This window comes from Microbacterium sp. T2.11-28 (genome assembly GCF_950097975.1).
In the GTDB taxonomy this organism is placed as follows: domain Bacteria; phylum Actinomycetota; class Actinomycetes; order Actinomycetales; family Microbacteriaceae; genus Microbacterium.
The window spans coordinates 505445-563115 of the sequence record NZ_CATNHF010000012.1; the positions used below are offsets into that span (position 1 = coordinate 505445).

Sequence of the window (57671 nt, forward strand, 5' to 3'; positions counted from 1 at the left end):
CTCCCTGGTCTTCGACGACAAGGCCACCGAGCACAGCGTCCTCGAGGACGTCCTCGGCATCCTCACCGGCACGTTCGCCGCCTCGCTGGGCCTCCACCTGCTGCACGCGGCGCACGCGGTCACCGGGGGCACCGCGGGTCTCTCCCTGCTGCTCGGCTACGCCACGCCGTGGCCGTTCTGGCTGCTGTTCGCGGTCATCAACGTGCCGTTCGCCGTGCTCGCGGTGTGGAAGAAGGGCTGGGACTTCACGATCCGCACCATCGTGTCGATCGCCCTCGTGTCGGGTTTCGCGTTCGTGCACCAGACGTACCTCCCCGTCGGCGACATCGACGCCGTCTACGGCACCCTCGCGGGGAACCTGCTGGCGGGCGTCGGGGTGCTGATCCTCTTCCGCCACCGATCCAGCGTCGGCGGCGTGCACATCATCGCGCTGCTGCTGCAGGAGCGCACCGGCATCCGCGCCGGCTGGACGCTCATGATGTTCGACGTGCTCGTGATCGTCGCGGCCCTCCTGGTCGTGCCGTGGCCCAACGTGCTGATGAGCGCTGCCGGCGCCGTGCTGCTGAACCTCGTGCTCGCCCTGAACCATCGCCCCGGCCGCTACCTCGGGCATTGAGGGCCGCAGACGTCACACCTGGCAGCGCGGGCACCAGAAGACGATGCGCTCCTCGGTGGGGTCGGCTCCGAGCTCGGTCTTCCGGATGAGCGTGCCGCAGCGCCGGCACGGCTTGCCCTCGCGCCGGTAGACCCAGTCCTGCTGCCCGGGACGGGAGTCGCCGGTGAACGTGCGGCCGTGACGGTCCCGGTTGAGCCGGATCATCCGCGCACCGGTGTCGAGCAGGCCCGCGACGTCGACGTCGGTGGCGGGCCGGGTCGGCAGGATGCCGCGGACGAACAGCAGCTCGTTCGCGTATTCGTTGCCGAACCCCGCGACGTTGCGCTGATCGAGGAGCGCCACGTGCACGGCGCGGTCGTCGCCCGACAGGCGCCGCGCGGCCTCGGCGGCATCCCATGAGGGCGACAGCGGGTCGGGACCGAGATGCCCGACGACGCGGCCCTCGTCGGCCGTCGGGAGGACCTCTACCATCGCGAGGTCGAACCCGACCGCCTCTGCCGCTGCCGTCCCGACGATCGCGCGCGCCCGGAAGGCCGGGGCGCGCCAGCGCTGGCCCGGACGGTACACGTCCCACCGACCCTCCATCTTCAGGTGCGAGTGCAGCGTGAACCCGCCGACGCGGAGCAGCAGGTGCTTGCCGCGCGGCACCACCTCGCGCACCCGCTCGCCGGTGAGGTCGGCCGTGGCACTGCCGGGCACCCGGATGTCGAAGCGGGTCGCGATCCCGCCCGCGAGCGCCTCGTGGAGCCGCCGCGCCGTGCGGAAGACGGTGTCACCCTCGGGCACTGGTCACCTCGGCCCTCACCGGGCCCGCCGCAGGGTGAGTCCGCGGGCAGACTCCACGAAGCCCGCGTCGAGCAGCGCGCGGCCGGCGGGGGTGCCGTAGACGAAGGCGCCGCCCACCTGCTCGATCGTGAGGGTGTCGAGCCGGCGCCCCCGTGCGGTGTCGACGAGGCTGCGTGCAGCCGCCGCGAGCACCTGGTCGTCGTCGCTGTACACCAGCGCGGAGCGTCCGCCGCGTTCGAGGTAGAGCACGAGGGCCCCGTCGACCAGCACCACCAGGGCACCCGCCTTGCGGCCCGGACGGTGCCCGCCGTCCTGGGCGGGCCAGCCGAGCGCCGCACCGTACGGATTGGCGGGATCGGTCGCGGCGAGGGTGATCGCGTGCAGTCGCGGGCTTCCGTCTCCGGGGTCGGGACCGGTGAACGTGCGCAGGCGGTCCACCGTGGCCGACGTCGCGAACTGCGCGGCGCCGAGCTTCTCGATGAAGTAGCCGCGGCGGCAGTGCCCGGCATCCTCGAAGCCCGCGAGGGTCCGATAGGCCTGCGCGAATCCGCCCGGCAGCTCCTCGGCCTGCACGGACCCGCGGGTGACCACGCCGTACCGTTCGAGAAGCAGGCTCGCGGAGGCGGCCGTCCGCAGCGCGGGATCCGCCTCGGGCGCCGGGAGCAGCGACCAGCGCCCTCCGACGAGGGGCGGGCGCTGCGGCGCCGTCTGCGGGCGCGCGATCGGCGTGCCCCGGAACATGCGCGCCCGCGGCGTGCGCCGCACGGTGCGGTGCGCCTGCGAGCCGCCGCCGAGCAGCATCCGGATCGGCGCGAACGTGTCGTTCGTGATGCGCGAGGTCCACGCGAGGTTCCACAGCGCCTCGACCACGGACTGCTCGTTCTCCGCTCCGACGAGCGGGACGAGCTGCCCGGCGAAGAAGGCGCCGCCGCCGGCCAGGGCCGCCAGCAGCCGCTGCTCGAGGGGGCTCTCCTCCTGCGCGTCGGCGGGGCGCAGAGTGAGGGACGCGGTGTCGACCGGGTGGAGCGCGATCCAGCCGTCACGGCCGGGCAGCGATCCGTGGCCGGACCAGATCACCTCGCCGGTCGAGGTGAGCTCGTCGAGCATGCCGGGCGTGTAGTCCACGACGCGGCTCGGAAGGATCAGCGACTCCCAGGCGCTCGCCGGGAGGGGGACGCCCGCGAGCTGCTCGATCACGGCCAGGACGCCGTCGACGCCCTCGAGCCCGCGCCCCTCGGCGGCCCCGGAGAGGTGCTGCCAGGCGGGGAGGAAGCGCGCGAAGGCCTCGGGAGCGACGGGCTCCACGGCGCCGCGGATCGCTGCGAGCGATCGCAGCCGCAGCCGGCGCAGCACCTCGGTGTCGCACCACTCGAGGTCGCCGCCGCCGGTGACGGGCTGATCCGCGGCGGCGGCTCCGCCCGCGCGATCGGGCAGGAAGAACCCGCCCGACAGGCGCCCCTGGGATTCCAGCCGCTGGAGCGTCTGGCGTGCGACCGCCGCGCCGATCCCCAGGCGCATGGCGACGTCGGAGGTGCGGAACGGTCCGTGGGTGCGGGCGTGCCGGGCGACGAGGTCGGCGAGCGGGTCGACGACGGGCTCGAGGAAGGCTGTGGGGATGCCGACCGGCAACGCCGCGCCGAGCGCGTCGCGGAGGCGTCCGGCGTCCTCGATCGCCGCGACGCGGTCCACTCCGGCCAGGGTGACGCGGATCGCGCGTCGCGCGTCGATGAGCGCGTCGAGGTGGGAGGCGGCCTCCGCGACGGTGGCGTGCGCCGCCTCGTCGGCGTCCGGGGTCGCGGCCCCGGTCGCCGGCTCGGCGGGCTCCAGCCGGAGCGCCACCTCCTCGGCGTCGAGCGGCCCGAGCAGGCGCAGCAGGTCGGCGACGCCCTCGAGGCCGCGGACGCGACGGGTCGGGTCGAGGCGCTGCACCTCCCGCTCGAACCGGGCGATGATCCCGGGGTCGAGGAGCTCCCGCATCTCGACCTTGCCGAGCAGCTCGCTCAGCAGCGCGGGGTCGACCGAGAGCGCCGCGGCCCGGCGTTCGGCCAGCGGTGAGTCGCCCTCGTACATGAAGGCGCCGACGTAGCCGAAGAGCAGATCGCGCGCGTAGGGAGAGGGCTGCGAGGTCGTGGTCTCGACGAGCCGGATGCGACGGTCGCCGATCGACCGAGCGATCCGAAGGAGGGCCGGCAGGTCGTAGACGTCCTGCAGCACCTCCCGCAGCGTCTCGAGGATGATGGGGAAGGTCGGATGGTTCTTCGCCACCTCGAGCAGCTGCGCGGACTTCTGGCGCTGCTGCCACAGCGGGGAGCGCCGGTTGGGGTTCAGTCGCGGGAGCAGCAGCGCCCGTGCCGCGCACTCGCGGAACCGCGAGGCGAACAGCGCCGATCCGCCGACCTCGTCGGTGACGATCTGCTCGAGCTCGTCGGCGTCGAACACGAACAGCTCCGCGTCGGGCGGCTCGGACTCGGTGTCGGGGACGCGCGCGATGATCCCGTCGTCGCTCGCGACGGCCGAGCCCTCCACGCCCAGCCGCTCCCGGATGCGCGCGTTCACGGCCAGGGCCCACGGCGCGTGCACGTGCATGCCGTACGGGGAATGCAGGATGATCCGCCAGTCGCCGACCTCGTCGCGAGACCGCTCGACGGTCAGCGTCTTGTCGGTCGGGAGGGTGCCGGTCGCCTCGCGCTGCTCCGTCAGATAGGCCAGGAGGTTGCCGATCGCGTTGTCGTCGAGTCCCGATTCCCGGAGGCGCTCGGTCGCCTTCTCGGGAGTGGCCGCAGCGACCTCGCGCGAGAACTTCCCGAGCGCCTCGCCGAGTTCCGCCGGCCGCCCGAGCCCGTCGCCGTGCCAGAAGGGCAGCTTTCCCGGCTGTCCGAAAGCGGGGAGCACGTTGACGCGATCATGAGTGATCTCGGCGATCCGCCAGCTCGTCGTGCCCAGGGTGAACACGTCGCCCACGCGCGACTCGTAGACCATCTCCTCGTCGAGCTCGCCGACGCGGGCGTTGCGCGTCTCGCCGGCGACGAAGACGCCGAACAGGCCGCGGTCGGGGATCGTCCCGCCGCTGGTGACGGCGATCCGCTGCGCGCCGGGGCGCCCGGTCAGGAGCCCGTGATCGCGATCCCAGACGACGCGGGGACGCAGCTCGGCGAACTCGTCGGAGGGGAAGCGGCCGGAGAGGAGGTCGAGCGTCGCCTCGTAGGCGGAGCGGGGGAGCGTGCGGAACGGGGCGGAGCGCTTGACGGTCTCGAACCAGCCCTCGACGTCGACGGGACCCGTCGCGCATGCCGCCACGGTCTGCTGCGCGAGGATGTCGAGCGGGTTCTGCGGCACGGAGATCGCCTCGATCTGCCCGGCGAGCATGCGTTCGGTGACCACCGCGGTGTGCAGCACGTCGCCGCGGTGCTTCGGGAAGAGCGCGGCGCGGCTCACCTCGCCCACCTGGTGCCCGGCGCGACCCACCCGCTGCAGTCCGGAGGCGGCCGAGGGCGGGGCCTCGACCTGGATCACGAGGTCGACGGCGCCCATGTCGATGCCGAGCTCGAGGCTGCTGGTCGCGACGACGCAGCGCAGCCTGCCCGACTTCAGCTCGTCCTCGACCTGCGCACGCTGCTCCTTGGACACCGAGCCGTGGTGGGCCTTGGCGAGCACGGGGTCGGCGCCAGCGGAGATGCCGGCCTGTGCCATCATCGCCGCAGGCACGGCCGGGTCCGGGACGCTCAGCCCCTGGCGCTCGGCGTAGATCTCGTTGAGACGGCCGGTGAGGCGCTCCGCGAGACGCCGTGAGTTGGCGAAGACGATCGTCGATCGATGCTGGAGGATGCGATCCACGATCGCCTCCTCGACGTGCGGCCAGACGGAGCCGGTCACCTCGGGTGCACCACGGTCGGTCCCGCGGGCTCCACTCGGGCCGGGTGCCGTCTCGTACCAGGCGGGCGCGTCGTCCTCCGCGCCGCCGTCGTCCGCCCGGTCCGCACCCGTCGCCGGCTCGGAGGCGGCCGGCTCGTCGCTTCCGGGAGGGGGCGGGGGGTTGAGCATGTCGTCCATCGGCACGACGACCGACAGGTCGAACGCCTTGCTCGCCTTCGGCGCCACGATCTCGACGGGGGCCGAGCCGCCCAGGAAGCGGGCGACCTCGTCGATCGGCCGCACCGTCGCCGACAGGCCGATCCGCTGCGCCGGGGGCACCGTCTCGTCGTCCTCGCGCCGCAGCGCGTCGAGCCGCTCCAGGCTCACCGCCAAGTGGGCGCCGCGCTTGGTGGCGGCGACGGCGTGCACCTCGTCGATGATGACCGTGTGCACGCTCTTGAGCGTCTGGCCCGCCTGCGAGGTGAGCATGAGGTAGAGCGATTCGGGCGTCGTGATGAGGATGTCGGGCGGGTCCGACACGAGCTTGCGGCGATCGGCCGACGTGGTGTCGCCGGAGCGCACGCCGACGGTGATCTCGGGCACGGCGATGCCCAGCCGCCGCGCCGACTGCCCGATCCCGACCAGGGGCGACCGGAGGTTCCGCTCGACGTCGACGCCCAGGGCCTTGAGCGGTGAGATGTAGAGCACGCGCGTCCGCGTCGAGCGATCCTCTTTCGCGCGCGCCTTCGGCTCGCGCGAGCCCTTCGACCGTGCGGCGACCTCCTGCTTGTCGTGGAAGAGGCGGTCGATCGACCACAGGAACGCCGACAGCGTCTTGCCCGATCCCGTCGGCGCCACCACGAGCGCGTGCTTTCCCGCAGAGATCGTCTCCCAGGCGCCGATCTGGGCATCGGTCGGCCGCGCGAAGGCGCTCCGGAACCAGTCCTGCGTCGCAGGACCGAACCTCGCCAGCACCTCGGCCATCAGTACATCTTCGCGCGGACCGCCGACATCGGCGCCAGCCCTTGCGCGGACGGATGTCAGTGGTAGAGAGAGACCTCGAACGAGCCCCGATCGGCGTCCGAATCGCTGCCCAGCATGACTCCCGCCGCGAACCAGGTCTCCAGCGGATCGTCGAAGCGCCAGGCCTCGGCGCCGTCGAGGCCGCGAGCGGTCACCGCTCCTCTCTCACTGATCGAGAGAACCTGACCCGATGCGCTGAGCGCGTCGTCATGCGTCATCAGTCCCGCCTCCTCGCCGCCCTCGAAAACCCGGTTGCGGGCCGCCTCGTCCGAATTCTCGACGAGGACGAGGCGCCCACCCGCGACCGTCAGCCACGCGTCGGCGGATGTCTCCTCGACGATGACATCCCGCGTCTTTCCCGTCAGAGGATCGATCTCCTCCACCGCGCGCTCCGCCGTGATGATCCAGACGGCGTCCTCCCAGGCGGCCACCGACCAGACGTCGCGTGACCAGCAGCTCTGCCCCGAGGTGGTGTCGAGTCCCGAGAGGGCGAGCAGGTCGGGGCCGTCCGAGAGCGGCAGCTGGAGGGTCGCACCGCTGCCGGGGAACACCCAGCCGCCCGCCGACTCCCACCCGAGTGGCTCGCCCGTCGCGGCATCGAGCGCGTGCGATCCGACGAACGCCACATCGCCGGCGACGAAGAAGGGGACACCCCCCTCGAAGTCGCCCACGTCGTACTCGTCGCCGGACGCCGTCCACACGTCCTCGAGCGTCGATGCGTCGATGAGGTGGAGGGTCTCGCGGTCCGTGGTGAAGAAGGACGTGGCACCCGGCCGAGCGATATCGGCCGAACCCTCCCGGTTCGGCAGCCCGCTGTGCGCCGCCGCGGTCGGGCGCTCGGTCCGCAGGGTGCCGTCGGACAGGTCCAGCGAGAGCAGGCGAGTCTCGCCGCCGTTCCAGACCGTGAAGACGAGGATGCCCTCGACCCCCGTGGACTGCGGTGTCGAGACGATGTCGGCAGCGCCGGCGACCTCGGTCGTCCACGCGACGGCTCCCGACTCCCGGTCGACCACGCTGATCGACGAGAGCGTGTCGCTGTCGCCGGTCTGCACGATCACGCCGAAGAGGTCCTCATCGATCGCGAACGCGCGGGACTCCGCTCCCGCGCCCACTCCGGTGAGCTCCACGATGGGCGTCGCCGTGATGTCGCCGTCGGCCGGCGCGGCGATGACGTCGTTGTCGACCCAGCGGAGATCTCCCGCCGCCGACGCGTCGCAGACCGGTGGGGTGGTCGGCGAGCCGGTCGGGGTCGGGCCTGCGAGCTCCGACGTCGGCGACGGTGCGGGCACGGCGGCCGGCGTGTTCACCATCGACAGCACGATCGCCGTTCCCGCGACGACGGCTGCCAGCGCGCCGATCCCGCCCCACAGCCACCCTCGGCCCGTCGCCGTCCGCTCCGACCGCTCTTCCGTCACCGTGCCCGTTCTCCGGTTCCGTGCAGCAGGTAGACGTCGATGATGCTGACGTCGCCGTCGCTGGTCTCGCGGTGCTGGAGGAGGCCGCCGGCCGCGGCGTCGGGATACGCATCCTCGAGCTTCGCCCGCCAGACCCGATCGGTCGAGGGAAGGTCGTACGCGGTGAGGGACGCGGGGGTCGTGCTCGTCCCCCTCTCGTAGACGACGAGCTGGTCGCCGGATCCGTAGAGCTCGGCGCCCGACGACAGCGTCAGTTCGCCGACCTGCGTCGAACCATCGAACACGGTGGCGGTCACCGGTGCCGAGTAGTCTTCCTCGTCGCGGTCGTACGCGACGAGGAAGCGTCCGGCCGTGTGGAGCGTGTCGGCCGACGTCTGGGCGAGAGTCTCCTCCGTGGCACCCGTGGCCGGGTCGATCCGCTCGACGGCGCCGTCCGTCGTGAGCACCCACAGGGTGTCGGCGGTTCCCGCCATGCTGATGATCTCCCGCGACCAGCACGTCTCTCCGGTCGCCGTGTCGAGGCCGGAGAGGTCGTACGGGCCGACGTGGTCGTACATCACCATCGTCTGCAGGGTCGCTCCGCCGGCGAGGAACACCGCGCCGGCCGACTCCCACCCCAGGGACTCACCGGTCTGCGCATCGAGGGCATGGCTGCCGACGAAGACGACGTCCTCCGTCACCCAGAACGGCACGCCGCCCTCGAACTCGTCGACCCCGAAATCGGAGCCGCTCGCGCTCCATTCCGTCTCCAGCGTGTCGGCGTTCACACGCGACAGCGTCTCGCGGTCGCTCACGTAGAACGCATCGGCGGATGCGGGGGCCACCGCGGCCGAACTCGCGCGCGAGGCCTTGGCGAAGACCGCGAAATGCTCGCCGAAGGGCCGCTCGGCGAGCGTCTCACCCGTGGCGAGATCGAGTGATCGCATGACCCAATCGGTGTCGACGGCAACGCTGACGACGATCCGGTCGGCGGCCCCCGTCAGCGCCGGCGAGGAGACCGGCGCGAGGGAGCCCTCGATCTCGCGTGTCCAGAGCACCTCTCCGTCGCGCTCGGCGACCGTCAGGACGGAGACAGAGGAGGATTCGTGGAAGGTGATGATGCCGAAGCGGTCGTCATCGATGAGGAAGCCGGTCGAATCCAGGAAGTCGAACTCGTCCGCCCCCCGGATCCGCTGCACACGGTCTGCAGTGAACTCCCCGTCGGCGGGAAGCGCGAGCTCCCTCACGTCGAACCAGGCGACCGACGGCGTGGTGACCGTGCACGTGGCGGTGGGCGTCGGCGTGGGGGTCGACGTCGCGCTGGGCGACGGGCCGACGGCGTCGGTCTGCGTCGGGGTGGGTGACGGTGCGGAGGCCGGCGCGAGCAACGGGACGACGACGACCGCTGCCACCACCGCGACGGCGACCGCCCCACCTGCCACCGCCCACGGCACCCAAGGGCGGCGAGGGGAGGGCGCGGGGCTCGGCTGCGTCATCATCGATTCCTTCCGAGAACAGGTGGTTAGGCTCGATCATAGGGACGTCTCATGCCGTCATCGGTATGCGGTCTCGGTGAATATGCGCTCGGAGAGCATCCCGTCCCGCAGCTCGAGCACGAGATCCGGCCAGATCCGCTCCAGGAACGCGTCGTCATGGCTGACGACGAGCACCGCGCCGCGATAGCCCGCGAGGGCGTCGACCAGCTGATCGACCGTCTCGAGATCGAGGTTGTTGGTCGGCTCGTCGAGCACGAGGAGCTGCGGCGGCGGGTCGGCGAGCATCAGTCGTGCCAGCGCTGCGCGGAAGCGCTCGCCGCCCGAGAGCGCCGACACCGGCCGGAGCACCGCGTCGCCGCGGAGGAGGAACCGCGCCAGCCGATTGCGCAGCTCGACGTCGCCGATCCCCGGGGTGCGGAGGTTCTCCATCACCGAGGCGTCGTCGTCGAGACCGTCCACGCGCTGAGACAGGTAGCCGATCCGGTCGGTGTAGGCCTCTGCGTGCAGGTCGGGCATCGCCGCCCCGCCAGCGCCGACGAGGCGCTCGACGAGCGTCGTCTTGCCCGCGCCGTTGGGGCCGACCAGCGCGACCCGCTCGGGACCTTGCACCACCCACGCCCGCTCGGCGTCGCCGACCATCGCGATCCGGCGACCCGCCGCGACGCCCGGATCGGGCAGGTCGATGTGGACCGACTCGTCGTCGCGCACGCGCCGCCCGGCCGCGTCGAGGTCGGCGCGGGCCGTGGCGACGCGATCGGCCGCCTCGGTCCGGAGCTTGCCGGCCGACACCTGCGCCGATCGCTTCCGCGCCGCGGCGATGATGCCCGGCACGCGCTTCTCCACCTGCGCCTTGCGGCCGACGGCCTGCCGATGCGCGATCTTCGTCTCGGCCTCGATACGGTCGCGCTTCTCACGACGCACGGCCTGGCGCGCCGCCGACTCCGCCTGGCGCGCCGCCGCCTGCTCGACCTCCAGGGCCTCGCGCCACGCGGTGAACGGGCCGCCGTAGACCGACAGGCCGCCGGCGTACAGCTCCGCGGTCTCGTCCATGAGGTCGAGCAGTCGGCTGTCGTGACTCACGACGATGAGCGTGCCGCGCCAGGCGCGCACGAGGTCGTACACCCGGGCGCGCGCATCGCGGTCGAGATTGTTCGTCGGCTCGTCCAGCAGGGCGATCGGCGCGCCGCGCAGACGCACCCCGACGAGCGCGGCGAGCACCGCCTCGCCTCCCGAGAGCGCGCCGATGCGCCGGTCCAGGGCCCCGCCGGGCAGTCCCGCCTCGGCGAGGGCGGCCGTGGCGCGGGCCTCGACGTCCCAGTCGTCCCCGACCGCGTCGAAATGCGCGGGATCGACGTCGCCCTGTTCGATCGCGCGGACGGCGCGCAGCGCGTCGCCGACGCCGAGCAGGTCGGCGACGGGGCGCTCCACGTCGAGGGTCAGCTGCTGCGGCAGCCGGTCGACCGCGCCCGACACGGTCAGCTGGCCGGACGTCGGCGTGCGCTCCCCGGCGATGAGCGAGAGGAGCGTGGACTTGCCGGCGCCGTTGCGGCCGACGAGCCCGGTGCGTCCCGAGCCGAAGGCCCCGGACACCTCGCTCAGCGCGGTGGTGCCGTCGGGCCAGATGAAGGAGATGCGGTCGAGGGTGACCGCGGAGATGTTCGCAGGCATGGAGCCTCCCTGATGTCGGGTCGTCGTGGGTGCGCCGACGGCGGACACCACGAGCCCGGATCATCCGGTGGTCGGAGGACGGGAGGGAGTCGACGACGTCAGCGCGGGATGGAATCGCTGACGCGTCGCGGAACAGGCCCTGTCGGAGAGACGGAGGGTGCGACGGCTCAGCGCGGGATCACAGCGCGGCGTCGAAACCCTTCAACGGTCTTCCTCACACTCGGGACGGGGAACACGACGATCCTACCCGAGGGCGTCAAGCGGCCTCCAGACGCTTCTCGAGGAACACCCGCACGTCGTCGAGCTCCTCCTGCGACACGCTGTGGGTCAGCCCGGCGTAGACCCGCCCGCTGAGGTCGACATGCTCCGGGAGCCACTGCACGGTGTGCGCGACCCGATCCGCGGGGATCACCTCGTCACGCGCGCCACGGCCCCAGAACACCGGCGGACGACGCTCGGCGAGCTCGGCGTCGGTCGGGAGCGGTGCGGCGTCGACGTAGCCGGCGAGGTTGACCGCGAAGGCGAAGCGCTGGGGACGGAGCCGCATCGCCTGGAGCGCGACGACCGCGCCCTGGGAGAACCCGAGCAGGCCGACGGACTCGGCCCCGCCGGCGGCGTCGTCGAGCCAGGCGAGGAACCCCTCGGCCGCCGCCGTCGTGCCCTCGGGATCGCGGCCGCGCAGGCCCTCGATCGGGAACCACGACCAGCCGGGGGTCGGGAACGGCGGGCTGAGGGGCGCGCGCACGGCGGCGACGACGTAGTCGGCCGGCAGGTGCGGCGCGAGGCCGAACAGGTCCCGCTCCTCCGAGCCGTAGCCGTGCAGCAGCACCAGCAGCGGACGGCCCGCCCGGTCGGCGGGCGGCGCGCTCCACAGCACGGCATCGGGGTCCAGCGCGGGGCTCATGCGCCCATTCTCGCAAAGCGCACCCGCACGCCGCCGTGTCCGCCGCGCGGCGGGTCCCCGGTTCGCCCGCGCGGCACGAGCGGGTATACATGGTGCATGGCCGTCCGCACCCCCGACCCCGACCCGAGCGACCGCGACGACGACGGGAACGCGCGCGATCCGCTGCGCGCCTACGACCGCCAGGGTCACCCGGTCGGCGACGGCTCGTTCGGCTCGCCTGCGCCGGGGAACGCCGCCAATCCCGGATGGCTCACCGAGATCGAGCTCGCCGAGGCGCGCCGCCGCCTTCCGATCCTCTACGTCGAGGCGGTGCCGGTGCGCACCGACGGCACCGGCACGGTCACCGAGGTCGGCATCCTGCTGCGGGCGACGCCGCTCGGCGAGATCACCCGCTCGACCGTGTCGGGCCGGGTCCGCTACGGCGAGACGGTGCGCGACGCGCTGTTCCGTCACCTCGAGAACGACCTCGGCCCCATGGCGTTCCCGCTGTTGCCGCCGCAGCCGGTGCCGTTCACGGTGGCGGAGTACTTCCCGATGCCCGGTCTCAGCGCCTATCACGACGACCGCCAGCACGCCGTCTCGCTCGCGTTCGTCGTGCCGGTCACCGGCACGTGCGAGCCTCGGCAGGATGCGCTCGAGGTCACGTGGCTCACGCCCGAGGAGGCGGCCTCCGATTCGCTCGCCGCCGAGATGGAGGGCGGGCGCGGCACCCTCGTGCGGCTCGCGCTGGCCTCCGTGGGCGCCCTGCGCTGACCGGCTCCCCCCGCCGCGCCGACGACGCGGGCTCCGGGCCTGCGCATAGGCTCGGATCCATGAGCGCTCCCGAGCCCTTCGTCTTCCCCACCACGCGCGACGGCTGGCTGGCCGCCGCCGCCGAGCACGCCGAGGCCGCCATCCGGCTCGTCCGCCACTTCGACGCCCAGCTCACGGCGGGTGCGTCGTCGGCCACCGAGGCGCTCGACCTGTGGAACGACGCCGATCTGGCGCTGCGCGGGACGATGAGCGAGGCGTACCTGCTGAGCGAGGCGCACCCCGACCCGGCCGTCCGCGCCGCCGCCGAGGAGGCCGTGCAGAAGCTGGAGGCGCTGTCGTCGTCGAGGCTGCTCGACCCTGCGCTGTTCGCCGCGCTCGCCGCCTTCGAGGGCGCGGAGATGGACGCGGAGCAGGAGCGGCTGCTCACCCACACCCTTCGCGACTTCCGCCGCGGCGGCGTGGCGCTCGGCGAGGAGGACCGGCAGCGCGTCCGCGAGCTCACCGACCGCGATACAGAGCTGAGCCTCACGTTCGCGCGCAACATCCGCGAGGGCAGGCGGGAGATCCGCGTGCGGCCGGCCGACCTCGCCGGTCTCCCGCAGGACTTCCTCGACGCCCACCCCGCCGGCGACGACGGCCTGGTCGTCCTCACCACCGATTACACCGACCTCATGCCCGTGCGCGAGTACGCGACGGTCCGGGAGACGCGCACCGCCCTCGTGTCCGCCTACAACGACCTCGCCTGGCCCGACAACGACGCGGTCCTCACCGAGCTGCTGGACGTCCGCGCCGAGCGGGCGGCGCTCCTCGGCTACGCGGACTGGGCCGACTTCGAGACCGAGCCCCGGATGATCGGCTCGGGAGCGGCGGTGCGCGCCTTCCTCGACCAGCTCGACGACGCCTCGCGCGCGGCCGCCGATGCCGAGTACCCGCTGCTGCTCGAGCGACTGCGCCGCGACGAGCCGGATGCCGACGAGGTGACGATCGCGGACTTCTTCCACGTGCTCGGCCAGCTGCGGCAGGAGCGCCACGACGTGGATGCGCAGCTCGTGCGGTCCTACTTCACGTTCGAGCGCGTGCTCCCGGGCGTGCTGGAGACGGCCGGACGTCTGCTCGACCTGTCCTTCGTGCCGGTGGATGTCGCGACCTGGCACGAGGACGTCCGCTCGTACGACGTCGTCCGCGGCGAGGAGCGGCTGGGTCGCGTGCACCTGGACCTCCATCCCCGTGACGGCAAGTTCAGTCACGCGGCGTGCTTCCCGCTCGCCCCCGGTATCGCGGGCCGCATCCTCCCCGAGGCGGTCCTGCTGTGCAACTTCGCGCGGGGGCTCATGACCCACGACGAGGTCGTCACCTTCTTCCACGAGTTCGGACACCTCGTCCACGACATCCTCGGGGGCGCCCAGCGCTTCGCGCGATTCACGGGGGTGGCGACCGAGTGGGACTTCGTGGAGGCGCCGAGCCAGCTCCTCGAGGAGTGGGCGTGGGACCCCGGGGTGCTCGCGACGTTCACCGCGGGCCCCGACGGCCAGCCCATCCCCGCCGATCTGGTCGAGCGCATGCGGGTGGCCGACGGCTTCGGCCGGGCGCTGGAGGTACGCCGCCAACTGGGGCACGCGAACGTCTCGTACCACCTCCACGTGGACCGTCCGGCGGATCTGCAGGCGGCGACCGAGCACTGGTACACGGTGACCTCGCCGGTCCAGCCGCTGCGCGGCCTGCACCCCTACGCCGGGTTCGGGCATCTCACCGGCTACGGATCCTGCTACTACACGTACCAGTGGAGCCTCGTGATCGCGCGCGACCTGCGCTCGGCGTTCGGCGACGATCTGATGGATCCCGAGGTCGCCGCGCGCTACCGCCGGGAGATCCTCGAACCCGGCGGCCGGCGCGACGCCGCCGACCTCGTGGAGTCGTTCCTGGGGCGCCCGTACGCGTTCGACGCGTACCGGGAGTGGCTGGGCGGGCACTGACGGGATCCGCCGCTCCGCGCCGGGGGCGGGAGCGGTAATCTTCGAAGTGCCGGTGTGGCCACCCGGCATCCCCCACACCCTCGCGGAGTCCTCATGCCCGACCTGCACACCTCATCCGGCGACGAGAACTCGCCGTTCGACGACCTCCTCCGCTCGCAGGAGGGAGGCTCCGACGGCGCCGCCGAGGCGACGTTCACGACCGCCTTCCGCGGCTACGACAAGGGCGAGGTGGAATCGGCGATCTCCGAGCTGACGACGCGGCTGCGCGTGCAGGGGGAGGAGCTGTCGCAGCTGAAGGACCGCTACCGCCGCACGGTCGCCTCGGCCAAGGCGCAGCGGTCCCAGCGGGTGGAGGAGCTGGAGGCCGAGCTCACCGTCGCCAACGCCAAGGCCGCCAACGCCGAGGAGCAGGTGCAGACCCTCACCGAGGAGCTCCTGGGGTCGTCGGGCGAGTCGGGCAACCGCCGCCAGTTCGAAGAGGTGCTGCACGTGGCCGAGGAGCAGGCGAGCCTGCTCATCAAGAACGCGAGCATCCAGGCCGACCGGCTGCTGGAGTCCGCGAACGCCGAGATCCAGAACCGCCGCAAGGAGGCCCAGGCCGACGCCGACGCGATCATCGCGCGTGCCGAGCACGACGCCCAGCAGGTGCGGGTGCGGATCGACACCGAGCTGACGGCGCACCAGGCGCAGCTGGATCGTGAGCGCGCCCACGCCGCCGAGAAGGTGGCGCAGGCCGAGCAGGAGGCCGCCGTCGTCCGCACGGAGTCCGAGAAGGGCGCCGCCGCTCTGCGCGCCCTCGTGACCCGCGAGACCGAGCAGGCACGCGCCGAGGCGGAGGAGGCGGTGCGCGCGCTCCGGATGCGGGCGCTCGAGTTCGAGGAGTCCCTCACCCGCCGCCAGGACGACGCGCAGCAGGAGTTCCTCGTCCTGCACAACCAGGCGGTCGCCCATGCCGAGCGCATCACCAAGGACGCCAACGACCAGGTCGCCGCGTCGCTGGAGCACGCGCAGCGCATCACCGCCAAGGCGGACGACTTCGACCGGCTGATGCGCGCACAGGCTTCGCAGATCGAGGCCGACGCGCACCTGAAGGCCCGCGATCAGCTCGACCGCGCGCGCGTGAAGGCTCAGCAGATCATCGACTCGGTCACCACCCACGCCGAGTCGGTGCTGCGCGACGCCGAGGATCGCACCCGCCAGCTGCGCTGGCAGCAGCATCAGCTCACGAGCTTCATGTCGGAGGTCCGCGAGCTCATGCGGACGGAGTCGGTCGCCGATGCGCAGCTCGCCGGTCGGGACGCCGACGACATCCCGACCGAGGATGCCGACGAGACGCCGGCGGAGGATGCCGAGGGCACGCCGGCGGAGGTCGAGCTGGAGCAGACGGTCGAGTCCGTCTCCGCCGTCGAGAAGTCCTGACCGCTCCCGAGCCCGCCTCGACCCGCCGAGCCCGCCTCAACCGCCGAGTGAGATGGCAGTCGTCGTCGTCTCCCGGCCGCCGAAGCGACGACGACTGTCATCCGATCGGTCTACAGCGACAACGAGTGCCACTCCACCAAGCCCCGAGCGAGGCCGGTCCTCGTCGAGGGGTCAGCGCGTCGTGAGCCGTCCGAGCTCGGCGACGAAGGCGTCGACGTCGGTCTCGCTGGTGTCGAACGAGCACATCCAGCGCACTTCGTTGCGCGCGGCGTCCCAGTCGTAGAAGCGGAAGCTCTCGCGGAGGCGATCCGCGATGCCGTCGGGCAGCGTCGCGAAGACCCCGTTGGCCTGGGTCGGCTGCGTGAACGAGACGCCGGCGATCGAGCCGTCCGCCAGCCCGGCCTCCACGGCGGCGCGCAGGCGTGCGGCCATCGCGTTGGAGTGACGCGCGTTGCGCAGGTACAGGTCGCCCTCCAGCAGCGCGATCAGCTGCGCCGACACGAAGCGCATCTTGCTCGACAGCTGCATGTTGAGCTTCCGGAGGAACAGCAGCCCCTCGGAGGCCGCCGGATCGAGGACCACGATCGCCTCGCCCAGCATGGCGCCGTTCTTGGTGCCGCCGAAGCTCAGCACGTCGACGCCGACGTCGCGGGTGAAGGCGCGCAGCGGCAGGTCGAGGGCCGCGGCGGCGTTGGAGATGCGCGCGCCGTCCAGGTGCAGCCGCATGCCGCGCTCGTGCGCGTGGTCGGCGATGGCGCGGATCTCCTCCGGCGTGTACAGGGTGCCGAGCTCGGTGGACTGCGTGATCGAGACGACGAGCGGCTGCGCGCGGTGCTCGTCGCCCCAGCCCCAGGCCTCGCGGTCGATGAGCTCGGGGGTGAGCTTGCCGTCCTCGGTCGGGACGTTCAGGATCTTGATCCCCGCGACCCGCTCGGGGGCGCCGCCCTCGTCGACGTTGATGTGGGCCGTGGAGGCGGCGATGACCGCGCCCCAGCGGGGGAGCATCGACTGCAGTCCGGTGACGTTCGCGCCGGTGCCGTTGAACACCGGGAACGCCTCGACGCCCTCGCCGAAGTGCTGGGCGAACACCTCCTGCAGCCGAGCCGTGTACGCGTCCTCGCCGTAGGCGATCTGGTGCCCGTCGTTGGCGGCGGCGATGGCCGCGAGCACCTCGGGGTGGACGCCGGAGTAGTTGTCGCTGGCGAAGCCGCGGATGGTCGTGTCGTGGAGGGTGGTCACGGCATCCCAGCCTAGTTCGCGGCAGACCGCCTATCGCGTGTCGGCGGGGGTCGCTACCCTCGCGGTATGTCGCAACCCCCTCCTGATCCCGCCGCCGCGAGCGGGCTGCGCGCGGTGCCCGCGAACGGCATGCGCACCTTCCTCCACGTGCTGGTGAACACGGCCGCCGCGAACATCACGACGAGCTTCCTGTGGTTCGCGCTCACCTTCTGGGTCTACCTCGAGACGAAGTCGGTGCTCGCCACGGGCATCATCGGCGGCGCGTACATGCTGCTGCTGGCCGTCTTCGGCATGGTGTTCGGCACGTTCGTCGACCGCCACCGCAAGCACCGCGTCATGATCCTGTCGGGGTTCGTCACGCTCGTCGCGTTCCTGCTGGCCGGCGGCATCTACCTGTCGCAGCCCGAGGGCACGCTGCTCGATCTGGGACAGCCGTGGTTCTGGCTGTTCTCCGGGATCATCCTCGCCGGCGCCGTCGTCGAGAACCTCCGCAACATCGCGCTGTCGACGACGGTCACCCTCCTCGTGCCGACCGAGCGTCATGCCAACGCGAACGGCCTCGTCGGCACGGTGCAGGGGCTCGCCTTCCTCGTGACGAGCGTGTTCTCCGGCTTCGCCATCGGGTTCCTCGGCATGGGGTGGACACTGGTGATCGCGCTGGTGTTCACGCTGGCCGCCCTCATCCACCTGTTCACCCTCACCGTGCCCGAGGACGAGCCCGACCGCGACCCGGACGCGAAGTTCATCGACGTGCGCGGCGCGGCGGCGGCGATCCGCGCGGTCCCGGGCCTGTTCGCGCTGATCCTGTTCTCGACGTTCAACAACCTGGTCGGCGGCGTCTACATGGCGCTCATGGACCCGTACGGCCTCACGCTGTTCCCCGTCGAATGGTGGGGCGTGGTGCTGGCGGTGTCGTCGACGGGCTTCCTCATCGGCGGCGGCATCATCGCGGCACGCGGACTCGGGCGGAACCCGATCCGCACGATGCTGCTGCTGGTCATCGTGATGGGTCTCCTCGGCTCGCTGTTCACGATCCGCGAATGGTGGTGGCTGTACGCGCTCGGCATCTGGCTGTACATGATGCTCATCCCCGCGATCGAGGCGGCGGAGCAGACGGTCGTGCAGAAGGTGGTCCCGTTCGAGAAGCAGGGCCGCGTGTTCGGCGCGGCGACCGCGATCGAGGTGTCGGCCGCTCCGATCACGTCGTTCCTCATCGCGCCGATCGCCGAGTTCTGGATCATCCCCTACATGGACTCGGATGCCGGTCAGGACACGTGGGGCTGGCTCCTGGGCGAGGGCGAGGCCCGCGGCATCGCGCTCGTGTTCTTCTTCTCGGGCCTCATCATGGTCGTGTTCGCGATCCTGGCGTTCGCGACGAGGTCCTACCGCACCCTCTCGGCGGAGTACCGCGAGGCCCCGGAGACGCCCGTCGAGGGCGGTGGCGATGCCGGCGCGGACGCCCCGCACGGGGCCGCCGAGACCCCCGCGGAACGGCACGTGCCGCCGGCATCCTCTGCGCAGGCGCGTGGCGGCGTCGCCGACCAGGGGGTGGCCCGAGGCGACTGATCCGCCTCAGTCGGCGAGCGTGACGACGGTGTCGTTCACGGCATCGGGAGCCGCATCCCACAGGTGGACGAAGGCGCTCGCGAGGTCGGCTTCCCTCCCGGCCAGGGTCTTCACGCGGAAGACGACGGCGGCCGCGCGCAGCGACTCGCCGGCATCCCGCGCCGTCTTCGTGAAGCCGTGCGCGAGGGCGCGCGTCCATGCTTCGGTGGCCGCTTTCACGGCGGCGTAGTTCGCGCCTCCGGCGAGGGGCCGAACCACCGCCGTCGAGGACACGACCGCGACCCGCGCTGACGCGGAGTCGACCAGATCGTCCCAGAAGGCGCGCGAGAGATGCCGCCACGCCGTGAGCGACTTCTCGAGGAAGCGGTAGTCGTCGTCGGTCTGACCGGCGACGCCGCCGCCCCCGCGCCATCCGCCGACGAGGTGCAGGACGCCGTCGACCCGTTCGCCCGTCGCGGCGAGCTGCGCCGCCAGCGCCCGGACCGCGTGCTCGTCGGTGAGGTCGCACACCGCCGCCCGCGCGCCGAGCCGTGTCACGGACGCGAGTCGCTCCTCGTCGCGCCCCACCGCGACGACGCGTGCGCCGGCGTTCACCAGCGCACGCGTCGCCGCTTCCCCGCTCGCGCTCGTCGCCCCCGCCACGAGCACCAGGCGCCCCCCGACGCCTGCGGCCTGCCGAGGAGCGTCCTCAGCCATCGGCGCCGGTGATCCCCGACGTCGACGCGATGACGTCCCGCATCTTCTTCTCCAGCGCCTCGAAGAACATCGACAGGGGGAACTCGTCGTCGAGCACCGCGTCCGTGTAGCCCTTCGGCGGACCGGCGAGGATCTCGTCGGGCAGACCGCGTGCCCACGCCGACGCCGGGTGCGGCGTCACCGTCGCGCGGACGAGGTCGTACGCGGCGAGCCAGTGCGCGATCTTGGGACGGTCGATCGAGCGCCAGTAGAGCTCGTCGATCGCCTCGCCGAGCGCGACGACGGCGGCCGGGACCTCATCCCAGTCGAACGCGAGGGCGGTGTCGGTCCAGTGCAGCACGCCGCGCTGGTGCAGCCACGCGAACAGGAGCTGGCCGCCGAGCCCGTCGTAGTTGCGCACGCGGGTGCCGGTGATCGAGAAGCGGAAGATGCGGTCGAAGATCACCGCGTACTGCACGAGCCTCGCGTGCTCGAGCATCTCGGCCTGGACCGCGGTCAGCGACTCGCGCTCCCGCAGATCGCGCTCGATCGCGACGCACTCGCGGAAGGCGGTGAGATCGCAGCGCAGCTCCTCCAGCGAGTAGAGGAAGTACGGCATCCGCTGCTTGATCATGAACGGGTCGAACGGAAGGTCGCCGCGCATGTGGGTGCGGTCGTGGATGATGTCCCACATCACGAACGTCTTCTCGGTGAGGGCCTGGTCATCGAGCATCCGCGCTGCGTCGTCCGGGAGATCGAGCTTCGTGATCTCGGATGCCGCACGCACCACCCGGCGGTACCGGGCGGCCTCGCGGTCCTGGAAGATCGCCCCCCACGTGAACGTGGGGATCTCGCGCATGGCGACCGTCTCGGGGAACAGCACCGCGGAGTTGGTGTCGTAGCCGGGAGTGAAATCGAGCAGGCGCAGCGAGACGAAGAGCTTGTTCGTGTAGGTCGTCTCCAGCTCGGCGATGAACTCCGGCCAGATGACCTCCACGAGCACCGCCTCGACGTAGCGGTTGCGCGAGCCGTTCTGGGTGTACATCGGGAACACCACGAGGTGGGTGAGGCCGTCGATGCGGTGCTGCTGAGGCTGGAACGCCGTCAGGGAGTCGAGGAAGTCGGGCACGCCGAACCCGCCGTCGGCCCAGCGCTCGAAGTCGTGGATGCTCGCGGCGAGGTACTCGGCGTCGTGGGGGAAGAGCGGGGCGAGGGCGCGGATGGCGCCGATGATCGTCTCGACGTAGGCGCGCGCTTCGGCGGCGTCGCCGCTGACGGAGCCGTCCTGCTCCTGGAGCTCCTGCAGGGCCGTGGCGGCGTCCTTCAGTGCGAGCCACGCCGGCTGTTGCGCGAGCGACAGGACGTCTTCGACAACCTCGGGCTCGCCGATGACGGACGTCGAGGAATGCGTGGTCAGGGACATGATGAACCTCCGATCGGGCTCGAGGACGGGTGCGCGTGCGGCGCAACGCCAAGTCTACGAGAGAAGTTCCGCCGTGATAAATGGTGGGCCGTAAATTTTCCTGTAGCGTCGCTTGTATGGCACTTTCCGACGTCGACGGCGGCATCGTCCGGGCACTCTCGCGCGACGGGCGGGCGACGCTGTCGCAGCTGTCCGTCGCCGTCGGACTTTCCGTCTCGGCCGTCCAGGCCCGGCTGAAGCGGCTCGAGGCCGACGGGACCATCACCGGCTACCGCGCCACGATCGACCCCGAGGCCGTCGGCAAGCCGCTTGCGGCGTTCATCGAGATCACGCCGCTCGATCCGGCCCAGCCCGACAACGCGCCGGAGCTCCTCGCCCACCTCGATGAGATCGAGGCCTGCCACTCTGTGGCCGGGGTCGCCGCGTACATGCTGTTCGTGCGCGTCGCCACGCCGCGCGCCCTCGAGGAGCTCATCCGCGAGATCCGCGCCGCGGCCTCCGTCAGCACGCGCACCACGATCGTCCTGCAGACCTTCTTCGAGGGCCGTCCCCTCACGCCCGCGCGCGCATGAGCTCCCGCGGGATACATCGCGCGGCGGATGCCGCGGCGAGCGCGCTCGCGTAGCGTCGAGGGGTGCTCCGCCCGCTTCTGAGATACCAGCTGACCGTCGACGTCGTCGTCGCGGTGCTGTTCTTCCTGGGCTCGGTGCTGTTCATCGTGATCCCGTACGGCTTCTGGACGGGCGTCGACACGCGCGCGAGCCTCCTCGTCGCCGTGATCGTCACGGCGGGCTTCTCGATCGCGCTGGGCATCCGTCGCTGGTCGCCGCCGCTCGCGCTCGGGCTCGTGTGGCTCCTGGCGCTCGTCCAGATGGCCTTCGGCCTGCCGCCGCTGCCCTCGAACGTCGCGATCTTCGGCGTGCTGTACGTGACCGCCGCCTACGGCAGCCGGCTGCTGTTCTGGCTGGGCTTCGCCTCCGCGATGGTCGGCGCCCTCGCGATCACCCTCTATCTGATCGTCCCGCCGCTCATCGCGGGCGGGTGGAGCCTCATGGGGGCGATCGAGGCGAATCTCCTCGTCGGCGTCACGGTGTTCTTCAGCGCCGCCCTCGCGCTCCTGCTCTCGTGGACCGTCGGCGCGCTCGTCCGCACCGCCCTGCGGGCGCGCGCCAACCGCCAGGCGCAGGAGCGCGCCGAGGAGGAGACGGCGGTCGAGGCGGAGCGCAACCGCATCGCGCGCGACATGCACGACGTCGTCGCCCACTCCCTGGCGGTCGTCATCGCGCAGGCCGACGGGGCACGGTACGCGGCCGCCGCCGACCCGCAGGCGGCGAACGAGGCGCTCGGAGCCATCTCGACGACCGCGCGCTCGGCGCTCTCCGATGTGAGGATGCTCCTCACCCAGCTCCGCCACAGCCAGGCCGACGGCCCGCAGCCGTCGATCGCCGACCTCGAGAAGCTCTACGCGCAGGTGCGCGGTGCGGGCGTCGACCTGCGCATCGACGTCGACCCCGCCCCGACCCAGGAGGCCCCCGCGTCGGTCCAGCTGGCGGTGTACCGGATCCTGCAGGAGGCACTCACCAACGCGCTCCGGCACGGCTCCGGCGGGGCGGTCGACGTGGCGCTGGCGTGGCATCCTGACCGGGTGCACCTGAACGTCCGCAACCCCGCGCCCGATGCGCCGACCGCTGCCGCCGGCGACGGCCGGGGACACGGCCTCATCGGCATGCGCGAGCGCGCTCAGCTGGTCGGCGGGACCTTCGAGGCCGGGCCGCGCGAGGGCGAGTTCGTCGTCACGGCGACGCTCCCCTTCGCGGGTGTCGGGATGGGTGCGCGATGAGCACGCCCATCCGCGTGGTCCTCGTCGACGACCAGGCACTGTTCCGCGCCGGCATCCGCATGGTCATCGACTCCCAGCCCGATCTCGACGTCGTCGGCGAGGCCGGCGACGGGGCTGAGGCGCTCGCCGTGGTGCGCGCGCAGCGACCCGACGTCGTCCTCATGGACATCCGGATGCCGGTCATGGACGGGCTCGCCGCGACGGCCGAGCTCCTGCGCGACCCCGCTTTCGGCTCCGAGCCGCCGAAGGTGGTCATGCTCACCACCTTCGATCTCGACGAGGCCGCCGCGCGCGCCATCCGTCAGGGGGCGAGCGGCTTCCTCCTCAAGGACGCCGATCCGGAGTTCCTGCTGGCGGCGATCCGCACCGTCCACGCCGGTTCGTCGGTCATCGCCGCCGCCGCCACGCGTGAGCTGTTCGCCCACTTCGGCGCGTCCACGCAGGCCCCGCCGCCGAGCTTCGCCGCGCTCACCGACCGTGAGCGGGAGATCTTCGCGCTCGCCGCGCGCGGCCTCTCCAACGGGGAGATCGCCGCGCGGGAGTTCCTCTCCGAGGCGACCGTGAAGACGCACATCAGCAGGATCCTCACCAAGCTCGGCCTGCGCGACCGCGTGCAGCTCGTGGTGTTCGCCTTCGAGCACGGGCTGGCCTGAGCGGTCCGTCCGGCCCGTGCCGGATCATCCTTCCGATGTACGCGGTCGCGACTGCGGACCGACGACCGCGCGGCTCGCCGTCCGTAGCGTCGGAGGCATGGAGATCACAACCACAGACCTCGGCCTGGCTGCCCGGGTGCAGAACCTCACCAAGACCTTCGGCGCGGGGGAGAGCGGCGTGCGTGCCCTCGACACGGTCACCGTCGGCATCCGCCGCGGGGAGTTCACCGCGATCATGGGTCCGTCCGGCTCGGGCAAGTCGACCCTCATGCACATCATGGCGGGCCTGGACGCCCCCACCTCGGGGCGAGCGTGGATCGGCGACACCGAGATCACCGGCCTCTCGGACCTCGAGCTCACCATCCTGCGCCGTCGTCGCGTCGGCTTCGTGTTCCAGGCGTTCAACCTCGTGCCCACCCTCGACGCGCTCGGCAACATCATGCTGCCGTTCGACCTCGACGGCCGGCGTCCCTCGGCACTCGAGAAGGCGCGCATCGACGGGCTGATCGAGTCGCTCGGCCTGTCGGCGAGACTGCGCCACCGTCCGCACCAGCTGTCGGGAGGCCAGCAGCAGCGCGTCGCGATCGCTCGCGCCCTGGCGACGGCCCCCGACCTGGTCTTCGCCGACGAGCCGACGGGGAACCTCGACTCCCGCTCGAGCCGCGAGGTGCTCGCGCTGCTGGCGGCGGCGAGCCGCGAGCACGGTCAGTCCATCGCGATGGTGACGCACGACCCGGTCGCCGCCGCGTACGCCGACCGCGTCGTGTTCCTCGGCGACGGCCGCATCGTCGCCGACAAGCCGAAGCAGACCGCCGAGCAGGTCTCGGCCCACATGCTCGCCGCGGAGGTGGCGGCGTGACCGCCGTCGCCGAGCCGATGCCGGCGACCGTCGCGGTCCCCCGCACCGCCGGACGCTGGTCGTGGCTGCGCGAGCGCGGCATGGGCGCGACGGTCCTCGTGGCGGCGATCTCGACCGCGTTCGGGGTCGCGCTCATCAGCGCCACCGGATACATCGGCGCCACGATGCTGGCGACGCCCTACTACGGCTCCTCCGAGACGCTCGCGTTCGTCGTCGGCATCCTGGGGATGCTCCTGCTCGCGGTCGCCGTGTACGTGGCGGCGATCGTGACCGCCAACACGTTCGCGACCATCGTCGCCGGACGCACGCGACGGATCGCCCTCATGCGGCTCATCGGTGCCTCGGCGCGCTCGCAGCGTTCCGAGATCGCGACCCAGGGCTTCGTCGTGGGCGCCATCGGGGCCCTCCTCGGCCTGGTCGCCGGGGTGGTGCTCGTCGCCGCGGCGCTGCCGATCCTCGACCGGGTCCTGGAGGGCGGCGCGGACTACGCGGTGCTCCAGCCCTCGCTGCTGCTGCCAGCGGCCGCCGTCACCCTCACCACCTGGGCGGCCGCGTGGGCGGGGTCGCGCCGCGTGCTGACCGTGACCCCGCTGCAGGCGCTCGGGGGCTCGGTCGAGCAGACGCACGAGGACGTCTCTGGCCGCCGCGGGCGCAATGCCGCCACCATCGCGCTCGGTGCCGTGGGGGTCGCGCTGCTCGCCGGCGGCCTGCTCCTGGGCCTGCTCAGCCCCCTCGGGGTAATTGTCGCGTTCTTCGGCGGGCTCTTCTCGTTCACCGCGCTCACCCTGGCCGCGGCGGTCGTCATGCCTCCGCTGCTGCGGCTCACCGGACGCCTGTTCGGCCGGTCCGCGACCGCCCGGCTGGCGGCGGAGAACGCGCTCCGGTACCCGGAGCGCTCCAGCCGGATGGCCATCGGCGTCGTCATGGGTGTGGCGCTCGTCACGATGTTCGCGGTGGCCGCAGAGTCGGCCAAGGCGCTGGTCGCCGCCTCCAGCGGCGGGGAGGCGGACGTCTACTTCACGCAGATGGTCGACTCGTTCGCCGGCGTGATGATGGCGCTCGTCGCCGTGAGCGCGGTGATCGCCGCCGTCGGCCTCGTCAATCTGCTGACGATCGGGGTCGTCCAGCGCCGGCGCGAGCTGGGACTGCTGCGCGCGCTCGGGCTCACCGCCGGGCAGGTGCGCCGGATGGTGCTGCTGGAGGCGACGCACATCACCGTCACGGCTCTGGCCTTCGGGCTCGTGCTCGGCACCGTCTACGGCTGGATCGCCGCGCAGTCGGTGCTCGGCTCGGTGCCGATGCCGCCGCTGTGGCAGGCGCCCACGTTCGTGCTGCCGGCGGTCCCGCTCGTGCCGACGCTGGTCGTGGTGGCGGCCACCGCCGTCCTCACGCTGATCGCCGCGGTGGTCCCCACCCGGCTGGCGACCCGCGCGACGCCCGTCGAGGTGCTGGCCGAGTGATCGGCCGCGCACAACTCCTGCGATCCGGTGGGCTGGGGGAGGGGATCGGCCCTTCTCGGCCGATTCGCCACCGGATTTCAGGAGTTACGCGCGTGGGGTAGTCGCTGCCTCCGGGGCAGCCGGGGCAGCCGGGGCAGCCGGGGCAGCCGGGGCAGCCGGTGCCTCCGGTGCCTCCGCGGGCGCCGGGTCGTGCGCCCAGGACGGAGCGAGCTGCCGGAGGCGCATGCCGCGCCACTGCCAGGTGGTCCACAGCACCGGCCACAGGACCGCCGCCGCGGGTCCCCCGATCACGAGCCGCTCGCGCCACAGCGTCCGCGCCGGGTCTCCCGGTGCCGCAGAGACGGCCATCTGGTGGTCCCAGACGTCGAGCGAGGCGAGCGGTCCGGTGAGCGGGATGCCGCTGTCCCGCAGGATCCGCACCGGCCCGTCGGGCCCGTCGAGGCGCCGGTCCTCGACATGGATGAGCTGGGCGCCGAGCGGGACGGCGCCGGCCAGCGAGAGCTGCACCGGCACGTCCATCCCCGGCTCCAGCGACGTGGGGAGCCCCACGGAGGCCATCGGCTCCAGCTCCAGGAGCGGGCCGTACAGCTCCGCGACGACGCGCGGGGAGTGCAGCGCGCGCCAGGCGGCATCGGCGTCGCAGTCGAGGACGAGCTTCAGCAGGATGCGCATGCTCCAGTGTCGCACCGCACCCGGCACGCGAGCGGACGCCTAGCCTGGAGCGGTGACTTCCGCGTTCGATCAGTCCCGCTACCAGGTCCGTTTTGAGTGGGGCGCGACCGGCCTCGAGCGTCTCGCCCCCTCCGACGTCGTCGTCGTGGTCGATGTGCTCCGGTTCTCGTCGACGGTGGCCGACCGGGTCGCGGCGGGGGAGCCGGTGGCGCTGGACGCCGACGCCCACGCCGTCTCGCTCAACGGCGCGGCCGTGGCCGAGCGCGCGGCGGGGGCGGGGGCGACGGTGCTGCTCGGCTGCCTTCGCAACGCCTCGGCCACCGCGCGCGCGGCGCTCGAGGAGCAGGTGCGCCGCGGAGCCCGCACGAGCATCGCCGTGATCGCCGCCGGCGAGCTGACCTCCCGCGAGCCGCACGCCCCCCTGCGATTCGCCGTCGAGGATCAGCTCGGTGCCGGCGCGGTCATCGACGCACTCGGAGCCCTCGGCGTCGATCACACCTCGCCCGAGGCGGCCGCGGCGTGCGAGTCGTTCCGCGGCCTGCGGGGCGCCGTCCGCCATCTCCTCACCGCATCGGGTTCGGGTCAGGAGCTCCTCGAGCGCGGCGCACGCGACGAAGTGCTCCGTGCCGCAGAGGTGGATGCCGTGGCATCGGCGGCGGTGCTCCGTGACGGCACGTTCGTCGCCGCCTGACGGATCCGGTGCTGCGCGGCCCCGCTGACACGGCCGCCGCACGCGGATCGGATGACACTCGTTGTCGCGTCAGACCGCTCGGATGACAGTGGTCGTCGCTTCGGCGGACGGGAGACGACAACGACTGCCATCTGAGTCGGGTCTGGCTCCGGGACCGCCACCTCGACGGGCTCGCGAAGTCGACGGCCGCAGGCTCCGGCTAGCGCGGTGTCATCGCGGCAAGCCGCGTGGCGGGCGTGATCTCACGTCGCGTCCACGCGAGCAGGAACCGCTCGTCGAAGCGCGGCGAGCACTTCGCGCACGACGTGGCCCGTGTGGCGCGACGGTGACGATAGGCCACGTGCCCCGCGGGACAGACCCCCACCCAGGGGGCGAGCTCGGTCGCGGTCTCGCCGCGGTGCGTGACGCCGCCGGTGTAGCCGAGCTCGCGGGCCGTGCGCTTCCAGGCGGCGCCGTGGCCGGCGCGCGCCCCGGCCAGCGCGTGGGCGATCTCGTGGAGCATCGTCTGGCGGTTGGTCTCGGCGTCGTAGCGGGCGGACAGGTAGCGAGACAGGGTGATGCGCTGACGGGTGTAGTCGCAGGCTCCGGCGCGGCGCTTCGCGTTGTCGAAGGCGAACGTCCACGACCCGTCCAGGTGCGCCGCCATGAGCGCCTCCGCCTCGCGGCGGACGTCCAGCAGATCGGTCATGCGAGAAGAGTAGGTCGGCGGTCCGACACTCAGCTGGCGACCGCGGTGCGGCGCCGGTCGGCCGCCTCGATGGCCAGCAGCGTCGACTCCAGCTGCTCCTCGGGGGCGCCGGACTCCTGACGCAGGAAGAGGGCGCGCTTGAAGTCGCTGCGCGCGGCGGCGTAGTCCTCGGCGTCGTAGCTGACCTTGCCGCGGTGCTGGTAGGCGAACGCCGCCAGCGCCGCCCAGCCCTGCCCCTCGGCCTCCTCGGCGCAGGTGGTCAGCTCCTGCAGCGCGGCGGCGTACGCGCCGCGGAACTGGAGGATCGTGGCGTGCAGGATGCGCGCGCGCAGCAGGTCCTTCCGGGTGCCGCCCATGCGCGCCACGCGCACCGACTGCTCCGAGACGACCAGGGCGTCCTCGAGGCGGTCGAGCACCTTGAGGAGCCACACCCGCTCCAGGAGTGCGGGGAGGCTGCGCTGGTCGCCCAGCTCGCTCAGGCGCTCCTTGCAGCGACGGGGATCGACCTGCTCGCGCAGAGTGTCGGGATCGTATCCGAGGATGTAGCTCACCGTGTCTCCCTCCGACGCCGCGCGGTTCGCCCATCCAGTGTCACCCGGGCGGCTCGGAACGCCCCGAGGACGCGCCGGGTCAGCGTTCGAACACGGACGCCGCCGGCTTGGGCGAGGCCTCGGCATCCGCATCGACGCTCACGCGCGCCCCGCGCGCGAACTCGTCGAGCTCCGCACCCTGCGCCACCTTGGCCGGATGGGGACCGGCCGCCATCAGCCGGGGCAGCCACTGCATGGGAAGCGGCGACGCCGACGCGGCGATGACGAGGTTCCCGAAGCGCCGTCCCTTCAGGGTCTGCACCTCGGCCAGGACGATGACGTGATCGAGCACGGCGCGCACCGTGGCCACCTGACGCCGCGCGAACGAGAGCCCCGCGCCGTCGGCGACGTTCACGAGGAGCACGCCCTCGGGGGCCAGGAGCGCGGAGAGCGTGCGGAAGTACTCGACCGTCGTCAGGTGGGCGGGTGTCTGCGCGCCGGCGAACACGTCCGACACCACGAGGTCGGCCGCTCCGGCCAGGCCCGCAGGCAGGCGGCCGGCGACATCGCGGGCGTCGCCGATGCGCACCCGGATCTGCGCCCCCCGCGGCAGCGGCAGCTGCGCGCGCACCAGGTCGACGAGCGGCTGCTCGAGCTCGATCACCTGCTGGCGGGAGCCCGGACGCGTGTGCTCGACGTAGCGGGGGAGGGTGAGGGCGCCCGCCCCGAGATGCACGGCGGTGAGCGGTTGTCCCGGCAATCTGAGCAGATCGACGACGGCGGCCATGCGCGCGATGTACTCGAAGTGCAGGTGGGTCGGATCGTCGAGGTCCACGTGCGACTGCGGTGTGCCGTCCACGTCGAGCTCCCAGCCGCCGGCGAAGCGGCTCGGCACCACGCGCGCGATCGTGCCGTCCGACAGGCGCGCCGACGGCCCCGCCTCCTCGATCCGTGCGCGCGCCATGGTCCCACGGTAGTCGGCCGGTTCGAAACAGGATCGAGACAAAGGTGTAACTGTGGCACAGCGCGTTCACAGGTAGCGTCGATCGCATCCCCCGGCGGGCGCATGCCCGCGCCTGGACGCCGGGCCCGCATAACGGAAGGTGCACAATGCTCTCCACTTCGAGAAGGCGCGCGCTCGCCACGATCGCGGCGGTCGCCATCAGCGGCCTCGTGCTCACGGCGTGCAGCAGCCAGCGCGGTCAGGAGGAGTCCGAGGCTCCGAGCGATGTCGACACGACGTTCGTGTTCGGCGCGTCGGGCGACCCGTCGAGCCTCGACCCCGCATTCGCCAGCGACGGCGAATCGTTCCGCATCTCGCGCCAGATCTTCGAGGGCCTCGTCGGCGTCGCGCCCGGGACGGCGGACCCCGCTCCGCTCCTCGCCGAGTCGTGGGAGCAGTCCGAGGACGGGCTCTCCTACACGTTCCAGCTGAAGGAGGGCGTGACCTTCCACGACGGCACGCCGTTCAACGGCGAGGCGGTCTGCTTCAACTTCGACCGGCAGAACAACTTCACCGGCGTCGCGCAGAGCGCGAGCATGTCCTACTACTGGGGCTCGCTCATGCGCGGCTACGCCGACACCGGCACGTCGATCTACGACGGCTGCGAGGTGGGCAGCGACACCGAGGTGACCATCTCGCTCACGCAGCCCTTCGCCGGGTTCATCCCCGCCCTCTCGCTCCCCGCGTTCGCGATCCAGAGCCCGACCGCCCTCGAGGAGTTCAACGCCGACGAGGTGGGCGGCACCGCCGAGGCGCCCACGCAGAGCGAGTACGCGACCGGCCACCCGACCGGCACCGGCCCGTTCAAGTTCGACTCGTGGGAGCCGGGCGCCGAGACCACCGTCTCGGTCTACGGCGACTACTGGGGCGAGCAGGGCCAGGTCGAGAAGGTCATCTTCAAGGTCATCGGAGACACCACCGCGCGTCGCCAGGCGCTCGAGTCCGGCTCGATCGACGGCTTCGACCTCGTGGCGCCCGCCGACCTCGGCGCGCTGGAGGATGCCGGGTTCAACCTGGTCAACCGCGCCCCGTTCAACGTCCTGTACCTCGCGTTCAACCAGGCCGCCGAGGGCCTCGACGACATCAAGGTGCGCCAGGCGCTCACGCAGGCGATCGACAAGGACGCGCTCATCTCGCAGGTGCTCCCGGAGGGCACCGTCGCGGCGACGCAGTTCATGCCCGATACGGTCGTGGGCTGGAACCCCGACGTGACGACGTACGAGTACGACCCCGAGGCGGCCAAGGCGCTGCTCGCGGAGGCCGGCTACGACGAGTCGAACCCGCTGGAGATCATGTTCAACTACCCCGTGAACATCTCGCGCCCCTACATGCCCAACCCCGAGCAGATCTTCGCGAACCTGCAGAGCCAGCTCGAGGCGGTCGGCGTGAAGATCACGGCGGAGTCCAACGAGTGGGGCGAGTACCTCGACCGGATGCAGGGCGGCAGCGACCACGGCATCCACCTGCTCGGCTGGACCGGCGACTACAACGACCCGGACAACTTCGTCGGCGTCTTCTTCGGCGCGGCCACGAACGAGTGGGGCTTCGACAACCCCGAGCTGTTCCAGGCGCTGACCGACGCGCGCGGACTGAAGACCGAGGAGGAGCAGGTCCCGGCCTACGAGTCCATCAACGAGCAGATCGCGCAGTTCATCCCGGGCGTCCCGCTGGCCCACCCCGTGCCGACGCTGGCCTTCGCGCCGCGCGTCACGGAGTACCCGGCCAGCCCCGTCCAGGACGAGGTGTACAACATGGTCGTGCTGTCCGAGTAGACGGCTGACCCGGCGGATGCCGCGACCGGCGCACCCGGTCGCGGCATCCGCGTCACCTCCCCTCCCACCCACCGGAGTCGCATCCCGTGCTACGCACCATCGGTCGGCGCATCCTGCTGGTGATCCCCACCCTTCTCGGGCTCACCATCCTGCTGTTCTTCTGGGTCCGCGCCCTGCCCGGCGGACCGGCCGTCGCCCTCCTGGGCGAGCGGGCGACACCCGAGGCCGTCGCGGAGATCAACCGCCTCTACGGCTTCGACCGCCCGCTGGTCGAGCAGTACATCACCTGGCTCGGTCGCCTGCTGCAGGGCGACTTCGGCAGCTCGATCCAGACCGGACGCCCGGTGATCGAGGAGTTCGCCCGGCGCTTCCCGGCGACCATCGAGCTGTCGATCGCGGCCATGATCATCGCCGTGGGCATCGGTGTGCCGCTGGGCTACTGGGCCGCGCGCCGCCACGGCAAGTGGAGCGACCACGGCGCGGTCGCCCTCAGCCTCGTGGGCATCACCATCCCGGTGTTCTTCCTGGCGTTCATCCTCAAGTACGTCTTCGCGGTCCAGCTCGGCTGGCTCCCCTCCGACGGGCGCCAGGACGCGCGGATGGATGCCACGCACTACACGAACTTCTACGTGCTCGACGGCCTGCTGACGGGCGAGTTCGACGCCGCGTGGGATGCCGTGCTGCACCTCATCCTGCCCGCCGTCGCGCTGGGGACCATCCCGCTGGCGATCATCGTCCGCATCACCCGGGCCTCGGTGCTCGAGGTGCAGAACGCGGACTACGTGCGCACCGGCATGGCCAAGGGCATCTCGCGCCAGACGCTGCGGAGCCGCTTCATCCTCCGCAACGCCATGCTGCCCGTGGTGACGACGATCGGCCTCCAGACGGGCCTGCTGATCTCGGGCGCCGTCCTCACCGAGACCGTGTTCGCCTTCCCGGGCATCGGCTCGTTCCTCGCGCGGGCGATCTTCACCCGTGACTTCCCCGTGCTCCAGGGGTTCATCCTCTTCATCGCCGTGCTGTACGCCCTCATCAACCTGCTGGTGGACGTGTCGTACAGCCTCATCGACCCGAGAGTGAGGGTCCAGTGACTTCCGCGATGCTCCCGCCCGCCCCCGGCGGCGGACCGGCCGACGACACGGCCGCGCAGCTGCTCGCCACCTCGACCGCCGGGCAGAAGGGCGGTTTCTGGCGCGACGTGTTCGCCCGCCTGCGTCACAACCCGTCGGCCTGGATCGGCGCGATCATCGTGCTGCTCTTCCTGCTCGTGGCCGCCCTGGCGCCGCTGCTGGCGCCCTACGGCCCGACCGAGCTGCCGGGCCAGCGGTACATCACCCCGACGCACATCCCGGGTCCCGGCGAGCTCGCCGAGTTCCCGCTGGGGCTCGACCGGTTCGGCGGCGACGTGCTGTCCAAGCTCATCTGGGGCGCCCAGGCGTCGCTGATGATCGGGGTCATCTCGACGGCGCTCGGGCTCCTGGGCGGCATGCTGCTGGGCCTGCTGTCGGGCATGTTCGGCGGCTGGGTCGACAACGTCATCATGCGCTTCGTCGACATCCTGCTCTCGGTGCCGAACCTGCTGCTGGCGGTCTCCATCGCCGCGATCCTCGGCCAGTCCCAGACGGCGGTCATGATCGCCATCGGAGCCTCGCAGGTGCCCGTGTTCGCGCGGCTGCTGCGTGCGTCGATGCTGCAGCAGCGCTCGGCCGACTACGTCCTGTCCGCGCAGACGCTCGGCCTCGGCCGCGGCAAGATCACGATGAGCCACGTCCTGCCGAACTCCGTCGGACCCGTCATCGTGCAGGGCACGCTGTCGCTGGCCACCGCGGTGATCGACGCGGCGGCGCTGTCGTTCCTGGGTCTCGGCGGCGGACTGCCGCAGACGGCGGAGTGGGGGCGCATGCTCACCTACGCGCAGGCGGAGCTGGCGATCGCGCCGTGGCTCGCGTTCCTCCCCGGCATCTGCATCTCGATCACCGCGCTCGGCTTCACCCTGCTGGGCGAGGCGCTGCGCGAGGCGATGGATCCCCGCACCCGCGCCCGCTGACGCCCCCGCGGCGTCGGCCCTGCTCTCCACGCCGAGCCGACAACATTCGCGCGAGCCGACACGTCGCGTACCGCACGCAGCGTGTCGGCTCGGCGAGAGCGTGTCGGCTCGGTGAAGCGGCGGCGTCGCCGGTTCAGACGGCGATGTCGAGCTCGTTGCCGGGGATGGATGCCAGCAGGCGACGCGTGTACGGGTCGCGAGGGTTCGTGAAGATCTCCTCGCTGGAGGCCGCCTCCACGAGCCGGCCGTCCTTCATGACGCAGACGTAGTCGCTGATGAGGCGCACGACGGCGAGGTCGTGCGAGATGAAGAGGTAGCTGAGGCCGTACTCGGACTGCAGATCGCGCAGCAGCGTGAGGATCTGGTCCTGCACGAGCACGTCCAGCGCCGACACCGGCTCGTCGCACACGATCAGCTCGGGGTTCAGGGCCAGCGCCCGCGCGATCGCGACGCGCTGACGCTGCCCGCCCGACAGCTCCGACGGGTAGCGGCGGAGCATCGTCTGCGGCAGGGCCACGTCGTCGAGGAGCTTGCGGACGCGCGCGTCGCGGTCCTTCGCGGAGCCGCGCTTGTAGAAGTCGAGCGGCTCGGAGATGATCCGCTCGATCGTGAACATCGGGTTCAGCGACGAGTACGGGTCCTGGAAGATGGGCTGCACCTTCTGGCGGAAGTCCCGCAGCGCCCGGCCCTTCAGTCCCACGACGTCCTGACCCTCGAAGCGGAGCGACCCGGACGTCGGCTCGACGACCTTCAGCAGCATGCGTGCCGTGGTGGTCTTGCCCGATCCTGACTCGCCGACGATCGCGACCGTCTCGCCGCGTGGGATGGCGAAGGACACGTTCGACACCGCCGCGAAGTCCTCCTTCTTCCCGCGGATCCGATACACCTTCGTGAGGTCCTCGACCTCCACGATGTTGTCGCGCGCTGCCGGCGAAGCTGCCGGTGCCGGTGCCTCCGCGGGCTCGGTGACGGCGACGGGGACAGCCGTGGGGGCGGTCGCGGGGCGGGTGAAGACCTCGGGACGCAGCCGGGCGACCGCGACCGAGGGCGCGGCCTGGACGAGGGCCTGGGTGTACGCGTGCTGCGGGTCCTCGAGGATCTGCCGCGCCGGGCCCTGCTCGACGATCCGGCCGCGGTGCATGACGATCACGCGCGCGGCGCGCTCGGCCGCGAGACCCAGGTCGTGCGTGATGAGGAGCACCGAGGTGCCGAGGTCGCTCGTCATGCGGTCGAGCTGATCGAGGATCGTCTTCTGCACGGTGACGTCGAGGGCGCTGGTGGGCTCGTCGGCGATCAGCAGACGCGGGTTGCAGGCGAGGCCGATCGCGATCAGGGCCCGCTGACGCATGCCGCCGGAGAATTCGTGGGGATACTGCTTCGCCCGCTCCTCCGCATCCGGCAGTCCCGCCGCCGCGAGGGTCTCGACGACCTTGCGGTCGACGTCCTTGGGCGTGGCCAGCCCGTGCGCCAGGAGGGTCTCGGCCACCTGCGTGCCGATCTTGGACACCGGGTTCAGATTGGACATCGGGTCCTGCGGGACGAGTCCGATCTGCGCGCCGCGCACCTTGCGCATCCGCGACTCGGACGCTCCGACGAGCTCCTGTCCGTCGAGGGTGATGCTGCCGCGCACGACCTTGCCGTTGCCGGGGAGCAGCCCGATGACGGCCATCGCGCTCGTGGACTTGCCGGAGCCGGACTCACCCACGATCGCCACGGTCTCGCCCGGGGCGATCTCGAGGTCGACGCCTTCGACGGCGTGGACGACTCCGCCGACGGTGCGGAAGTCGACCGCCATGTCTCGGACCTGGAGGAGCGGCGTCGCTGCCGCGTGGTGCGCCGGGCGCGTCTGGAGGGGCATGCGACCATCCTGCCCCGCCGCCGTCCGCGACGCACGGCGGTGGGCGCGGTCTTTACGCAGTCGTAACGCGCGGCGGCCATCAGCGACCGGGTGCGGGACTCCGCGTGTGCACAACTCCGGAGACCCGGCCGCCCGAGGCCGTGCCGGGGCCTCCGGAGGGGCATACGGTGTCGGATTTCCGGAGTTGTGAACACGGCGACGCCGGTACCGTGGCGGTATGACGGCCATCGACCTCAACGCGGACCTCGGCGAGACCGTCGACGGCGTGCCGACGGCCGACGACGAGGCGATGTTCGCGGTCATCTCCAGCGCATCGGTCGCGTGCGGCGGCCACGCGGGGGACGCGGCGTCGATGCGCGAGGCCGTCGCCCGCGCCGCGGTCCACGGCGTCGCGGTGGGCGCGCACCCGTCCTACGTCGATCCCGCCGGGTTCGGTCGCGTCGCGCTCGCCGTGGAGCCCGCGACGCTGCGCGCGCAGGTGCGTGGCCAGCTGGAGGCGCTCGTGCATGCCGGGGGAGCGCTCCGCTACGTCAAGCCCCACGGGGCGCTCTATCACGCGGTCTCCGCCGATGCCGCCGTCGCCGGCGCGGTCGTGTCGGCGATCGCCGACGTGTCCGCGGCCCTCGGTCGGGCGCTTCCGGTGCTCGGGCTCGACGGCGCCGTGGTGCGGGCGGCGGAGTCGGCCGGGCTGCCGTTCGTGCGGGAGGCGTTCCTCGACCGCGGCTACCTGCCGGACGGGCGGCTCGTCCCGCGCTCGGCGCCGGGCGCGCTCCTGCACGACCCCGACCTCGTCGCCGCCCGGGCGGTGCGTCTCGCGCGCGACGGCGAGGTGGAGGCCGTCGACGGCACGGTGGTGCGCGCCGATGCGGTCTCGCTGTGCCTCCACGGCGATTCGCCCGGCGCCGTCGCGATGGCCCGTGCGGTGCGCGCGGCGCTCGATGCCGCAGGCGTCGGGGTGGCCGCGCCGTGGTGAGGCTCCTTCCCTTCGGCGAGCGCGCGGTGCTCGCCGAGGCCGGCTCGCTGGCAGAGGTGCTCGGCCTCCGGGCCGCGCTGGCCGCATCCCGCCCCGACGGCGTCGTCGACCTGGTTCCCGCGGCCCGGACCGTGCTCGTGCGGGTGGATTCGCGCCTGCTGCCGGTCGCGGCCGCGCGGGCCTGGATCGAGCGCGCCGCGGCGGGCCCGACGGCCGGGGCCGCCGCGTCGGCCGATGCCGTCGTGGAGCTCCCGATCCGCTACGACGGCGACGACCTCGCCGCTGTCGCCGCGCACCTGGGAGTCACCCCCGACGAGGTGGCGACCCGCCACGCCGCCGCCGAGTGGACGGTCGCCTTCACGGGCTTCGCGCCGGGCTTCGGCTACCTCGTGAGCGAGGACTGGCCGTTCGATGTGCCGCGGCGGTCCTCGCCGCGCACGCGCGTCCCCACCGGCGCGGTGGGACTGGCCGGCGAGTTCACCGGGGCGTATCCGCGGGAGACGCCCGGCGGGTGGCAGCTGATCGGGACGACGACGGCGCCGCTGTTCGATGCCGCCGCGGAGACCCCCGCGCTGCTGACCCCGGGCACGCGCGTGCGGTTCGCGCCGACCGCGCCCGCTCCGGAAGACGCGGCCGACGCGGAGGCGGGTCGCGACCGACCCGGCGACGAGCCCGCCGCCGCGCGGACCGCCGCGCCGACCGCCGCGAGCGCCGCCGCGCCGACGGCCGCGAGCGCCGCCGCGCCAAGCGCCGCGAGCGCCGCCGAGCCGACCGTCGCGAGCGCCGCCGCGCCGACCGCCGCGAGCGCCGCCGTGCGGGTCGTCGATCCGGGTCTCCGTGCCACCCTGCAGGACCAGGGTCGTGCCGGGCATGCGGCGGCGGGAGTGGCCGCCTCGGGTGCCGCCGACCGCGCCGCGCTGCGCACGGCCCAGCGCCTGGTCGGCACGGCGGAGGACGCCGCGGGCATCGAGATCGTCATGGGCGGATTCCGCGCGGTCGCCCTCGTCGACCTGTGGTTCGCGGTGACCGGCGCCTGGGGGCCGATCCGGATCGACGGCCGCCTCGTCGACCCGTACACCGCGCAGCGCTGGCCGGCGGGCGGGGAACTGCACGTGGACCGGTTCGACCACGGCGTGCACGGCTACCTCGCCGTGCGGGGCGGGTGGGATGTCCCCCGCGTCATCGGCTCGCGCTCGACCGACACGCTGGCGGGGATCGGGCCCGCACCGCTGGCCGCCGGCGACACGCTCGCGGTGGGCGCGGACGACATCGCCGCCGTCCCCGCCGACGACCTCCACCCGTGGGGAGCCCCCGCCGACGACGCGATCGAGGTCGGCCTCGCGCCCGGACCCCGCGCCGACTGGTTCGCCGCCGATGCGGTGCCCCTGCTGTTCGAGTCGGTGTGGACCGTGTCGGGCGACGCCGATCGCGTCGGCGTCCGGCTGGACGGTCCCGTGCTGCAGCGCAGCCGCGAGGGGGAGCTGCCCAGCGAGGGGATGGTGCCGGGGGCGATCCAGGTGCCGCCGTCCGGGCAGCCGGTGATCCTCGGTCCCGACGGTCCGGTCACCGGGGGCTATCCGGTGATCGCCGTGGTCGTCGACGCGTCGCGGGACGCGCTCGCGCAGGCCCGGCCGGGCACCCGGATCCGGTTCCGGCACGCGCGCTGACGCATCCCGGTGCCCGCGTCAACGGGTTGCGCCGGATCCGCGCCGCCCTCCTAGAGTGGCTGCATGTCGCGCACACGGAGTTCCGCCCTCATCCTCGCCGCCGCCGTCCTGCTCGCGGGCTGCACCGCGACGACCGAACCGGGCTCCGACCCGCAGCCGGCGGCCTCCACGCCTGCGGCTCCGGCCGCCGAACCCGCCGCGGGCGACACGATCAGCGGCACCGGCTACACCTACGCGGTCCCCGAGGACTGGGGCGACCCTGGTCCCGTCGAGGGCTTCGACCCCGACAGCTTCGCGGCCGACCTGGACGACCAGGACGGCTTCGCCGACAACGTGAACGTGATCCTCTCGCCCGCCGGGCGGGTCGAGCTCGATCAGGTCGAGAGCGCCGGCCCGGGCGAGCTCGAGGGCGGCGGCGCCGCCGACGTGGTCGTCGAGCCGCGGCTGACGGTCGCGGGCGCCGAGGCGGCGCACATCTCCGCGGGCCTGGCCTCGGAGGGCACCGAGTACCTGATCGAGCAGTTCTACCTCAACAGCGAGGACCAGACGTTCATCGTCACGTTCTCCTTCAGCCCGGACGTCGCCGACGCCGACCGGCAGGCCGTGACCGACGCCGTCCTGGCGTCCTGGACCTGGACCTGATCCCGAACCGACACCCTTTCGCCGAGCCGACACGTCCCGACCGCACGGGGCGTGTCGGCTCGTCGTTTTCGTGTCGGCTCGGCGGCGCCAGCGGCGGCGGCAGCGGCGGCGGCGGGGCGGCGGCGGGGCGTCACCAGTGGGCGAGCGCGTCGGCGGCGGCGGCGCCCTCGGTCTCGGGGAGGGCCCGCGAGACCGCCTCGGCGAGGGTGAGCATGCGGCCGCGCGCCTCTCCGGCGGCGACCTGCTCCGGATGCCGTGAGCGCACCTCGTCCAGCGACAGCGCGTGGACGGTGAACGCCTCGACGTCGAAGACGCCCACGCGGTGGCGGATGGCGGCGGCCGCGGCGGAGAGCTCCCCGGCGCGCTCGGCGTCGTCCCGGGCGGCGGCGACCGCGCACAGGCCCTCCAGGCCGTAGGCGACCCCTTCTTCGTGGTGGAGTCGGACCGACTGCATGAGAGTGGTGACGAACACGTCCTCGGCCTCGTCGACCGCGCCGCGGACGATGAGCAGGCGGCCCCGCTGGTTGCCCGCGATCGACAGGGTGAACCGGTCGCCGTTGGTCTCGGCGATCGCCGAGGCGCGCTCCAGGTGCGCGAGCGCGTCGTCGATCGATCCCCGCAGCCACGCGACGCGTCCGAGCGAGACGCGCGTGATCGCCTCGGCCCACGGGTTCCCGACCTTCTGCAGGCGCTCCACCGCGTCGCGCAGCTCGCGCTCCGCGAGATCGATGTCGGGATCCGGGAGCTGCACGCGGGCGGTGGCGCGCGCGGCGAACGCCATCGCGGAGGCGTCGTCGTCGCCGCTCTCGGCGAACAGCCGTGCGACCTCGCCCAGGCCGGCGACCACCTCCTGCGCCGGGCGCTGCCACAGCTCGCCCCACAGCGCGAAGAACCATGCGGTGGCGCGCGAGCGCTGGGTGATCGGCTCGTCCTTGGCGAGCAGCTCCAGCATCCAGACCCGGACGCCGCCGAAGAGCCCCATGATCCACCAGTAGATGAGCATCTCCCACGCGAAGTCGGCGGCGTCGTCGAGCCGGCCGGTGTAGACGAGGTGGCGGATCGCGGCGCGCAGGTTCGCCAGCTGGAGCCCGAGCTCGGGCAGCACGGCCGCCTGCCCCGTGCCGCGCAGCTGAGGCGCCAGTCGCTGCACGAGCAGGTGGTAGTAGTCGGCGTGCGCGGCGCGCATGAGGTCGGCCTCGCCCCGCTCCTTCAGGCGTCCTATCGCGTACTCGCGCACGATCGCCAGCAGCGACAGCACCCCTCGCCCCGCGACGTCGGTCTGCTTCACGAGCGATGCGTCCACCAGGGCGCCGAGCGCCTCGAGCGCCTCGCCGCCCCAGGTGCGCCCGGCGCCGAGCGCCTCGACGGCGTCGAAGGTGAAGCGCTCCGCGAACACGCCCAGATCCTCGAGCATCTCCCGCTGCGGCGGGGTGAGGAGGCTGACGCTCCACTGCAGCGTCGCCCGCATCGTCCGGTGACGCTCCGGCAGGTCGCGCACCGCGGCGGTCAGCAGCGGGAGCGCCTGGCCGAGCCGCTCGGCGATGGTCTGCGGCGACAGCATCCGCGCCTTGGCCGCCGCCAGCTCGATGGCGAGGGGAAGACCCTCGAGGCGGCGGCAGATGTCCATCACCGCGCCCGCGTTGTCGGCGGTGAGGACGAAGCCCGGCGCCGCGGCGACGGCCCGGTCGACGAACAGCGCGCACGCGCTGGACATGCCCGCGCGCTCCAGCGTGGCGGGTGCCCCGTCGGCGGGGGCCACCAGCGGCGGCACCTCGAAGACGCGCTCGCCGCGGATGCGCAGCACGATCCGGCTGGTGACGAGGAAGCGCGCCAGCGGGGCGACGGTGAACAGGCGCACGAGCACGGGGGCGGCATCGACGATCTGCTCGAAGTTGTCGAGGACGAGCAGCACCCGCCGTCCGGCCAGCGCCAGGGACAGGCGCTCCTCCAGTGCCGCCTCGCCGTTGTCGCGGATGCCGAGCGCGTACGCGATCGTCGGCAGGAGCAGCGCCGGCTCGAGGACGTTCTCGAGGGCGATGAAGTAGGTGCCGTCGGGGAAGAGGTCGTCGACGGCGAGAGCGGACTCGATCGCCAGCCGGCTCTTGCCGATCCCGCCGGGCCCGATGAGGCTGATCACCCGGTCCTCGGCACGCTCGAGCAGGTCGCGGACGGCGGCGATGTCCCCCTCGCGGCCGATCGTGCGCGTGTACGGGACGGGGACCCGCGCGGCCAGCGAGGTCGCGGGGGCGCCGGGAGCGGACGCGGGGGCGCGCGACTGGTCGAAGCGCTCCGCGAGCAGGGTGGCGAGGTCCTCGGCGATGCGGGCCGCGAGGTCCTCGGGCGCGTCGAAGGAGAGGTAGGCGGCGGTGTCGTCCGTGCGGATGCGGTCGATCAGGGCCTCCAGCCGCTCCTCCCGCTCGCTGCCGCTCTTGAGATAGATGAGCTTGGGCATCCCGGGCGGCGCGAGGCGGTACTCGTCCTCCAGGCCGGAGATCTCCTCGCCGGGGGCCACCCAGCCGTAGCTGGCTCCGTAGATGCCGACGAAGACGTCGCTCTGGGCGAGGTAGGAGCGGTACAGCGCCCGCGGCGGATGCGGACGGGCGCCGAGCTCGAACATCACCGGGGCCAGTCGCAGGCCCTCGATGGCGGCACGAGCCGCGCGACGCTCGTCGGCGAGCTCGCGCAGGGTGGAACTGACGAAGACCCGGATCCGCTGGTCGGGTGTGCGGATGACGGGTTCGGCGACCCCGGTCATGACGACATCATGGCGTGCGATGCGGCGCGCCACCAGATTCCCGACGCGATTTCGCGCGTTTATACCGCAGCATCCGACCCTCGTCAAGAATCCGACTGGACACGGCGTGCCGCGCGGCCTATAGTAGGTAGTTGCGCTCCCTTCCGCATGCCCTCATATGGTGGTCGGCTTGTGCCCGCATCCCCGTCGCCCCGCGACGGCGCGCGTGGCAGGTTTCGGATCGGGAAGCGTTTCACCTGACGACAAGGAAAACCCGCCCTGCCCGGGCTCACGGAGGTAATCCCCTTGGCTGCTGCGCGCAACGCAACCAATTCCACCACCACCCCGAAGAACGGTCGCGGAGCATCCCGCCTCTCGTTCGCCAAGATCTCCGACACGCTGACGGTCCCCGACCTTCTCGCGCTGCAGACGGAGTCGTTCGACTGGCTCGTCGGCAACGAGGCCTGGAAGGCCCGGGTCGCCGAGGCCCAGGCCGCCGGTCGCACCGACGTCCCTGCCACGAGCGGCCTCGAGGAGATCTTCGAGGAGATCTCGCCCATCGAGGACCTCGGCGAGACGATGCAGCTCTCGTTCACGAACCCGTACCTCGAGCCCGAGAAGTACTCGATCGAGGAGTGCAAGGAGCGCGGCAAGACCTACGCCGCCCCGCTGTACGTCGAGGCCGAGTTCATGAACCACCTCACCGGTGAGATCAAGACCCAGACGGTCTTCATGGGCGACTTCCCGCTCCAGACCGGCAAGGGCACGTTCATCATCAACGGCACCGAGCGTGTCGTCGTCTCGCAGCTGGTGCGCTCGCCGGGCGTCTACTTCGACAAGACGCCCGACAAGACCTCCGACAAGGACATCGTCTCGGCGCGCGTCATCCCGAGCCGCGGCGCCTGGCTCGAGTTCGAGATCGACAAGCGCGACCAGGTCGGCGTGCGCATCGACCGCAAGCGCAAGCAGTCCGTCACCGTCTTCCTCAAGGCCCTGGGCCTGTCGAGCGAGGACATCCTGAACGAGTTCGCCGGCTACGAGTCGATCGAGGACACGCTCAGCAAGGACACGATCCTCACCAAGGAGGACGCGCTCCGCGACATCTACCGCAAGCTCCGTCCGGGCGAGCAGGTGGCCGCCGAGGCCGCCCGCGCGCTGCTGGACAACTTCTACTTCAACCCGAAGCGGTACGACCTCGCCAAGGTGGGTCGCTACAAGATCAACCAGAAGCTCGGCCTCGACGCGGCCCCGAGCGACTCGGTGCTGACCGTCGCCGACATCGTCGCGACGATCAAGTACCTCGTCGCCCTCCACCGCGGCGACGCGACGCTGCCCGGCATCCGCGACGGCAAGCCCGCCGAGATCCGCCTCGACGTCGACGACATCGACAACTTCGGCAACCGCCGCATCCGCGCGGTCGGCGAGCTCATCCAGAACCAGGTCCGCACCGGACTGTCGCGCATGGAGCGCGTCGTCCGCGAGCGCATGACCACGCAGGACATCGAGGCGATCACGCCCCAGACCCTGATCAACGTCCGCCCCGTGGTGGCCGCGATCAAGGAGTTCTTCGGCACCTCGCAGCTGTCGCAGTTCATGGACCAGAACAACCCGCTGGCCGGCCTGACGCACAAGCGTCGCCTGTCGGCGCTGGGCCCCGGCGGTCTGTCGCGCGAGCGCGCCGGCGTCGAGGTCCGCGACGTCCACCCGTCGCACTACGGCCGCATGTGCCCGATCGAGACGCCCGAAGGCCCGAACATCGGTCTGATCGGCTCGCTCGCCTCGTTCGCCCGCATCAACGCGTTCGGCTTCATCGAGACGCCGTACCGTCGCGTGGTCGACGGCAAGGTCACCGACCAGATCGACTACCTGACCGCCTCGCAGGAGAGCGACTACATCGTCGCGCAGGCCGGCGTCGAGCTGAAGGCCGACGGCTCGTTCGCCAACGACCGCGTCCTCGCCCGCCGCGGCCAGGGCGGCGAGGTCGACCTGTTCCACGCCGAGGAGATCGGCTACATGGACGTCTCGCCGCGCCAGATGGTGTCGGTGGCGACCTCGCTCATCCCCTTCCTCGAGCACGACGACGCGAACCGCGCCCTCATGGGTGCGAACATGCAGCGTCAGGCCGTGCCGCTGCTGCGCAGCGACTCGCCCGTGGTCGGCACCGGTATGGAGGGCTACGCAGCCGTCGACGCCGGTGACGTCATCACCGCGCAGAAGGCCGGTGTGGTCGCCGAGGTCTCGGCCGACGTCGTCACCGTCCAGCTCGACGAGGGCGGCACGCAGGACTACTTCCTGCGCAAGTTCGACCGCTCCAACCAGGGCACGAGCTACAACCAGCGCGTCGTGGTCTCGGCCGGCGACCGCGTCGAGGTCGGCGAGGTCATCGCCGACGGACCGGCGACGGAGAACGGCGAGCTCGCGCTCGGCAAGAACCTCCTCGTCGCGTTCATGACGTGGGAGGGTCACAACTTCGAGGACGCGATCATCCTCAGCCAGGACCTCGTCAAGAACGACACCCTCTCCTCGATCCACATCGAGGAGTACGAGGTCGACGCGCGCGACACCAAGCTCGGCAAGGAGGAGATCACCCGTGACCTCCCCAACGTCAGCCCCGACCTGCTGAAGGACCTCGACGAGCGCGGCATCGTCCGCATCGGCGCCGAGGTCCGCCCCGGCGACATCCTCGTCGGCAAGGTCACGCCCAAGGGCGAGACCGAGCTGAGCGCCGAGGAGCGCCTGCTGCGCGCGATCTTCAACGAGAAGAGCCGCGAGGTCCGCGACACGTCGCTGAAGGTGCCCCACGGTGAGCAGGGCACGATCATCGCGGTCAAGGAGTTCAACGCCGAGGACGGCGACGACGAGCTGGGCTCGGGCGTCAACCGCCGCGTCGTGGTCTACATCGCCCAGAAGCGCAAGATCACCGAGGGCGACAAGCTCGCCGGTCGTCACGGCAACAAGGGCGTCATCGCCAAGATCCTCCCGGTCGAGGACATGCCGTTCCTCGCGGACGGCACGCCGGTCGACGTCGTGCTGAACCCGCTCGGCATCCCGGGCCGCATGAACTTCGGCCAGGTGCTCGAGCTGCACCTCGGCTGGATCGCCATGCAGGGCTGGAAGGTCGAGGGCAACCCGGAGTGGGCGGCGAACCTGCCGAAGGAGGCCTTCGAGGCCCCCGCGGGCACCAAGGTCGCCACCCCGGTGTTCGACGGCGCCTACGAGGCGGAGATCGCGGGTCTGCTCGACTCGACGAACCTCAACCGCGACGGCCAGCGCCTGATCGGCAGCTCGGGCAAGACCCAGCTGTTCGACGGTCGCTCGGGCGAGCCGTTCCCCGCCCCGATCTCGGTCGGCTACATGTACATCCTGAAGCTGCACCACCTCGTGGACGACAAGATCCACGCGCGCTCGACGGGCCCGTACTCGATGATCACCCAGCAGCCGCTCGGTGGTAAGGCGCAGTTCGGCGGTCAGCGCTTCGGTGAGATGGAGGTGTGGGCCCTCGAGGCCTACGGCGCCGCCTACGCGCTGCAGGAGCTCCTGACGATCAAGTCCGACGACATCGTCGGCCGCGTCAAGGTGTACGAGGCGATCGTCAAGGGCGAGAACATCCAGGAGCCCGGCATCCCCGAGTCCTTCAAGGTCCTCATGAAGGAGATGCAGTCGCTCTGCCTGAACGTCGAGGTCCTCTCGGCCGACGGCACGGAGGTCAACCTCCGCGACACCGACGACGAGGCCTTCCGCGCAGCGGAGGAGCTCGGCATCAACATCTCCAGCCGCTTCGAGTCCTCGTCGATCGACGAGATCTGACCCGGCCAGGCAACGAACAGAATTCCGACACAGGAGAATAAGTGCTCGAGTCACACACCTTCGATCAGCTTCGTATTGGCCTGGCCACCGCCGACGACATCCGTCGGTGGTCCTACGGCGAGGTCAAGAAGCCCGAAACCATCAACTACCGCACGCTGAAGCCGGAGAAGGACGGCCTCTTCGGCGAGCAGATCTTCGGGCCCTCCCGCGACTGGGAGTGCGCCTGTGGAAAGTACAAGCGCGTCCGCTTCAAGGGCATCGTCTGCGAGCGCTGCGGCGTGGAGGTCACCAAGTCCTCCGTCCGTCGTGAGCGCATGGGCCACATCGAGCTCGCCGCCCCCGTCACCCACATCTGGTACTTCAAGGGCGTGCCCTCGCGCCTGGGCTACCTGCTGGACATGGCGCCGAAGGACCTCGAGAAGGTCATCTACTTCGCCGCCTACATGGTGATCTCGGTCGACGAGGACGCCCGCCACCGCGACCTGCCGACCCACGAGGCCAACCTGCGCCTCGAGATCAAGAACCTCGGCGACCGCCGCGACGCCCGCGTGGCGGCGCGTCTGGCCAAGCTGGAGGAGGAGCTCGCCGCCCTCGAGGAGGAAGGCGCCAAGGCCGACCAGAAGAAGAAGGTCAAGGACGCCGCCGAGAAGGACATGGCCGGCATCCGCAAGAACTCGGACGAGCAGATCGCCAAGCTCGAGCGCATGTGGGAGGAGTTCCGCACGCTCGAGGTGGGTCAGCTCAAGCAGGAGGACGACGTCTTCCACGAGCTCCAGGACCGCTTCGGCCAGTACTTCGAGGCCTACATGGGTGCGGAGTCGATCCAGCGCCGCCTGCAGGCGTTCGACCTGGCCGCCGAGGCCGAGAGCCTGCACCTGCAGATCTCGGAGGGCAAGGGCCAGCGCAAGATCCGCGCGATCAAGCGCCTCAAGGTCGTCAACTCGTTCCTGTCGACGGGCATGAGCCCCGCCGCCATGGTCCTCGACGTCGTCCCGGTGATCCCGCCGGAGCTGCGCCCGATGGTCCAGCTCGACGGTGGCCGCTTCGCCACGAGCGACCTGAACGACCTGTACCGCCGCGTGATCAACCGCAACAACCGCCTCCGTCGCCTGATCGACCTCGGTGCCCCCGAGATCATCGTCAACAACGAGAAGCGGATGCTCCAGGAGGCCGTCGACGCGCTGTTCGACAACGGTCGCCGCGGCCGCCCCGTCACCGGTACGGGCAACCGTGCGCTCAAGTCGCTGTCCGACATGCTCAAGGGCAAGCAGGGACGCTTCCGTCAGAACCTGCTCGGCAAGCGCGTGGACTACTCGGGCCGTTCGGTCATCATCGTGGGCCCGCAGCTCAAGCTCCACCAGTGCGGTCTGCCCAAGCAGATGGCGCTCGAGCTGTTCAAGCCCTTCGTGATCAAGCGCCTGATCGACCTCGGTCACTCGCAGAACATCAAGGCGGCCAAGCGCGCCGTCGAGCGCACCCGTCCCGAGGTCTGGGACGTGCTCGAGGAGATCATCCGCGAGCGTCCCGTGCTGCTCAACCGTGCGCCCACGCTGCACCGTCTGGGCATCCAGGCGTTCGAGCCGCAGCTCGTCGAGGGCAAGGCCATCCAGCTCCACCCGCTCGTCTGCGCGGCGTTCAACGCCGACTTCGACGGTGACCAGATGGCCGTCCACCTGCCGCTGTCGGTCGAGGCCCAGGCCGAGGCCCGCGTGCTCATGCTCGCGTCGAACAACATCCTCAAGCCGTCCGACGGCCGCCCGGTCACCCTGCCCTCGCAGGACATGATCATCGGCCTGCACCACCTGACCACGGTCATCGAGGGTGCTGCCGGCGAGGGTCGCGTGTTCGGCTCGGTGGGCGAGGCGATCCTGGCCAAGGACGAGGGCACCCTCGACCTGCAGGCCAAGGTCCGCATCCGCATCCCGGGTCTCGCGTTCCTCGAGGGCGAAGCCCCCGAGGGCTACGAGCGCCACGGTCTCGTGGACGCCTCGCTCGGCCAGGCGATCTTCAACGACACGCTCCCCAAGGGCTACCCGTTCGTGCGGGGCCAGGCCGACAAGGGCAAGCTGTCGCAGATCGTCAACAAGCTGGCCGAGGAGTACCCCAAGGTCGAGGTCGCGGCATCGCTGGACCGGATCAAGGACGCCGGCTTCTACTGGGCCACCCGTTCAGGTGTCACGGTGGCGCTGTCCGACATCCTGACGCCCCCGAACAAGGGCGAGATCGTCGCGGGCTACGAGAAGCAGGCCGCGAAGGTCCAGGCGCAGTTCGAGAAGGGTCTCACGACCGACGCCGAGCGTCGCCAGGAGCTCATCAAGATCTGGACCGAGGCGACCGACGCCGTCCAGAAGGCGATGCGCGACAACTTCCCGGCCGAGAACACCATCAACCGCATGGTGAGCTCGGGTGCCCGTGGTAACTGGCTGCAGATCCGCAACATCGCGGGTATGCGAGGCCTGGTGAACAACCCCAAGGGTGAGATCATCCCCCGTCCGATCATCTCCTCGTACCGCGAGGGTCTGTCGGTGGCGGAGTACTTCATCGCGACGCACGGTGCCCGCAAGGGTCTGGCCGACACGGCCCTCCGTACCGCCGACTCGGGGTACCTGACGCGTCGACTCGTCGACGTCTCGCAGGACGTCATCATCCGCGAGGACGACTGCGGCACCTCGAAGGGCCTGGAGTTCACCATCGCCGCGCCCGGCGCCGACGGCACGCTCGTGCGTGACGCCAACGTCGAGAACTCGGTGTTCGCCCGCACGCTCGCGGCCGACGTGGTCGACCCCTCGGGCACGGTGCTGGCCGAGGCCGGCGACGACGTGGGCGACGTGCTCATCGACAAGCTGGTCGAGGGCGGTGTCGAGACCATCAAGGTGCGCTCGGTGCTGACCTGCGACTCGGCCGTCGGCGTCTGCGCGAAGTGCTACGGACGTTCGCTCGCCACCGGCAAGCTCGTCGACATCGGCGAGGCCGTCGGCATCATCGCGGCCCAGTCGATCGGTGAGCCCGGCACGCAGCTGACGATGCGTACCTTCCACACGGGTGGTTCGGCCTCCGCCGACGACATCACCCAGGGTCTGCCCCGCGTCCAGGAGCTGTTCGAGGCGCGCACCCCGAAGGGTGCCTCCCCGATCGCCGAGGCCGACGGTGTCGTCAAGATCGACGAGACCGACAAGGCCAAGAAGGTCATCCTGACGCCCGACAACGGCGACGAGCCGCACGTCTACCCGGTCCTGAAGCGCGCGACGCTCCTGGTCGAGGACGGTCAGCGCGTCACGGTCGGCCAGCCGATCCTCGTCGGAACGCTCGACCCCAAGGAGGTCATGCGCGTGCAGGGTGCCCGCGAGGTGCAGAAGTACCTCGTCGGCGGCGTGCAGGGCGTGTACCGCTCGCAGGGTGTGCCGATCCACGACAAGCACATCGAGGTCATCGTCCGGCAGATGCTGCGGAAGGTCACCGTGGTCGACCACGGCGACACCACGCTGCTGCCGGGTGAGCTCGTCGACTTCAAGAAGTACCAGAGCATCAACCGCGAGGCCGTGGCAGAGGGCAAGCGCCCCGCGTCCGGTCGCCCGGAGCTCATGGGTATCACGAAGGCGTCGCTCGCGACCGAGTCGTGGCTGTCCGCGGCCTCGTTCCAGGAGACGACCCGCGTGCTCACGCAGGCGGCCATGGAGGGCAAGAGCGACCCGCTCGTCGGCCTCAAGGAGAACGTCATCATCGGAAAGCTCATCCCCGCCGGAACGGGACTTGCGAAGTACCGCAACGTCGCCGTCGAGGCGACGGAGGAGGCCAAGAGCGAGCGGTACCCCAACCGCATCTTCGCCTCGGACGGCGCGTACAGCGACGCCGACCTGAGCTACGTCGACTTCGACAGCTTCTCGACGGACGACTTCACGCCCGGCACCTACAACTGACGCAGTCGCGAGCACCGCTCACTGACGGAGTCACGGAAGCCCCGCAGGACGCATGTCCTGCGGGGCTTCCGCCGTTTCCGCCGTACCGTGGGGGCATGGCACGAGTCGGCGGCAGGAGCACGTCCCTGGCGTGGGTGGTGGGTCTCGCCTGCGTCGCGGTCGTGGGCGCTCTGGCGTGGATCGCGGCGCCCCTGCTGCCGGGCACGGTCCAGTTCGTCGGCGACCAGCTGAACCCGCCGACGTCGGGCCCCGCCGCCGGCGACGGGGACGAGGCGTCCTCCGGCGAGATGGGCGAATGCCGCGACCTCTACGCCGACGCGCTGTGGACCGCGCTCGTGTGGACCCCCGACGCCGTGCTCACTCCGTCGACGGACGCCCCGGAGTCCTCTGCATCGGGGCTTCTCGATGCGCTATCGCCGCGGGTCCGGTTCACCTGCTCCTGGACCTCGGCCGAGGGTGCCATCTCGACGACGCTCGCCGACGTCCCCGCCGATGCCGGCGCGATCGCCCGCACGGCGCTGCCGGCACTGGGCTTCGCGTGCGACGCCGTCGACGATCGCACCCGCTGCATCCGCGAGGGCGAGGACGGCGCGCGGGAGACGATCGAGGCCGGGCGCGGGGTCTGGCTCTCGAGCGTGCAGGACGGCTGGCAGCCCGCCGGCTACGCGGAGCGGATCGCCGACCGGGTCTGGACCGACTGAGCCGCGTCCGGGCGTCCCGGGTGCCGGGACGTCAGGGCGTGGGCGTGGGGCGGATGCCGTCGCTCGGCCACATGGCCGCGATGATCGCGTTCGTGTAGCCGGTCGGCGCGAGGTTCGAGTACTGCGTGTCGACGATGATGCCGTCGCGGTAGTAGAGCGTCCGTCCCTGCGTGACGGGGAGGGTCTCGTGCTCCCACGTGCGCTCGCAGCGCACGCCCTCGTCGGGCTCGTAGCAGGTGTATCCCTCGTTGCCGAGTGCGAACAGTGCGTCGGTCGCCTCGCGGTACGGGGCGAACCCGATCACGGTGACCAGCCACGTGCCCGCTGCGCCGGGCTCGCCCCACGCGCACACGCGGCTGCTGTCGGGACGGATGCCGCCACCCATGCCAGGAGCGTTCAGCGGCACCCCCTCGAGCTCGGCCAGCACGCTGTCGGTGAGGATCGCGCGGCAGTCGTCCGGCAGCGGCGTCGTCGACGTGGAGGGTCCGAACGGGAAGTCGGCGAGCACCGGTCCCGTCGGCGTCGGCGTCGCCGACGCGCTCGGCGTCGGGGCCGCGCTGGGCGGCGGCGTCGGGGCGGGGGAGCCGGTGCACGCGGTCAGGAGGATCGACGCCGCGGCGGCGGCCGCCGCGATCGCGCCCGCCCGCGCGCGTCGGCGGGTGGCGGGGCGGGAGGCTGCGGTGTGCGGGAGCATTCGCACACGATACGCACACGGGGACCGTCGAGGGTGCAGACACGTCGGCACGCCTTCGCGCCGTCGCGGATGCCGCGGGTTACGCTCACAGTCGAGCGGTGGCGCGCGCCTCCGCGTGAGGAGCACACCGCACATGAGCGATCCCCGTACCGGCGAGCCCGCAGAGCAGCCGACGCCCGCTGATGAGGCCACGCACGTGGACGACGTCGTCGGCCGCGCCAACGAGGGCCTCGCGGAGGCGGAGGCCGCCTCCCGCGACGCCGTGGCTCCCGAGGAGCTCGCCGCGGCGCACCACGACCTCTCCTACATCGAGGCGGCCGGCCCCGAGCCGGAGCCCGAGACCACCGTCGCCGCCGCGCCCGCCGACACCTCCGCCGACCGCACCGCGGTGATCACCCCGAGCGAGCCGGTCACCGAGCGTGCCGAGCCCGCCGTGGTGGCCGCGCCCGCCCCCGCCGAGCCGGCTCCGCAGCCGATCTTCGTGCAGGCTCCCGAGGCCCCCCGCCCCCGCGGCAACCGCGGCGCCGCCGGCGCGATCGGCCTGCTGGCCGCCCTCGTGTTCGCCCTGCTGTACCTCGCCGCCTCGCTCGGTCTGGGCGCCGCCGCCGGAGACGTCACCGCGGGCAACCTCGCTCAGCAGCTGACCGACGCCGTCACCTCGTGGTGGTTCTGGGTGCCGGTCGCCGTCTTCTTCCTGGGCTTCTGGGTGCTCGGCGCGATCATCAACCGCGGACGCTGGGGCCAGTGGGTCGTGCTGGGCCTGCTCGTCGGCGCCGTCTCGTACGGCGGACACCTGCTGGGCCAGCTGTTCGAGGCGCCGTTCTGGACGCTCACGGCGAGCCAGGGCTCCGCTCTCGTCGAGGACCAGCTGCTCGCGCCGCTGGCCATCGTCGCCTTCATCCTCGGTCGCGAGATCACGATCTGGTTCGGCGCCTGGGTGGCCGCTCGCGGTGCCCGGGTGACCGAGCTGAACAACGAGGCACAGCGCGAGTACGAGCGCACGCTCGAGGCGGGCCCGCAGCTGCACCGGCTGTGAGCGCACCGGCATCCCGATGACCTCCTCGCCGGGTCCGGCCGAGCCGGGTCCGGTGCGTCCGCTCGCCGCGCTCGCCTACGGCACCGCGGGATTCGGGGCGCTGGTGATCGCGGGCTTCGGGCTCACGAGCCTGGTGACCGACACCGAGGTGATCGCGGTGCCGGGGCTCGGTGCGCTTCCGGGGGCGGCCGGCGTCGTCGCGGCTACCGCGGCGTTCGTCGCGGTGACGTGGCTGATCGTCCGATCGGCGCGTCCCTCGTACGGAGCCACGGCGGCCGTGGTCCCCGCCGTGCTCCTGGCGCACCTGGCCGGAGTGTGGCTCGGAGCGATCGTGGTGGGCACTGATCCCGCCCGTGCCGCGGCGGCCGCGGGTGGCTTCGCGATCAGTCCCTTCGCGGCGGTGCTGCTGGCATCCGCCTTCGTCTGCGCCTGGGCCGCGGTCGCACTCGTCCGCACCCGCGCCTCCCGCCCGCGCTGGCCCTGGGAGGGCGAGGACGAGGACGCCTGACCTCCGCCGCGCGCAGGCGACCGCAAATCCCGCGCGAGACGCCCCGACAGGGGACAATGGTGCGCGTGGAGCGGTCGATCGAGACCCAGGTCAGCCAGGCGGTGGACGCCTGGCTGAAGTGGCTGCCCCGGTGGGAGCCGGCCACGCACCGCGGCCGCGTGGCTCCGTGCCGGCGCTGCTTCGGCTCCCCGGTGCTGTCGGCGGCCGGTCTGGGCGCCGACGTGCCGCACGGCGTGCAGCACGGCCTGTCGACCCGGATCAAGACCATCGTCGATCACGCCGTGGCGGAGTACACGTCGCGGAACCTGCCGATGCTCCAGGCGGAGCTCGATCAGCAGGCGGCGCGCAATCGCGCCCGCAGCTACCGTCCGGCCGAGGGCCTCGACCCCGAGTTCGAGGGTCTTCCGCTCGATCCGGAGCCCGTCCCCGGCGCCCCGTTCCTCTTCACGATCTCCGGCCTCGCCGACGAGGAGAACGCCGACATCCCGGCCCTCCCGCCGCTGTCCGACGACGCGAAGGCGGCGCTCCGGCAGGAGGTCGGCCTCGCCGACGACTACGCCAACATGGTCGGCCGCGAGGTGTGCACGATCCTGCTCCATCACCGCCTGCGCATCCAGGCGGCCGTCGGGGAGTACGTCGAGCCGCAGATCGCGGCCATGCTGGACGAGCTCACCAAGTCGCTCGACGCGCCCTTCGACCCCGGAGCGGAGCCGGGGCTTCCCGAGCTCTGACGGTGCGGCAGCCGACGCACCGCCCCGAAATCCAGGCGTGGATCGCGCGGAGCGCCCCATAAGGTGGAGGGCATGAGCGACACGATCGACACTTCGCTGGCGCCCCTGGTGGGTCTGCTGGCCTTCGTCATCGGTATCGCCCTCTACGTGTGGATGTCGCTCGCGCTCTCCGCGATGTTCCGCAAGATGGGCGAGGAGGCCTGGAAGGGCTGGGTGCCGCTGCTCAATCAGGCCACGGTCCTGAAGTGGGGCGGGTTCTCGCCGCTGCTGATCCTCCTGCTGCTCGTGCCCATCGCCGGACCGGTCATCGTGCTGGTGCTGCTGGTGATCTCCGCTCACCGCATCAACCCCGGGTTCGGGTACGGCACCGGCATGACCGTGCTGTCCGCGCTCCTGTTCGTGGTGTGGGCGAGCATCCTGGGATTCGGTCCGGCGCCGTGGCGCGGAGCGCGCCCGTCGGTCGCCCCCGCCTCGGCTCCGCCGTCGTCCGCGGGCATGCCGCCGGCCCCGCCGCGCCCGCCGCTTCCGCCGACCAGCGCCGCGTACGCCGCCGCGGTCCCGGGCGCCGCTGCAGGATTCCCTCCCGTGCCGCCGGTGCCGACCTCCTTCCCGGCGGCGCCGCCCGCGCCCCCGGCGGCGTTCGCCGCCGCCGACCCGCTCGCCGCGCAGCCGGTCGTCCCGCCGGCCCCCGTGCCCGCCGGCTGGGCCCCGCCGCAGCCCGGCGCCGCCTCGCGGGGATCGGCCGACGACGCCGAGCCCGACGTGGCCGCCTGGCCGTCAGAGATCGACGACGTGTCCGCCGTCTCGCCGTCTCCCTTCCCGCCCAGCGCGGCCGCCACGGCCGGCCCCCGCCGGGCCTCGGCCCCCGAGGGGGCGCAGGTCACGCCGCCCGCCCCGGCCGACGAGGTCCCCGGGCTCATCTCCTTCGTCCCGGGCCGCCGCTCCGAGGACGCGGAGCCGGTCACCCGGATGCCGGTGACGGCGCCCATCGAGACGCCGCTGCCCTCGCGGGCGGCCGCCCGCGCCGAGGCGGATGACGCCTTCCCCGAGCTCTCGGGCGAGGTCTCCGCCGTGGTGGGGTCGCCGATCGCGGGCACCCCGCTGTCGGCGCGATCGTCGGTGGCGGCCCAGCAGCGCGCGCAGCAGCACTCCGACCTCCCCGACGCGGCTCCTGCCTCCGCCGTCTCCGACGACGGGCTCCCCGACGAGGACGAGACCGACCAGACGGTGATGGTGAGGCGCAAGAAGATCACGTGGCAGCTGGTCCCGGCCAGCTCGTCGCCGGTGCCGCTCACGGCCGACGTCGTCGTGCTCGGGCGCCGGCCGGCCGCCGATCCGTCGTTCCCGCAGGCGCAGCTGATCGCGGTGCAGGACGACGCGCGCACGGTGTCCAAGACCCACGCCCGCCTGGAGCTGCGCGGCGAGAAGTGGCTCGTGACCGACCTCGGCTCGACCAACGGGGTGCTGGTGCGCACCCTCATGGGCGAGGAGGTCGAGGTCGAGCCCGGCACCGAGCTCGAGGCGGGGGAGCGGTTCTTCCTCGGCGACGAAGAGTTCCACCTCCAGCACGACTGAGACCCCTGGCGACGGACCGTCGCCCGCCCCCCGAGGAGCATCGATGACCGACGACGTCCGCGCGGACGCCGCCCCGACGATCACCGACCCCGGAGATCTCGGCGAGCGGCTCGGCATGGTCCCCGCAGCGCCCGGCGTGCGCACGTGGGCGTTCGTGATCGACCTGCTCGTGCTGGCGGTGCTGGCATCGCCGGCGCTCATCGGGTACATGATCGACACCCCCGTCGTGACGACCGTGCTGGTGATCGTGGGTGCGGCACTGCCGGTGGTCTTCGGCATCGTGCAGCTCCTCCTCCACGGCCGGCGCGGAGTGACCGTCGGCAAGGCGTCCATGCGGCTGCGCTCGGTCAGGGCCGACGACTTCACCCGGCCCGGATTCTGGCGCATCGTGCTGCGCGCCCTCGTGCTCGGCGTGTCGGGCATCGTCCCCGTCATCGGTCCCCTGGTCCTGCTCACCTCGAACCTGTGGGACCGTCGCGGCCGCAGCGTCCTCGACAAGGTCGCCGGCTGCTGGCTGCTCGACGTGCGCGCCGGCATCGATCCGTTCGATGCCTCGCAGCTGCGGCGCGCGCGCCGCGCACTGGAGGCGCCGGACCGCGACATCTCCGAGCACCTCCCGTCGCTGGCGACCGTGGCGACGGGCGAGCGGCCGCGGCTCGAGGAGCGCCGCTCCCGCGCGGGCATCGTGGGGGTGTCGCGGCAGACCTGGAGCGAGCGCCCCGACGTCGCGCCGCCGCCGGTGGCCGAGGTCGCCGACCCGGCGGCGCCGTTCCTCGTCTTCGAGGACGGCTCGACGGTGATCGTGCCCTCGTACGGACTGATCGGGCGGATGCCGGAGGCGCCGGCCGGGCGGGCCGCCGACGTCCTGCTGACCCTCGAGGACCCCCAGCTCCTCCTGTCGAAGACGCACCTGGCGTTCGGCGTCGAGGAGGGCACCGTGTGGCTGCTCGACCAGGGGTCGAGCAACGGCACCGCGGTCGTCGGCGCCGACGGGTCCGACTCGCCACTGCCGGCGGGCACCCGCGTGGCGGTCGCCCACGGCACCGTCGTCCGTGTCGGCGGCCGGATGTTCCAGGTGCGTTATGGAGGACTCGGCGCATGAAGATCAAGCTCGCCCTGCGTCGCGAGGCCGCCCCGCCGGTCGACGTCATCGTCACGGCCGACGCCACGGCCACCGTCGAGGACGTCGCCCGCTCGCTCGTGGACCCCGCGCGCCTGTCGCCGTCGGTCACCCCGACGCTGCTGGTCGCCCCGCCCGCCGGCGAGCCGGTGCAGCTCGATCCGACGGCTCTGCTCGGCGACGCGCCCGTCGGCTCGGGCTTCGACGCGTCGGTGGTGCCGGCAACGGTCGAGGCGTACGCCTCCGGCGGCGAGACCGCCGCGGTCCTGCAGATCCTCAACGGCCCCGAGGCCGGCCGGGTGGTGCCGCTGACGCGGGGGACCACGATCATCGGCCGCACCGAGCCGGCCCACGTCGTGCTGTCCGACCCGCAGGTCTCCAAGCGCCACGCGCGTATCGAGATCGACCAGGAGATCGAGGTCATCGACCTGAACTCCGCGAACGGCCTCCTCGTGGACGGCGGGCTCGTCCAGCGCGTGCGCGTGCTCCCGGGCCAGGTCATCACGATCGGCTCGACCGACGTCACGTTCGTCAAGACCGAGTCGGCGCCGGGTGTCGACGACGACCGGGTGCTCGAGCGGGGCGGCACGCTGCTGTTCAACCGCTCGCCGCGCGTCGAGAAGCGCTACCCCGGCAAGGAGCACCGGCACCCGGTGATCCCCGCCGAGGCCGATCCGCGCATCTTCCCGTGGCCGATGATCGCCGCGCCCGTGCTGCTCGGATTCGCGATGTTCGGCTTCACCGGGCGCTCCTCGTCGCTGCTCATCATCGTCATGGCGCCGCTGATGATGCTCGGCAACTTCATCGGTCAGCGCACGCAGCAGGGTAAGAAGCTGCGTCAGGAGATCGAGACCTTCGAGCGTCAGCTGGACGAGCTGGAAGACGCGATGGCGGCGGAGGAGATCGTCGAGCGCGAGCGCCGGCGCGAGGAGGCCCCGCCGACCGCGACGATCTACGAACAGGCGATGCGCCTCGGTCCGCTGATGTGGACGCGGCGCCCCGAGCACTGGAACTTCCTCTCGCTGAGACTGGGATCGGGCACGGCGGCCAGCCGCAACACGATCAAGGAGGTCAACGACCAGCGCGGCATCGCGCAGTACGCCGACCAGGTGACCGCCGTCGGCCAGCGCTTCGCGCGCATCGACGACGTGCCCCTGATCGAGCTGCTGCCCTCCGCCGGCGCGATCGGCCTCGCGGGCCCCCGGCAGCCGGTGGGCGATGTGCTGCGGGGCCTCAGCGTGCAGCTGTTCGGGCTCCACGCGCCCAACGAGGTCATCACGGCGGCGATCGTCGATCCCGCCTGGACGCCGGACGTCGAGTGGATGAAGTGGCTCCCGCACACGACGAGCCCGCAGTCGCCGTTCGCCGAGATCGCGCTGGCGGACAGCCAGTCCGCGGGCACGGTCCTGCTGAACGCGCTCGAGGAGGCCATCCTCGAGCGGCTGTCGGGATCGCCCTCGCATCGCGGTCCGCTGGCGACGGCGGACATGTCGATGGAGGCGGGCAAGCACGTCGGCGAGCGGCCCGGACAGGCCTCGAAGACGGCGGGCGACGTCGCGCTCGTCCTCATCGTCACCAATGACGCGCCCGTCGATCGAGCGCGCCTGACCCAGCTGATCGAGCGAGGTCCGGACGCCGGGGTGTACACGATCTTCGTCGCCCCCACCGTCGAGTCCCTCCCGGCCGCCTGCCGGACCTACCTCGACGTCACCGGCGGCCTCGACGACGCGTCGGTCGGCTGGGTGCGCGCGGGGGAGCGGATCGACGACGTCCGGGTCGAGGGCGTCTCGCGGGAGTACGCGGAGCACTTCGCCAAGCGCCTGGCCCCGGTGGTCGATTCCAGCTCCGTCGCGCCCGACTCGTCCGACCTGCCGCAGAGCGTCTCGCTGCTGCGCCTGGTGGGCACCGACCGCGCCGCCGAGACCTCGGCGGTCCTGGAGCGGTGGCGGCAGAACGCGTCGATCGTGGACCGCTCGCGCACCCCGAGGCCGCGGCTCAAGCGCGCCGGCACGCTGAAGGCCTACATCGGCCAGGGGAGTCCCGACGCGATGTCGCTCGACCTGCGCACCCAGGGCCCGCACGCCCTCGTGGGCGGGACCACCGGCTCGGGCAAGAGCGAGTTCCTCCAGGCGTGGGTGCTCGGCATGGCCGCCGAGTACAGCCCCGACCGGGTGACGTTCCTGTTCGTCGACTACAAGGGCGGGTCGGCCTTCGCCGACTGCGTCGAGCTGCCGCACTGCGTCGGCCTCGTGACCGACCTCAGCCCCCACCTCGTGCGCCGGGCGCTCACGAGCCTGCGCGCCGAGCTGCACCACCGGGAGCACCTCTTCAACCGCAAGAAGGCGAAGGACCTCCTCGAGCTCGAGAAGCGGCAGGACCCCGACACCCCGCCCGCCCTCGTCCTCGTGATCGACGAGTTCGCGGCGCTGGCCACGGAGGTGCCCGAGTTCGTGGACGGCGTCGTCGACATCGCCCAGCGCGGCCGGTCGCTCGGGATCCACCTGATCATGGCCACCCAGCGCCCCGCCGGCGTCATCAAGGACAACCTGCGCGCGAACACGAACCTGCGGGTCGCGCTGCGGATGGCCGATGCCGCGGACTCCAACGACGTCGTCGGCGATGTCGTCGCGTCCACGTTCGACCCCTCGATCCCCGGTCGCGGCATCGCCAAGACCGGTCCCGGCCGCCTCGTCCCGTTCCAGTCGG

Annotated in this window: 42 protein-coding genes (2 of these 42 running past the window's edge); 26 read left to right on the top strand and 16 right to left on the bottom strand. The window is 72.1% G+C overall.

Annotated elements, in window-relative coordinates; all coding sequences use genetic code 11:
- A protein-coding gene (locus tag QQZ13_RS09390; protein ID WP_284528756.1) for a YitT family protein crosses the window boundary here: on the top strand, nt 1–616 show its 3' portion. Its footprint begins 62 nt before the window's first position; the window shows 616 of its 678 coding nt (coding positions 63–678); its start codon lies off the left edge, out of view; it ends in the stop codon at nt 614–616.
- A 12-nt stretch (nt 617–628) separates the two neighbouring features.
- Here the strand turns inward: QQZ13_RS09390 and QQZ13_RS09395 are convergent, their stop codons facing one another.
- From QQZ13_RS09395 to QQZ13_RS09420, 6 genes are all read right to left on the bottom strand, one after another.
- A complete protein-coding gene (locus tag QQZ13_RS09395) occupies nt 629–1402 on the bottom strand; it encodes a DNA-formamidopyrimidine glycosylase family protein (RefSeq protein ID WP_284528757.1) in 774 nt (257 codons plus the stop codon).
- 15 nt (nt 1403–1417) lie between these two features.
- Nucleotides 1418–6238 carry a DEAD/DEAH box helicase gene (locus QQZ13_RS09400; protein WP_284528758.1) on the bottom strand — a complete coding sequence of 1607 codons (4821 nt, stop codon included), beginning with the start codon at nt 6236–6238 and terminating at the stop codon, nt 1418–1420.
- A 56-nt stretch (nt 6239–6294) separates the two neighbouring features.
- Nucleotides 6295–7692, bottom strand: coding sequence for a hypothetical protein (locus QQZ13_RS09405; RefSeq protein ID WP_284528759.1), 1398 nt, complete (start codon nt 7690–7692; stop codon nt 6295–6297).
- Nucleotides 7689–9167 (bottom strand): PQQ-binding-like beta-propeller repeat protein, encoded by a 1479-nt coding sequence (locus tag QQZ13_RS09410; protein WP_284528760.1) that lies wholly within the window; start codon nt 9165–9167, stop codon nt 7689–7691. Before QQZ13_RS09410 ends, QQZ13_RS09405 begins: the two co-directional genes overlap by 4 nt.
- 57 nt (nt 9168–9224) lie before the next feature.
- A complete protein-coding gene (locus QQZ13_RS09415; RefSeq protein WP_284528761.1) occupies nt 9225–10835 on the bottom strand; it encodes an ABC-F family ATP-binding cassette domain-containing protein in 1611 nt (536 codons plus the stop codon).
- Between the two features lie 256 nt (nt 10836–11091).
- On the bottom strand, nt 11092–11739 hold the full coding sequence (locus tag QQZ13_RS09420) for an alpha/beta hydrolase (protein ID WP_284528762.1): 648 nt from the start codon (nt 11737–11739) through the stop codon (nt 11092–11094).
- 96 nt (nt 11740–11835) lie between these two features.
- On the opposite strand from QQZ13_RS09420, the gene QQZ13_RS09425 reads away from it, so the two are divergent.
- From QQZ13_RS09425 to QQZ13_RS09435, 3 genes are all read left to right on the top strand, one after another.
- Nucleotides 11836–12492, top strand: a complete 657-nt coding sequence (locus QQZ13_RS09425) for an NUDIX hydrolase family protein (protein ID WP_284528763.1) — start codon at nt 11836–11838, stop codon at nt 12490–12492.
- A 59-nt stretch (nt 12493–12551) separates the two neighbouring features.
- Entirely contained in the window at nt 12552–14465 is a 1914-nt protein-coding gene (locus QQZ13_RS09430) for a M3 family metallopeptidase (RefSeq protein WP_284528764.1), read from the top strand.
- A gap of 93 nt (nt 14466–14558) precedes the next feature.
- On the top strand, nt 14559–15884 hold the full coding sequence (locus QQZ13_RS09435) for a cell division initiation protein (RefSeq protein ID WP_284528765.1): 1326 nt from the start codon (nt 14559–14561) through the stop codon (nt 15882–15884).
- A 171-nt stretch (nt 15885–16055) separates the two neighbouring features.
- On the opposite strand, the gene QQZ13_RS09440 is transcribed toward QQZ13_RS09435, so the two are convergent.
- The gene (locus QQZ13_RS09440; RefSeq protein WP_284528766.1) at nt 16056–17123 is read right to left on the bottom strand and encodes a low specificity L-threonine aldolase; all 1068 of its coding nucleotides are present in this window, start codon (nt 17121–17123) and stop codon (nt 16056–16058) included.
- A 129-nt stretch (nt 17124–17252) separates the two neighbouring features.
- Here QQZ13_RS09440 and QQZ13_RS09445 point away from each other — a divergent pair, with 129 nt between their 5' ends.
- Nucleotides 17253–18689, top strand: a complete 1437-nt coding sequence (locus QQZ13_RS09445; protein ID WP_284528821.1) for an MFS transporter — start codon at nt 17253–17255, stop codon at nt 18687–18689.
- Between the two features lie 6 nt (nt 18690–18695).
- On the opposite strand, the gene QQZ13_RS09450 is transcribed toward QQZ13_RS09445, so the two are convergent.
- Nucleotides 18696–19385 (bottom strand): SDR family oxidoreductase, encoded by a 690-nt coding sequence (locus tag QQZ13_RS09450; RefSeq protein WP_284528767.1) that lies wholly within the window; start codon nt 19383–19385, stop codon nt 18696–18698.
- On the bottom strand, nt 19378–20787 hold the full coding sequence (locus tag QQZ13_RS09455; protein WP_284528768.1) for a DUF6421 family protein: 1410 nt from the start codon (nt 20785–20787) through the stop codon (nt 19378–19380). Before QQZ13_RS09455 ends, QQZ13_RS09450 begins: the two co-directional genes overlap by 8 nt.
- Before the next feature lie 116 nt (nt 20788–20903).
- Between QQZ13_RS09455 and QQZ13_RS09460 the strand changes: the two genes are divergently transcribed.
- The 5 genes from QQZ13_RS09460 (at nt 20904) to QQZ13_RS09480 (ending at nt 25599) form a co-directional block, all read left to right on the top strand.
- Nucleotides 20904–21359: an Lrp/AsnC family transcriptional regulator gene (locus QQZ13_RS09460; RefSeq protein WP_284528769.1), complete on the top strand. Its 456-nt coding sequence runs from the start codon at nt 20904–20906 to the stop codon at nt 21357–21359.
- A 62-nt stretch (nt 21360–21421) separates the two neighbouring features.
- On the top strand, nt 21422–22627 hold the full coding sequence (locus tag QQZ13_RS09465) for a sensor histidine kinase (protein ID WP_284528770.1): 1206 nt from the start codon (nt 21422–21424) through the stop codon (nt 22625–22627).
- On the top strand, nt 22624–23280 hold the full coding sequence (locus QQZ13_RS09470; RefSeq protein ID WP_284528771.1) for a response regulator transcription factor: 657 nt from the start codon (nt 22624–22626) through the stop codon (nt 23278–23280). The genes QQZ13_RS09465 and QQZ13_RS09470 overlap by 4 nt, the downstream gene beginning before the upstream one ends.
- Before the next feature lie 97 nt (nt 23281–23377).
- Nucleotides 23378–24139 (top strand): ABC transporter ATP-binding protein, encoded by a 762-nt coding sequence (locus QQZ13_RS09475; protein WP_284528772.1) that lies wholly within the window; start codon nt 23378–23380, stop codon nt 24137–24139.
- 17 nt (nt 24140–24156) lie between these two features.
- A complete protein-coding gene (locus QQZ13_RS09480) occupies nt 24157–25599 on the top strand; it encodes an ABC transporter permease (protein ID WP_284528822.1) in 1443 nt (480 codons plus the stop codon).
- A gap of 84 nt (nt 25600–25683) precedes the next feature.
- Here QQZ13_RS09480 and QQZ13_RS09485 read toward each other — a convergent pair whose 3' ends face one another.
- Nucleotides 25684–26271 carry a hypothetical protein gene (locus QQZ13_RS09485; protein ID WP_284528773.1) on the bottom strand — a complete coding sequence of 196 codons (588 nt, stop codon included), beginning with the start codon at nt 26269–26271 and terminating at the stop codon, nt 25684–25686.
- A gap of 52 nt (nt 26272–26323) precedes the next feature.
- On the opposite strand from QQZ13_RS09485, the gene QQZ13_RS09490 reads away from it, so the two are divergent.
- Nucleotides 26324–26962, top strand: coding sequence for a 2-phosphosulfolactate phosphatase (locus QQZ13_RS09490; protein ID WP_284528774.1), 639 nt, complete (start codon nt 26324–26326; stop codon nt 26960–26962).
- 199 nt (nt 26963–27161) lie between these two features.
- Here QQZ13_RS09490 and QQZ13_RS09495 read toward each other — a convergent pair whose 3' ends face one another.
- From QQZ13_RS09495 to QQZ13_RS09505, 3 genes are all read right to left on the bottom strand, one after another.
- A complete protein-coding gene (locus QQZ13_RS09495; protein WP_284528775.1) occupies nt 27162–27650 on the bottom strand; it encodes a SprT-like domain-containing protein in 489 nt (162 codons plus the stop codon).
- A gap of 29 nt (nt 27651–27679) precedes the next feature.
- Nucleotides 27680–28201 carry a hypothetical protein gene (locus tag QQZ13_RS09500; RefSeq protein WP_284528776.1) on the bottom strand — a complete coding sequence of 174 codons (522 nt, stop codon included), beginning with the start codon at nt 28199–28201 and terminating at the stop codon, nt 27680–27682.
- A 79-nt stretch (nt 28202–28280) separates the two neighbouring features.
- Nucleotides 28281–29144 (bottom strand): spermidine synthase, encoded by an 864-nt coding sequence (locus QQZ13_RS09505; protein WP_284528777.1) that lies wholly within the window; start codon nt 29142–29144, stop codon nt 28281–28283.
- A gap of 146 nt (nt 29145–29290) precedes the next feature.
- On the opposite strand from QQZ13_RS09505, the gene QQZ13_RS09510 reads away from it, so the two are divergent.
- The 3 genes from QQZ13_RS09510 to QQZ13_RS09520 all read left to right on the top strand — a co-directional run bounded on the left by QQZ13_RS09510 (nt 29291) and on the right by QQZ13_RS09520 (nt 33002).
- Nucleotides 29291–30955, top strand: a complete 1665-nt coding sequence (locus QQZ13_RS09510; protein WP_284528778.1) for an ABC transporter substrate-binding protein — start codon at nt 29291–29293, stop codon at nt 30953–30955.
- A gap of 86 nt (nt 30956–31041) precedes the next feature.
- Nucleotides 31042–32046 (top strand): ABC transporter permease, encoded by a 1005-nt coding sequence (locus QQZ13_RS09515; protein WP_284528779.1) that lies wholly within the window; start codon nt 31042–31044, stop codon nt 32044–32046.
- A gap of 8 nt (nt 32047–32054) precedes the next feature.
- Nucleotides 32055–33002, top strand: coding sequence for an ABC transporter permease (locus tag QQZ13_RS09520; protein WP_284528780.1), 948 nt, complete (start codon nt 32055–32057; stop codon nt 33000–33002).
- Between the two features lie 133 nt (nt 33003–33135).
- On the opposite strand, the gene QQZ13_RS09525 is transcribed toward QQZ13_RS09520, so the two are convergent.
- Nucleotides 33136–34860, bottom strand: a complete 1725-nt coding sequence (locus QQZ13_RS09525; protein WP_284528781.1) for an ABC transporter ATP-binding protein — start codon at nt 34858–34860, stop codon at nt 33136–33138.
- 217 nt (nt 34861–35077) lie between these two features.
- Between QQZ13_RS09525 and QQZ13_RS09530 the strand changes: the two genes are divergently transcribed.
- From QQZ13_RS09530 to QQZ13_RS09540, 3 genes are all read left to right on the top strand, one after another.
- A complete protein-coding gene (locus QQZ13_RS09530) occupies nt 35078–35833 on the top strand; it encodes a 5-oxoprolinase subunit PxpA (protein ID WP_284528782.1) in 756 nt (251 codons plus the stop codon).
- Entirely contained in the window at nt 35827–37500 is a 1674-nt protein-coding gene (locus tag QQZ13_RS09535) for an urea amidolyase family protein (RefSeq protein WP_284528783.1), read from the top strand. The genes QQZ13_RS09530 and QQZ13_RS09535 overlap by 7 nt, the downstream gene beginning before the upstream one ends.
- A gap of 63 nt (nt 37501–37563) precedes the next feature.
- Nucleotides 37564–38142, top strand: a complete 579-nt coding sequence (locus QQZ13_RS09540) for a hypothetical protein (RefSeq protein ID WP_284528784.1) — start codon at nt 37564–37566, stop codon at nt 38140–38142.
- Between the two features lie 130 nt (nt 38143–38272).
- Here the strand turns inward: QQZ13_RS09540 and QQZ13_RS09545 are convergent, their stop codons facing one another.
- Nucleotides 38273–40897 carry a DUF4062 domain-containing protein gene (locus QQZ13_RS09545; protein WP_284528785.1) on the bottom strand — a complete coding sequence of 875 codons (2625 nt, stop codon included), beginning with the start codon at nt 40895–40897 and terminating at the stop codon, nt 38273–38275.
- 285 nt (nt 40898–41182) lie between these two features.
- Here QQZ13_RS09545 and QQZ13_RS09550 point away from each other — a divergent pair, with 285 nt between their 5' ends.
- From QQZ13_RS09550 to QQZ13_RS09560, 3 genes are all read left to right on the top strand, one after another.
- Nucleotides 41183–44683 carry a DNA-directed RNA polymerase subunit beta gene (locus QQZ13_RS09550; RefSeq protein WP_284528786.1) on the top strand — a complete coding sequence of 1167 codons (3501 nt, stop codon included), beginning with the start codon at nt 41183–41185 and terminating at the stop codon, nt 44681–44683.
- Nucleotides 44684–44724: 41 nt separating this feature from the next.
- The gene (gene rpoC / locus QQZ13_RS09555) at nt 44725–48600 is read left to right on the top strand and encodes a DNA-directed RNA polymerase subunit beta' (protein WP_284528787.1); all 3876 of its coding nucleotides are present in this window, start codon (nt 44725–44727) and stop codon (nt 48598–48600) included.
- Between the two features lie 95 nt (nt 48601–48695).
- A complete protein-coding gene (locus QQZ13_RS09560) occupies nt 48696–49301 on the top strand; it encodes a hypothetical protein (protein ID WP_284528788.1) in 606 nt (201 codons plus the stop codon).
- Between the two features lie 31 nt (nt 49302–49332).
- Here QQZ13_RS09560 and QQZ13_RS09565 read toward each other — a convergent pair whose 3' ends face one another.
- Nucleotides 49333–49995 (bottom strand): DUF3558 family protein, encoded by a 663-nt coding sequence (locus QQZ13_RS09565; protein ID WP_284528789.1) that lies wholly within the window; start codon nt 49993–49995, stop codon nt 49333–49335.
- 133 nt (nt 49996–50128) lie between these two features.
- Between QQZ13_RS09565 and QQZ13_RS09570 the strand changes: the two genes are divergently transcribed.
- From QQZ13_RS09570 to QQZ13_RS09595, 6 genes are all read left to right on the top strand, one after another.
- A complete protein-coding gene (locus QQZ13_RS09570) occupies nt 50129–51031 on the top strand; it encodes an ABC transporter (protein ID WP_284528790.1) in 903 nt (300 codons plus the stop codon).
- 16 nt (nt 51032–51047) lie between these two features.
- Nucleotides 51048–51539: a DUF6121 family protein gene (locus QQZ13_RS09575; protein WP_284528791.1), complete on the top strand. Its 492-nt coding sequence runs from the start codon at nt 51048–51050 to the stop codon at nt 51537–51539.
- 65 nt (nt 51540–51604) lie between these two features.
- Entirely contained in the window at nt 51605–52270 is a 666-nt protein-coding gene (locus QQZ13_RS09580; RefSeq protein ID WP_284528792.1) for a spermidine/putrescine ABC transporter substrate-binding protein, read from the top strand.
- Between the two features lie 72 nt (nt 52271–52342).
- Nucleotides 52343–53845: an FHA domain-containing protein gene (locus QQZ13_RS09585; protein WP_284528793.1), complete on the top strand. Its 1503-nt coding sequence runs from the start codon at nt 52343–52345 to the stop codon at nt 53843–53845.
- Nucleotides 53846–53888: 43 nt separating this feature from the next.
- Nucleotides 53889–54947, top strand: a complete 1059-nt coding sequence (locus tag QQZ13_RS09590; protein ID WP_284528794.1) for an RDD family protein — start codon at nt 53889–53891, stop codon at nt 54945–54947.
- Nucleotides 54944–57671, top strand: partial view of an FtsK/SpoIIIE domain-containing protein gene (locus QQZ13_RS09595; RefSeq protein WP_284528795.1) — the 5' portion only. The gene runs 1745 nt beyond the window's last position; 2728 of the gene's 4473 nt are visible here — the first part of the coding sequence; it begins with the start codon at nt 54944–54946; its stop codon lies beyond the right edge, outside the window. The genes QQZ13_RS09590 and QQZ13_RS09595 overlap by 4 nt, the downstream gene beginning before the upstream one ends.

Coding starts and splice junctions, on each gene's coding strand:
- QQZ13_RS09400 (WP_284528758.1), bottom strand. CDS start 6,238: ATGGCCGAGGTGCTGGCGAGGTTCGGTCCTGCGACGCAGGACTGGTTC.
- QQZ13_RS09410 (WP_284528760.1), bottom strand. CDS start 9,167: ATGACGCAGCCGAGCCCCGCGCCCTCCCCTCGCCGCCCTTGGGTGCCG.
- QQZ13_RS09415 (WP_284528761.1), bottom strand. CDS start 10,835: ATGCCTGCGAACATCTCCGCGGTCACCCTCGACCGCATCTCCTTCATC.
- QQZ13_RS09420 (WP_284528762.1), bottom strand. CDS start 11,739: ATGAGCCCCGCGCTGGACCCCGATGCCGTGCTGTGGAGCGCGCCGCCC.
- QQZ13_RS09425 (WP_284528763.1), top strand. CDS start 11,836: ATGGCCGTCCGCACCCCCGACCCCGACCCGAGCGACCGCGACGACGAC.
- QQZ13_RS09430 (WP_284528764.1), top strand. CDS start 12,552: ATGAGCGCTCCCGAGCCCTTCGTCTTCCCCACCACGCGCGACGGCTGG.
- QQZ13_RS09435 (WP_284528765.1), top strand. CDS start 14,559: ATGCCCGACCTGCACACCTCATCCGGCGACGAGAACTCGCCGTTCGAC.
- QQZ13_RS09445 (WP_284528821.1), top strand. CDS start 17,253: ATGCGCACCTTCCTCCACGTGCTGGTGAACACGGCCGCCGCGAACATC.
- QQZ13_RS09450 (WP_284528767.1), bottom strand. CDS start 19,385: ATGGCTGAGGACGCTCCTCGGCAGGCCGCAGGCGTCGGGGGGCGCCTG.
- QQZ13_RS09455 (WP_284528768.1), bottom strand. CDS start 20,787: ATGTCCCTGACCACGCATTCCTCGACGTCCGTCATCGGCGAGCCCGAG.
- QQZ13_RS09460 (WP_284528769.1), top strand. CDS start 20,904: ATGGCACTTTCCGACGTCGACGGCGGCATCGTCCGGGCACTCTCGCGC.
- QQZ13_RS09470 (WP_284528771.1), top strand. CDS start 22,624: ATGAGCACGCCCATCCGCGTGGTCCTCGTCGACGACCAGGCACTGTTC.
- QQZ13_RS09475 (WP_284528772.1), top strand. CDS start 23,378: ATGGAGATCACAACCACAGACCTCGGCCTGGCTGCCCGGGTGCAGAAC.
- QQZ13_RS09480 (WP_284528822.1), top strand. CDS start 24,157: ATGCCGGCGACCGTCGCGGTCCCCCGCACCGCCGGACGCTGGTCGTGG.
- QQZ13_RS09485 (WP_284528773.1), bottom strand. CDS start 26,271: ATGCGCATCCTGCTGAAGCTCGTCCTCGACTGCGACGCCGATGCCGCC.
- QQZ13_RS09495 (WP_284528775.1), bottom strand. CDS start 27,650: ATGACCGATCTGCTGGACGTCCGCCGCGAGGCGGAGGCGCTCATGGCG.
- QQZ13_RS09505 (WP_284528777.1), bottom strand. CDS start 29,144: ATGGCGCGCGCACGGATCGAGGAGGCGGGGCCGTCGGCGCGCCTGTCG.
- QQZ13_RS09510 (WP_284528778.1), top strand. CDS start 29,291: ATGCTCTCCACTTCGAGAAGGCGCGCGCTCGCCACGATCGCGGCGGTC.
- QQZ13_RS09520 (WP_284528780.1), top strand. CDS start 32,055: ATGCTCCCGCCCGCCCCCGGCGGCGGACCGGCCGACGACACGGCCGCG.
- QQZ13_RS09525 (WP_284528781.1), bottom strand. CDS start 34,860: ATGCCCCTCCAGACGCGCCCGGCGCACCACGCGGCAGCGACGCCGCTC.
- QQZ13_RS09530 (WP_284528782.1), top strand. CDS start 35,078: ATGACGGCCATCGACCTCAACGCGGACCTCGGCGAGACCGTCGACGGC.
- QQZ13_RS09540 (WP_284528784.1), top strand. CDS start 37,564: ATGTCGCGCACACGGAGTTCCGCCCTCATCCTCGCCGCCGCCGTCCTG.
- QQZ13_RS09545 (WP_284528785.1), bottom strand. CDS start 40,897: ATGACCGGGGTCGCCGAACCCGTCATCCGCACACCCGACCAGCGGATC.
- QQZ13_RS09560 (WP_284528788.1), top strand. CDS start 48,696: ATGGCACGAGTCGGCGGCAGGAGCACGTCCCTGGCGTGGGTGGTGGGT.
- QQZ13_RS09565 (WP_284528789.1), bottom strand. CDS start 49,995: ATGCTCCCGCACACCGCAGCCTCCCGCCCCGCCACCCGCCGACGCGCG.
- QQZ13_RS09570 (WP_284528790.1), top strand. CDS start 50,129: ATGAGCGATCCCCGTACCGGCGAGCCCGCAGAGCAGCCGACGCCCGCT.
- QQZ13_RS09575 (WP_284528791.1), top strand. CDS start 51,048: ATGACCTCCTCGCCGGGTCCGGCCGAGCCGGGTCCGGTGCGTCCGCTC.
- QQZ13_RS09585 (WP_284528793.1), top strand. CDS start 52,343: ATGAGCGACACGATCGACACTTCGCTGGCGCCCCTGGTGGGTCTGCTG.
- QQZ13_RS09590 (WP_284528794.1), top strand. CDS start 53,889: ATGACCGACGACGTCCGCGCGGACGCCGCCCCGACGATCACCGACCCC.